Genomic DNA, 55721 nt, shown 5'->3' with positions numbered 1-55721 from the left:
TCCCGCCCGCCTCGTGCTCCTGATGCGCGACCTGCTCTCGGACGACGCCACCGTGGCCTGCGACATCGGCTCGAACTACATCTTCATGGCCCGGCACTTCCGCGTGTACGAGCCCAAGCACCTGCTCTTCTCGAACGGGCAGCAGACCCTCGGCGTCTCCTTCCCGTGGGGCATGGCGGCGAGCCTCCTGCGCCCCGGGACCCCGGTGGTCTCCGTCTCGGGTGACGGAGGGTTCCTGTTCTCCGCGACGGAGATCGAGACGGCGACGCGGCTCGGCCTCTCGTTCACGCACGTGATCATGCGGGACGACACCTACGACATGGTCGGCTTCCAGCAGCTGCTGAAGTACGGCCGCAAGTCCGGGGTCCAGCTCGGCGACTACGACATCGAGAAGTTCGCCGCGGCGTTCGGCGCCACGGGCAGGCGGGTGAGCGGCCTCGCCGAGTTCGAGGAGGCCTTCCGCGCCTCCCTCGCCGAGCCGGGCGTCTCGATCATCGACGTCGCGGTGGACTACAGCCGCAACGTCGACATCGCCGCCCACCTGGTCGAGGACGCCTTCGAATGAGCACGCACACGGTCGACTCGACCGACGACTACGCGATCTACCAGAGCTCGACCATGGCCGCCCTGCTGGCCGGGGTCTACGACGGGGACCTGACGATCGGCGAGCTGCTCACCCACGGCGACCTCGGGCTGGGCACCTTCAACCACCTGGACGGCGAGATGGTGATCGTCGACGGCGTCTGCTACCACCTGCGCAGCGACGGCTCCGTCCAGGTCGCGGACGGCGACGACCGGACGCCCTTCGCCGCCGTGCTGCCCTTCCACGCGACCACGACGTTCACGGTGGGGGAGCCGACCGGTCTCGCCGGCCTCACCCGGCTGATCGACGACGCGGTCGACGGCGGGAACATCCCCGTCGCCCTGCGGATCGACGGCCGGTTCACCGAGGTCCGCACCCGGACCGTGGGCGCGCAGACCGAGCCGTACCCGCCCCTGATCGAGGCGACCGCCCACCAGAGCGTCACCGGCATCGCCGACACCCGCGGCACGATCGCGGGGTTCCGCACTCCGCAGTTCGAGCAGGCCGTGTCGGTCCCCGGGTACCACCTGCACTACGTCGACGACGCCCGCGAGAGGGGCGGGCACGTCCTCGACGTGACCGTGGCCGAGGTGACGGTCTCGCTGACGACCGTCGCCGGACTGCACCTCGCGCTCCCGGAGACGGACCAGTTCCGCCGGGCGGACCTGGCGATGAAGGACATCGCGGCGCAGGAGGCGCGAGCGGAGGGGTGAGGCGGACAGGACGTGCGGGGAGACGGGCCGGCCGCGACCCGTCTCCCCGGAGGCCCGTCAGGGCGCGAGCTCCTCGCGGACGATCGCCGCTCCCGCGCTCAGCGCGCTGAGCTTCCCCCAGGCGAGGTCGCGGGGCAGCGGCGCCATGCCGCAGTTCGTGCTCGGGAGGAGCAGGTCCGCGTCGACGAACCGGAGGGCGCGTCGCAGGGTGTCGGCGACCTCCTCGGGCGTCTCGACGGTCCCGCTCGCCACGTCGATCGCTCCGAGCATGACCTTCTTGCCGCGGACGAGCTCGATCAGCTCCATCGGCACGTGGGAGTGGTGGCTCTCCAGCGAGACGATGTCGAGCGAGGACTGCTGGAGGAGCGGCAACGACTCCTCGTACTGCCGCCACTCCGACCCGAGGGTCGCCTTCCAGTCGGTGTTCGCCTTGATCCCGTAGCCGTAGCAGATGTGCACCGCGGTCTCGATGCGGAGTCCCTCCGCCGCCCTCTCCAGCGCGGCCACACCCCAGTCGTGCACCTCGTCGAAGAAGACGGTGAAGGCGGGCTCGTCGAACTGGACGATGTCGACTCCGGCGTCCTGGAGGGCTCGCGCCTCCTCGTTGAGGATGGTCGCGAACTCCCACGCCAGCTTCTCGCGGCTCCCGTAGTGCCGGTCGGAGAGGGTGTCGATCATCGTCATCGGGCCGGGCAGCGCCCACTTGATGGGCTGATCGGTCTGCTCGCGCAGGAACCGGGCGTCGTCGGCGAACACGGGCCTCTCGAGCCCCACGGCGCCGACGACGGTCGGCACGCTCGCGTCGTACCGGTCGCGGATGCGCACCGTCTCGCGCCGCTCGAAGTCGACACCCGTGAGGTGCTCGATGAACGTCGTGACGAAGTGCTGCCGGGTCTGCTCCCCGTCACTGACGATGTCCAGGCCCCGGTGGTGCTGCTCGTGGACGGCGGCGCGCAGGGCGTCCTGCTTGCCCTCGGCCAGGGCGTCGCCGGTCAGGCGCCACGGGGACCACAGGGTCTCCGGCTGCGCGAGCCACGACGGCTTCGGCAGGCTGCCGGCGATCGAGGTGGGCAGGAGCGGGAGGGACGTCGAGGATCCGCGGGCGCTCATCGGACCGCTCCCGCGTACCCGGCGGCCCACTGCCGCAGCCGCTCCCCGTGCGGCTTCATGAGGTGCTCCTCCGCGAACCGCCCCTGCTCGACCGCGAGCCGACCGCGCTCCTCGCGGTCGTAGGAGACCGCGGGCCGCACGTAGTCCTGCTGCTCCAGGTCCGGCCGGTAGACGTCGGCGGCGGCCGAGCGCGCGCCGTAGATCTCGGGCCGGTAGATCCTCTGGAACGTCTCCATCGTGCTGATGGTGGCGATGAGCTGGAGGTCCGAGTAGTCCTCCAGCAGGTCGCCGCCGCAGTAGAACGCGAGCGGCGCCGTGCTGCCGGGCGGCATGAAGAAGCGGACCCCGAGGCCCATCTCCGCGAAGTACCGGTCGGTCAGCGAGAGCTCGTCCTGCCGGTACTCGACGCCGAGGATCGGATGGAGGGTCCCGGTGCGCCGGTACGTCCTGCTCGTCGAGACGCTGATGCAGATGACGGGCGGCGTCGACGAGAGCTCCGCGTACTGCGCGGAGTACCGGAAGTGCTGGAAGAGCGCGCCGTGCAGGACGCCGAAGTCGTCGGGGACGGTGAAGCCGGCCTGCGCGGCGTTGACCGCCGGCAGCCGCACGCTGAAGTCGTGGTCGCGGAGGTAGGAGGAGAAGTTGTTCCCCAGTGTCCCCGGCTGACATCGGCCGGTGCGGCGGTCGAGGATCCGGGTGCGCAGGACCTCCAGCAGGGGGAACTCCCGGTCCTCGCCGTCCGTGGTGAGCCGCAGCCCGACGGAGACGATGTCGAGCCCGACCGTGTAGCGGCCGCGGCTCGGATCGTCGCCCGGCACGAGATCGTTCAACCGGTCGTCGATCATCCGCAGCGCGGTCCGGAGGTTCTCCCGGCGGCGCTCGCCGCGGGCCAGATTCGCGAAGTTGGTGGTGATCCGGGAGCTCTGGGCCGGCGAGTAGTCCTCGTCGAAGGGGGTGAGGGTGATGCTGAAGGCGGGTTCGTTCGTCATGATCGGCCGATCGGTAGGAGGGACTGGGGCGGGGGCACGATCAGTGCGGGTGGTCCTCGGTCAGCTTGAAGCCGAGTCGGCCGTGCGCGAAGGCGGCTCCGGCTCCGATGGCGGCCGCGACCCAGGCTGATTCGGCGAGCTCGGTCTCGGTCGCACCGGCGCGCACGGCGTTCTGGCCGTGGCCGTCGATGCAGTAGACGCACTGCTTGCTGATGCCCACGGCGTAGGCGATGAGCTCGCGGTACTTGAGCGGAATCTCGCGACCCTGCGGAGCGAAGACGGCGGTGTCGAAGGCGGTGAACGCCGCAAGGACGTCGGGGGTCTCCTTCTTGTAGGCGGCGGTGTAGCGGCGGTCGGCTGCGCGGTCGTAGTAGGCGTCGGTCATGGTCTTCCTTCGGAGGTCGGAGAGGGGGCGGAGGGGATGAGGTCACGGCCGGGCGGGGATCTCCAGGCCGAGGTTCTCCCGCAGGGTCGTGCCCTCGTACTCGGTGCGCAGCGAACCGCGCTCCTGCAGCAGCGGCACGACGCGGTCGACGAACTCGTCCAGACCACCCGGGTGCAGGTGCGATCCGAGGACGACCCCGTCGCCGCCTCCGCTCTGCACGAACTCGTCGAGACGGTCGGCGACCTGCTCAGCCGTGCCCACGTACTCCGTGCGGTCGAAGACGGTCTCGGCGAGACCGCGGAGGGTGAGGTCGCGCTCCTGAGCGAGCGCACGCCAGGCGCGCACGGTCCCCGCGCGATCACCGTGGATCAGTGCGCGGCCCTCGATCAGCGGCGGCGCCTCGAGGTCGGGCTCGAGATCGGGTACCGGCCCGTCGACGTCGAAGCCCGACAGGTCCCGGTTCCAGACCTGCTCGAAGAGCACCTGGATCGTGCGCGGTGTGAGTTGCTGATCGCGGATCCACCGCGCTCTCTCCTCCGCCTCCGCAGCGGTGCCGCCGAGGACGACGGCGGCTGACGGGAGGATCCGCACGGAGCCGGCCGGGCGACCCGCCGCCGCGACCCGGGCCGCGATGTCGCGCGCGAACTCGTGCGCCTCAGGTCCCCGGTGGTAGGGGGAGAAGATCACGTCGGCGCTCGACGCCGCGAAGTCGCGACCCTGCGGAGAGACGCCCGCCTGCACGATCACCGGGCGGCCCTGCGGGCTGCGCGGCACGGTGAAACGGCCGGAGACGTCGAACTGGCTGCTCGAGACGGCGAACGACCCCGTCGACGAGTCGGCGAGGAACTCGCCGGAGGGGGCATCGGCTCGCACGGCGTCGGAGGTCCAGGTGTCCCAGAGCGTCGTCACCGCGCGGACGGCCTCCTCGGCACGGGCGTAGCGGTCGGCGCGGTCGAGGAAGCCGCCGCGGCGGAAGTTCGCGCCCGTGAAGGCGTCGAAGGACGTGACCACGTTCCACCCCGCTCGTCCGCCTGAGAGGTGGTCGAGGGTCGCGATCTGACGGGCGAGCTCGAAGGGCTCGTTGAACGTCGCGTTGAGCGTGCCGACCAGGCCGATGTGCTCCGTGACCGCGGCCAGCGCGGCGAGGAGCGGCAGAGTGTCCGGTCGTCCGGCGATGTCATGGTCGAACGGGCGCCCCGCGCGCTCCCGCAGTGCCAGACCCTCGGCGAGGAAGAAGTAGTCGAACCGCCCGCGCTCCGCGGTCTCTGCGACGCGGCGGAACGTCGAGAAGTCGACCTGGCTGCCGGCGTCGGGGTGCTCCCACAGGGTGTGCTCGTTCACCCCGCCCACGTAGGCGGCGAGGACGATCTGCTTCGGTCGCCGCGTCATGACTGCTCCTCGGAGGCGTAGCGGTTCGGGATCGACGTGGGCAGGCCCAGGGCTGAGCGGAGGGTGCGGCCCTCCTCCGTCCCGACGAGCAGACCGCGTCGGCGCAGCTCGGGCACGAGGTCGTCGGCGATCAGCGGCAGATCGGTGGCGAGAACCGCGGGTCGGAGGCGGACGCCGTCGTAGCCGAGCCGTGAGAGCTCGGCGATGCGGTCGGCGACGGACGCGGCCGACCCGGCGGCGACGGCGGCGTCGCCGGTGAGCGGTCGGCCGAGAGCGTCGAGGCGCGAGAGTCTGGCCGCGGCGGACTCCGCCGGGGTGTCGAGGACGACGACGAGGTCGGCGAGGACCCGCAGTCGCTCGCCCGTGCGCCCCGCCCCGCGCTCCGCCTCGGCGATCTCCTGGAGGATCCTCTCGGCGTCCGCTGCGTTCTGAGGCGTCGCGAAGACGACGTCGGCCGAGCGCGCGGCGAAACGGTAGGGGATGTCGGCGTGTGCGAGCGCGGCGACGACGGGCTGCCCCTGCGGCGGCCGGGGAGTGATCGCGGGGCCGCGCACCGAGAACCAGCGTCCTGCGAAGTCGACGCGGTGCACCTTGTCGGCGTCGAGGAAGCGATCGGTGGCGACGTCGCGGATCTCGGCGTCGTCCTCCCAGCTGTCCCAGAGTCTCCGTGCGACCTCGACGGCGTCGGCCGCCTCCTCGAAGAGCTCGTCGACGACGGCGCGGATCGCGGGGTCCTCGAGAAGGGGCGTGCCCGGCTCCGGCGGCACGATCGCCGCGATTCGTCGTCCGACGTGCGAGGCTTCGTCGACGCGTGACGACACCCTGACCTGCCAACCGCCCCGCCCCCGGCTCAGGTGGTCGAGCGTCGCGACGGCCTTCGACACGTGGAAGGGCTCCGTGTGCGTCACGGTGACCGTGGGCACGAGACCGATGCGGCTCGTGAGGGGGGCGACGTAGGAGGCGATCAGCAGCGCGTCGAGCCGGCCGCGGACCTCGTCGGTGCGGTCGTCGGCCAGGAAGGGGTCCGCCGATTGCAGGGCGAAGGAGTCCTCGATCGTCACGAAGTCGATCCCGCCGCGCTCCGCCCGCTGCACGATGTCCGCCCAGTACGCGCCGGTGAAGAGCGCGTCGGGACGGGCGCCAGGCTCGCGCCAGGACGCGGGGTGCCAGCCGGCGCCCTCGAGGGCGACGGCGAGGCTGAGGGGTGGGGCGGCGGTCATCGTGCTCCTCGGATCAGGGTGCCGGCTCGGACGAGCTCCTCGTCGTCGAGTGCGCGGAGGCGGCGCAGCAGCGCGCGCGCGACCTTGTCGTTCTCGCGGAACGACACCGCGTTCGTGCCCGGCCGGGAGAAGGCGCCGACGAACGGCGAGTCGGTGTACGGGCCGATCGCGTACCGGCGGCCGACGCGGCCTCCCGCCGTCGAGCGCAGCAGGGTGTCGTCCTGGTGCACGCGCAGCCTCCCGGTCGACAGGAGAGTGTCGCCGACGTCGACGAGGTCCTCGACCGCCGACCCCGACGCGACGAGCGCTCGCATCAGCGCGTCGTCACTCCTCGCAACGGACGTCCGGGGGAGGCGCGCGTCGACGAGAGCGTCAGCGAGGACGACCTGATCGGTCGCCCCGCCGCTCGCGACGAAGCGGCCCTCCTCTTCGGAGGTCTCCACACGGATGCCCGGGCCGAGGAAGTCGACGACGCCCGCGTCCGAGAGTGCGAGCAGCTCCTCGAGACGGTGCGCGGGCGGCCCGCTCGCGAGGAAGCTGAACCAGCCGAGCCACCATCCGTGCAGATCCTCGATCCGCGAGCGGGGCGTCCACCTCGCGGACGCGGTGAGATCGGCGACGAGGAAGTGGCTGCGCAGAAGCGCGAGGAAGAGCGCCATCGTGGCGCTGTGCTCCTGCCCGCTGCGCAGAGCCAGGTCGTCCCGGATGTAGGCGCGCACCGCCTCCTGCAGCGCCGAGCCGTCGGCGAACCGCACATCGGCGAACGGGCGGTCGAGATCGGGGAGGAGCAGCCTGTCGAGGCTGTCCGGCACAGTGTCCGCGACGAGCGCGGTCAGGGTCCGCGCATCTCCGAGGACCCGCTCGGCGTCGGCCCCGAGTGCGGGGAGAGCGTACCCCTGTCCCGCTTCGGGTCGCGGGCCGCGGGAGCCGGCGAGGACCGAGGCGCGCGGGTCGAGCCGCGAGAACACCTCCGAGAAGTGCGTCCAGTCGGTGCTCACCCGGTCGGGGTGCCCGGTGAAGAGCTCACGGTAGTAGCCCCAGAGCATCTCCTGGGCGATCAGGGGCCAGACGTCCTCGCTGAAGTCGAGCGGGCGGTGTCGCGAGCGCAGCTCCTCGACGACGGACGCCGAGAACCAGCGGGGCTCGGGCGCGGCTCCCTGGAGCGTCGAGCCGATCTTCGAGTGGTAGGGGACCCCGCGGCGGCTGCCGATCAGGATGCGCGGCTCACGTCCCGACGGGTGGTAGCGCAGTCCGCCGGCGTCGTCCCGTTCGAAGCGGCCGCCCCGGCCCTCGGTGAGCAGCACCAGGAGGTCGACCGCGACGAGGCCGAGGCCGCGCACGATCACGTCGTGTCCGGCGCGGAGGGATCCGAGGTCGGCGTCGGCCGTGAACGACGGCGGCAGGTAGGCGAGGCCGTGGCGCTCGGCGAACCCGGCCAGCCGGGTCTCGTCGACCGTCGGCAGAGCGCCGCTGTGCCCGAGCGAGAACAGGACCAGGTCCGCCTCGATCACGTCGCCGGAGTCGAGGACGACCCGCTGCGCACCGTCGTCGCGGCCGAGCACCTCGACGACGCGCGCCGCGTGCTCGCGGACCTCGACGTCAGGGCGGAGAGCGGCGAGCGCCTCCCGGTGGAACCAGCGCAGATAGAGGCTCTGCAGCCGGCGGGTGGGGAAGCTGTCGGCGCGGAGCCCGTCGAGCTCGCGGCGCACGGCTTCGTCGCCCTCTGCGAGCGCGATCCGGCCGGCCCGCACCGCCTCCGCCCACTCGATCAGCGAGGGTCCGGGGCGCACCGGCCCCTCGATCGTCGCGCTCGCGTCGGTGAACATCGTCACGTCGGCTGCGAGCGAGTTGAGCTTCAGCAGCGGCGACTGCTCGTAGCGCCAGATCCGGCCGGGGCCGACGGGGTACGGGTCGACGACGTGGACGACGAGCGCGGCCGGCCCGAGGGCGTCCTCGGCGGCGTTCGCGGCGAGGCGCTCGAGGACCCCGACCGCGCGGGGACCTCCCCCGACGATCACGAGGGAGCGGGTCCCGTCCGATGGCGCTGACATGCGTCCACGATGACCCTTCCCCCGTGAGGACGCCGCTCTGTGACGACTCGTGACGATGTGAAGAAGTGTGTAGCGGCGGGTTGGAGCCGGGTGGCCGCGGACCCTAGCGTCGGCCCCCACGGCGTGCAGAACGGTGCGCCCCGACAGGCAGGAGCCTCGAGTGCCCATCGAATTCCTCGGCATCGCCGCGCTCAACGACGGCAGCGAGACACGAGCACGCAGCGGCGCGAGCTTCGACCCGGAGTACACGGTGCGTCTGGCCGCGGCTCATGAGGACAGCGGGTGGGACCGCATCCTGTTCGCCTACCACTCCGGAGCCCCCGACCCCGCCGTCGCCGCCGCTTTCATCGCGTCGCGGCTCGAGCGCATCCAGCTGCTGCTGGCGCACCGGCCCAACGTCTCCTACCCCACGGTCGCGGCGAAAGCCTTCGCGACCCTCGATCAGCTGAGTGGAGGCCGCCTGAGCGTCCACGTGATCACGGGCGGGTCGGACGCGGACCAGGCCGCGGAGGGCGACTACCTGAGCAAGGACGAGCGCTACGCGCGCACCGCCGAGTACATCAGGATCGTCAAGCAGGTCTGGACGACCCGTGAGCCGTTCGATCACGTCGGGGAGCACTACCGCTTCTCCCGGTTCGTCAGCGACGTCTGGCCGGTGCAGCAGCCTCGGCCGCAGATCTCGTTCGGAGGCTCCTCTCCCGCCGCTCTGTCCGTCGGTGCCGCCGAGAGCGACGTCTACGCGCTCTGGGGCGAGCCGCTGCGGGACACCGCCGAGCAGATCCGCAGCATCCGGGAGGCGGCGGCGGCGGCCGGCCGCGACGTCGCGCCGCGCATCCAGGTCGCCTTCCGACCCATCCTCGGGGCCACCGAGGAGCAGGCCTGGGAGAAGGCGGAGGGGATCCTCCGCCGCATCGAGGCGCGCACCCGCGAGACCGCCCCCGGAGGCCTCGCCGCGCCGGAGAACACCGGCTCGCAGCGCCTCCTCGCGATCGCCGCCGCAGGCGACCGTTTCGATCGCGCGCTCTGGACCAGGGCGGGAGTCGCCGCGGGAGCGCGCGGCAACTCGAACGCCCTCGTCGGGACACCGGAGACGGTGGCCGCCGCGCTGCTCGACTACGTCGATCTCGGGGTCGACATCATCTCGGCGCGCGGCTACGACTACGTCGACGACACCCTCGACTTCGGTCGCCACGTGATACCGCTGGTGCGCGAGGAGGTCGCTCGACGCGACGCCGCGGCCGCCCAGGCCGCCGAGGAGGCCGCTCGTGTCCTCGTCTGACACCGTCGCGGCCGACGAGTTCGTCCATGTGCGGGCCGATGACCCGCGGGCCCGGCCCCTGCTCGACGAGCTCGAGCGCGAGTACGACACCCGCTACGGCACCGCCTGGGGCGAGCCGGCATCGGCCGAGCTCGCGCGCTACCCGAGCGAGGTGTTCGCCCCGCCGGAGGGATCCTTCGTCCTGCTTCTGCGCGACGGCACCGCGATCGCCGGAGGCGCGCTGAAGAGATTCGACGACACGACCGCCGAGCTCAAGCGCATCTGGACATCCTCGGCGCACCGTCGGCAGGGACTCGCCCTGCGCGTGGTCGCAGAGCTCGAGGCGGAGGCCCGCCGGCTCGGCTACTCGACCGTCTACCTCACGACCGGGCCGCTCCAGCCGGAGGCGCAGCGGCTCTACCTCACCGCGGGCTACACACCGCTCTACGACGTGACCCAGCCTCCGGAGGTGGTCGTCCTGCACGGCTATGCGCGGACGCTCACCGATCGGCCGCTCGACGTCGCGAGGATCCGGACCGCGCACGACGACTCCTTCGCGCAGCTCACCGCGTCCCTGCCCGACGGCGGAGCACGCCTGCGCGGTCGCGTCACGGGGCGTGCCTCATGAGCGGCACGATCGCGCCGCCTCGACCGCGGGACACGTCCGGCCCCCTTCCCGGAGGCATCGACCTCGCCCGACTCGGCGAGCGGCCGGTGCTGCCGCTGCGCCACCCGGTGCGCTGGGTGGTCGCCGCACTGGTCCTCGTGCTCCTGCTGAACGCCGGACAGACCCTCTTCACGAACCCGTCGTGGGAGTGGCCGAAGGTCGGGACCTGGCTCTTCAGTCCGGCGATCCTGAAGGGGCTGCAGCTGACGCTCCTCGCCACCGCCATCAGCGCCGTGATCAGCTTCGTCGGAGGCATCGTCGTCGCAGTAGCCCGGCTCTCGGGCAATCCGGTGCTGTCGACGCTCAGCTGGGTCTACATCTGGCTGTTCCGCTCGGTGCCGCTGATCCTCGTCCTCATCTTCCTGTTCAATCTCGGCAACCTGTATCCGACCGTCGGCATCGGCATCCCCTTCGGTCCGCAGTGGTCGGTGCCGACGGTGTCGCTGCTGCCTCCGCTCGCCCTCGGCGTGATCGGCCTGAGCCTGTCCGAGATCGCCTACAGCGCCGAGGTCGTCCGTTCCGGGGTGCTCGCGGTCGATCAGGGGCAGCACGAAGCGGCGAAGGCGCTCGGGATCCCGCAGCGCCGCCAGTTCACCCGCATCGTCCTCCCGCAGGCGCTCCGCTCGATCGTGCCCGCCTACGTGAACCAGATCATCGGCCTGCTGAAGGCGAGCTCGCTGCTGTTCTACGTCTCGCTGCTCGATCTGTTCGGGGTCGCTCAGAACCTCGGCAGCACGTACCCGACGGACATCATCCCCCTGCTCGTCGTCGCGACGATCTGGTACCTGGTGCTGACCTCGGCGATCTCGGTCGTGCAGTTCTACATCGAGCGCTTCTACGCCCGCGGCGCGCACCGGGAGCTCGCGCCCACGCCCCTCCAGCGGGTGCGGCGCTCGCTCGCCGGCCTGAGGAGTGCGCGATGACCGCCGCCATCGAGATCCACAACGCGACCAAGTCCTACGGCGACCGGACCGTGCTCCGGGGAGTCGACCTGCGCGTCGAGGCGGGCACCGTCACGGTCATCCTCGGTCCGAGCGGCTCGGGCAAGTCGACCCTGCTGCGGGCGATCAACCATCTCGAGAAGCTCGACGAGGGGTTCGTCTCCGTGAACGGCGAGCTGATCGGGGTGCGGCTGCGCGGCGGTCGGCTCAAGGAGCTGCGCGAGAAGGAGATCCTGCGCCAGAGGGCGAGGATCGGCTTCGTCTTCCAGAGCTTCAACCTCTTCCCGCACCTGACGATCCTCGAGAACGTCACCGAGGCGCCGATCTCGCAGGGGCAGCCGCCCGCGGAGGCCCGCGAGCGGGCACGCGCCCTGCTCGAGCACGTCCGTCTCGCCGACAAGGCGGCGGCCTATCCGAGGCAGCTCTCCGGCGGCCAGCAGCAGCGCGTGGCCATCGCGCGTGCGCTCGCGCTCGACCCCGAGGTGATCCTCTTCGACGAGCCGACCTCGGCTCTCGATCCCGAGCTCGTCGGGGAGGTGCTGCAGGTCATCCGGTCGCTGGCCGAGAGCGGCCGCACCCTCATCGTCGTGACCCACGAGATCGGCTTCGCCCGCGAGGTCGCCGACCGGGTGGTGTTCGTCGACGACGGCCTCGTCGTCGAGCAGGGCAGCCCGAGCGAGGTCCTCGACCGCCCGCAGAATCCGCGGACCCGCGACTTCCTCGGCCGAGTCCTCGGCTGAGCCCCCGCACTCCTCCTCCTCTCCATCCGCACGACAGACACAGGAATCGAATCATGACCAGACCGCACATCACTCGTTGGACCAGAGTCGGGGCGCTTCTCGCTGCCGCCGCGCTGACGACGGGCCTCGCGGCCTGCTCCGGTGCCGCCGCCTCCGCCCCGGCCTCCCCGGGAGCCGCCTCCGGCACCACCACCGTCACCGTGGGTGCCCTCTCCAACGGAGCGGCGACCGAGACGGACATCGACGTGCCGGTCGTCGACGAGATCCGCGGCACGCTGCCGCAGGAGATCCTCGACCGCGGGACCCTGACGATCGGCGTCGGCGCTCTCCCCGCAGGCTTCCCTCCGCTCGCGTTCACCGGGACCGACACCGAGACCCTCACCGGCTCGGAGCCCGATCTCGGCCGCCTCGTCGCCGCCGTCCTCGGGCTGCAGCCCGAGGTGGAGAACTCCACCTGGGACAACCTCTTCGTGGGCATCGACACCGGAGGCAGCGACGTCGGCTTCTCGAACATCACCGTCACGGAGAAGCGCAAGGAGAAGTACGACTTCGCCTCCTACCGCGCCGACACCCTCACGTTCCAGGTCCTCGCCTCGAACGACTGGGAGTTCGACGGCGACTACGAGAACCTCGACGGACTCACCGTCGCGGTCAGCAGCGGCACCAACCAGGAGAAGATCCTGCTCGAGTGGCAGGCCCGTCTGCAGTCCGAGGGCAGGTCCCTGGAGATCACGCGACTGCCCGATGCCAACTCCGTCACTCTCGCTCTCGGCTCCGGCCGGATCGACGCCTACTTCGGGCCCAACCCGACGACGGTCTACCAGAACCGGATCTCGGAGGACGGCGCCGACCCGACCCGCAACGCCGGCACGTTCTCCGGAGCGGGCGAATCGCTCGACGGGCTGATCGCGGCGACTGTGAAGAAGGACTCCGGACTCGCCGAGCCGATCGCCCAGGCCCTCGGCTACCTCATCGGGAACGGTCAGTACCAGGACTGGCTGTCGGCCTACGGCCTGCAGGACGAGGCCGTGGACGAGGCCCTGGTGAACCCGCCCGGGCTCCCGCTCGACAACAGCTGAGCCGCCCCCGCCTCGGGCGCCCCGATCGCCCAGCGGGGCGCCCTCCGCCCGCTTCCCCGAGGACTCCCATGCACCTGTTCGACTCGCTCACGCGCGAACGACTCGACCGCCCGACGAGCCGCAAGTGGAGCCTCCGCCCCGGCACCATCGGAGCCTGGGTCGCCGAGATGGACTTCGGTACGGCGCCGGCCGTTCGGAGGGCACTGCACGACGCCGTGGCCGGCGACGTGCTGGGCTATCTGTCCCCCTCGACTGCGGGCGAGCTGGGCGAGGCCGCCGCGGAGTACCTCGCTGAGCAGTACGCGTGGACGGTCGACCCCGCCCGCGTGCACTCCGTCTCGGATGTCATGGCCGCGCTCGGAGTGGCCGTCACCGAGTTCTCCCGCCCCGGCTCACCGGTGATCGTGCCTACCCCCGCTTACATGCCGTTCCTCACCTACCTGTCGGCCATCGGACGCGAGGTGATCGAGGTCCCGGGAACGATCGTCGACGGCCGCTGGGAGCACGACCTCGACGGGATCGATGCGGCCTTCGCGCAGGGAGCGGGCACCCTGGTGCTCTGCAATCCGCACAACCCGACGGGCTCGGTCCTGCCACGGTCCGAGCTCGAAGGTCTCGCCGCTGTCGTCGAGCGCCACGGCGGGCGGGTCTTCGCCGACGAGATCCACGCGCCGCTGCGGTTCGACGGCGTCCCCCACATCCCTTACGCCTCGGTCTCGGAGGAGGCCGCCCGGCATTCCGTCACCGGAACGAGCGCCTCGAAGGCGTGGAACATCCCCGGCCTGAAGGCCGCGCAGCTGATCACCACGAATGACGCAGACGAGGACGTCTACTCGCGCTTCGGGTTCGCGGTGCAGCACGGCGCTTCGAATCTCGGCGTGATCGCCTCGACGGCCGCCTACCGGGAGGGCGGAGCGTGGCTCGACGAGGTCGTCGACTACCTCGACGGCAACCGGCGCCTCATCGCCGACTTCCTCGCCTCCGAGCTGCCCCGGATCGGGCACCGCACCCCGGAGGCGACGTATCTCGCCTGGTTCGACCTGGGTGCTCTCGGCCTCGCCGATCCCGCGCAGCACCTGCAGCGCGAGGCGGGAGTGACGCTCACCTCCGGACGCCTGTGCGGCGCCGGCTACGCCGACCACGTGCGTCTCGTCTTCGCCATGCCGCGTCCCCTCCTCCTCGAGGCGCTCGAAGCCGTGCGGGCCGCCGTGTGAACGGCGGAGCGCCTTCGCGGGGACTCGACGAGGTGGGACGGCGGAGCACCGAGGCGGGCGGCATCGCACGACAGTGGCGAGGAGCCGTCCTTCAGCGCCTCCGCTCCCTCTGCACCCCCGATGAGGCCGGGCCGCCGGCGGTGGACCGGGCGGCCTCGCGTGTCGAGGCTGTGCAGCTCGCCCACGAGATCGAGCACGGGTTCTTCCGCCCGGTGCCCGGCCGGGCGCAGGATCCGGAGTGAGACGGGGCGGCCCCCCCCTACGTCCCGAAGAGGTTGGCGCGGGTCCCGCCGGGAGCGAGCTCGTCGCGGAGGATCCCGCGGCGGCGCAGGACGGGGACGAGGTCGTCGAGCATCCGGTGCAGGGTGACCGGGTGCAGGTCCCCGGAGAGGAGGAGCCCGTCGCTGCCGCCGTCGTCGCCGAGCTCCTCGACGAAGTCGGCGAACTCCTCCGCGGTGCCGACGAAGCCGACGCGCTCGGCGACGCGGCCCTTGCGCGCCTTCCTGGTGAGCAGCTCCCGCAGCGGAGCGTCCTCCGTGCCGCCGTACAGGCCGGCGATGGTGCCGTGCGAGACGTGCTCGCCGAACACCGACCGCGGGACGGGGAGGTCCAGGTCCAGCCCGGTGAGGTCGGTCTCCAGGTCGCTCGACCAGCCGAGCGCGATCCGCCGCAGCGCGTCCTCGTCGGGGTGGCGCGACGCCTCGACGACGCGCGCGGCCTCCTCCGGGCTCGACACGATCTCGGGCTTCACGACGAAGAGCACGCGCAGGTCGTCCGCCGTCCGCCCGTGCTGCTCGGCCGCGGCGAGCACGCGCGCCCGGTAGTCGCGCACCGCCCGGGCCTCCAGAGGGGCGAGCGCGAGCTGCACGTCCGACTGCGTGCCGGCGAAGGCCAGGCCGCGCGGAGACCCGCCGGGGGAGACGACGATCGGGTCGCCGTTCTCGAAGGGGACGGCGTTCAGGGGTCCGTCCACGCGGAAGTGCTCCCCGCGGTGGCGGAACGCGTCGATCCGGGTGCCGTCGGCGTAGCGGCCCGACTCGGGGTCGGCGACCAGCGCGCCCTCGCCCCAGCTGTGCCAGAGCCGGCGGACGACCGCCATCCACTCGTCGGCCCGGTCGTAGGCCGCGTCGTGCGACAGCGGCTCGAGGCCCACGTGGCGGGCGCTGCCGACGTCGGTGACGAGGTTGATCCCGAAGCGGTCGGAGCTGAGGTGCTGCAGCGTCGCCGCCTGCCGGGCGGCGAGGTACGGGGGCGTGATGCCGGCGTTGATCGTCGGCGCCAGCCCGATCCGCTCGGTCGCCGCGAACAGGTACGGCGCCAGGAGGAGCGGATCGTGCTTCGGCCCGCCGTACGCTCCCCGCACCCGCAGGTCGAGCGTCTCCGGGGAGCCGAGCGAGACGGCGTCCTCCATCACGATCAGCTCGAAGCCGGCCTGCTCCAGCTCGCGGGCCGACTGCTGGTAGAGGCCGGGCTTCGTCCAGTCGTGGTTCCACTCCCGGTAGGGGTGCCCCCATCCCTGCGGGCCGAAGCCGCGGGAGAAGAACCAGCCGAAGTGCTGACGGCGCGCCACGCTCACACCTCCGCGAGCGCGGGGAGGGCGCGTGCGCGCACCGCGGCGAGCCCGCGCTCGAGGTCGCGGAGGAGGTCGTCGACGTCCTCGATCCCGATCGACAGCCGGAGGAGCCCGGGGTGGATCCCGGCGGCAGCGCGCTCGGCGGAGGTGCGTCCGGCGTGGGTGGTCGACGCGGGGTGCAGCACCAGCGAGCGCACGTCGCCGAGGTGGGTCATGTGGCTGAACAGCTCGACGGCGTCGATGAAGGCGGCCGCGCCCGCCTCCCCTCCGGCCACGGTGAAGGAGAAGACGGAGCCCTGCCCGCGGGGGAGCAGGCGCTGCGCGAGGGCGAACGACGGGCTCGACTCCAGGCCGGAGTAGTCGACCGACACGACCTCGGGCCGCTCCTCGAGGAAGCGGGCGACGGCGAGGGCGTTCGCCGAGTGCCGCTCGACCCGGAGCGACAGCGTCTCGACGCCCTGCCGCAGCAGGAAGGAGTTCAGCGGTGACGGGGTCGGTCCCAGGCGGGAGACCACGATGTCCCGCGTGTACGAGACGAAGGCGCGCCGGCCGTGCTGCTCGGTCCAGCTGCGCCCGCCGAACGACCGCTCCTCCTGGTTGAGGTGCGGGAAGAGCGCGGGGCGCGCCGCCCAGTCGAACGTGCCGGCGTCGACGATCACGCCGCCGAGGGCGGAGCCGTGTCCGGCGAGGAACTTGCTGGTCGAGTGCACGACCACGTCGGCCCCGTACTCGATCGGGCGGAGGAGGTACGGGGTCGCGAGCGTGTTGTCGACCACGAGCGGCAGCCCGTGCCGGTGCGCGATCGCGGCCAGCGCCGGGAGGTCCAGCAGATCGTTCTTCGGGTTCGGGATCGGCTCGCCGAAGAGGACCCGGGTGTCGGGCCCGATCCGCCGCTCCCACTCGCCGAGGTTCGACGCGTCGTCGACGAAGTCCACGCCGATCCCGAGCCGCCCGAAGTTCTGCACCAGCAGCCCGCGGTTGCCCTCGTAGAGGCGGCGCGACGAGAGCACCCGGTCGCCGGCCTGCAGGATCCCCAGGAGAGCGGAGGCGGTGGCCGCCTGGCCGCTCGCCACCAGGATCGCCTCGGCGCCGCCCTCGAGATCGGCGAGCCGACGCTCGACCTCCTCGGTGGTCGGGTTCCCGTTGCGGGTGTAGAGGTAGCCCTCGTCCTCGCCGGCGAACCGCTCGCGGGCGTGCTCGAAGCTGTCGAACACGAAGCCGGCGCTGAGGTGCACGGGCGTGACGCGCGCTCCGTGGGCGCCGTCGGGCGCGGCACCGGCGTGCACCTGGCGCGTGGAGAAGCCGGCCGCCGCGGAGGCACGGGGTGCGGGCGCGGAGGTCATGGTCGCGGTGGTCGCCGCAGCAGTGGTCGCGGTGGTCGCCGGTGCAGTGATCGTCACGGTGTGCTCCTGTCCAGACGCCCTGAAGGCGGATGCCGGGAGCCTGTCAGGCCGAGGGGAGTGCGCGCCGGATCGTGACGGAGTGTGACTGCGACGGCGCGCCGTCGCGGGTCGTGGACGTCGACCGCTCGGAGTCCGCGGGTCGTGACTCAGCTGTGCGTCGTGTTCGCCCGGATCTCCTCGACGGACAGCTCCGGCGCACCGCCTGCCGCGGCCGCCGGGTCCATCCAGACGAAGTCCCAGTGGTGGCCGTCGAGGTCGTCGAAGCTCTTCGAGTACATGAACCCGTGGTCCTGCTCGCCGGCCGGGGTCGCGCCCGCGGCGAGGGCCTTCCCGTGGAGGGTGTCGACCTCCTCCCTGCTGTCGGCGCTGAGGGCGAGCTGCACCTCGGTCGAGGTGGTGGCGTCGATGATCGGCTTGCTGGTGAACTCGGCGAAGAACTCCCGCGTGAGCAGCATCGCGGTGATCGTGTCGCTGATCACCACGCTGACGGCGTTCTCGTCGCTGAAGCCCTCGTTGATCGAGTAGCCGAGCGACTCGTAGAAGGCCCTCGCCCGAGCGAGATCGGCGACGGCCAGGTTGACGAAGAGCATGGTGGGCATCGGTGCACCGTTCCTGTCGGGACGCCGGTGGCGCGCCGCCGCCGGTCGTGACTGCATGATGGTGACCGGCCGGCGGCGGTGTCAAGGAAGCGGTGCCGAGAAGGCGGTGGATGCCCGGCGCGGGGCGTCCGGAGGAGGACGCGGCGCACGGATGCCGCGGATCTGCTGGACTGGCCTCGAGCACCGCAGCACGAGCAGGAGGGAGCGGAGATGATCCGGACCCTCGTTCCCACCGTCCTCGCGGCCGCCCTCCTCGCGGCCGGCTGGACCGCGATCGGACCCTCGCATCCGGTCTTCGCCGCGGTCGCGCAGATGGTCCTCACCAGCTGGGCGGCCCTGACCTTCGGTGCGCGCACGCGTCCGCTCGAGCAGTCCTGGTTCGACGTGGGTCGCCGCGAGCCGGCGCTGCTGCGGGCGCTCGGGGTCGGCGTCTTGGGCCGGCTGCTCGACGTCGTCGGGTGGAACCGCCTCGTCACCCGCGAGCGCGGCTTCGACGGCACGCGCGCGGGACTGACCGCTCTCGATCAGCACACCCGCCGCTCCGAGGCGGTGCACCTCGCGTGCACGGCCGTCGGAGTCGCGCTCGCCCTCGCCGCGACGGTCACAGGTGCGACGGGCGGCGCGGCCTGGCTGCTCGGGTCGACGATCGCCGTCCAGCTCTACCCCGCGCTGCTGCAGCGGCTGGTGCGGGCGCGCATCCAGCGGGCGGGGCGGGCGGCGCGCGGTGCACTTCACGTCGCGGACTCGGAAGACAGCGCCCCCGGCGGCGGACCGACCACGGCTCCCGAAGGGCGGTGATCACGGGGTCCCCGACGCGCCGCGATCGTCACCGGGATCGGCCAGGGGATGGCGGCGCGCGAGGACATCGCGAGCCACGTCGGGCGGATCGCGCCGGTCGTCCTCCGCCGCCGTCAGCAGGAGAGCGAGGGCCGTGTCGGCGGGGACCCGCTGCGCTGCGCTGATGAAGCCGACGGCCTGCAGCACGGCGATCGTCCCCGGCGTGAGCGGGGCGCGGGACGCCGCCCAGCGACGGACCTCGGCGTCGTCCGTGTCCCCGGTCAGAGCGTCGGCCAGGGGGCGTGGAGGGAGGGCATGGGCGGGCCGGTCAGTACCCGAAGCCGTGCTCGAGCTCGACGTCGAAGGTGACGTCGTCCTCGCTCGGCTGCACGGGGAACACTCCCGTGAGCGTCCTGGTGCGTTCGCGGATGCGGGCGACCTCGGCCGTGTTGTCCGGCTCCGGGAGATCGGAGGGAGTGGTCTCGGCGACCAGGGCGGCGCCGGCGTTGAGCAGGAACACCGCCTGCACGGTGCCGCCGTCGCCGCCGATTCCGGTGTACTCCACGCGGTCCGCCGTGCTGCTCACGGCGAGGGCGACGCCGTACTCGATCAGAGCGTCCGCCGCGTCGTCTCCGACCAGCATCGTCTTGTTCGCGAAGAGGAGATGCTTCATGCCCCCAGCGTGCGCAGCGCCGAGGCCGACGGGGGAGAGACTTGACAGCTCCTGGGGCGGTCGACAGACGCGACCGCGGCACCCGGTGGCGCCCGGTCGCGCCCGGTCGTCCTCGGCGTCGCCGAGACGGCACCCGTGGCGTCGGCCGTCCTCTGAGCAGGTCCGCGTCACAGGGACGTGGATCGACGGACCCGTGCTGATGTCGGCCGCCGAGACACCCGGCCGAGAGCAGGGCGACGTGACGGGCGGTGTCAGCGGACCATTCGCCGACGCCCGCGCCGCTTCTCCCCTGTGAGGATCAGGGCGGCGAGGAGCGCGGCGAGGAGTGCGCCGATGGTGTTCATGAACCAGTCGTTCGTGTCGCAGGAGCGGCCGATCGCCGGAACGCCCGCCTGGACCAGCTCGATCAGGGCGGACAGGCCGGAGACGGCGGCGCCGACGAGCAGGGGCCGGCCGACCGCGACCGCGAGCAGCAGGGCCCCGGGGAGCAGGAGCGCGATGTTCGCGAGGGTGTCGATGCCGTCGAACGGCACCGAGAACTGCACGGTGCAGAAGACCCGCGGCGTCCCGTCGGGCGGATACACGGTCAGCGCGATCCCCACGACGAAGGCGAGCGCGGCGAGGACGAGAAGAGACCTTTCCGCGCCGCGCCGGTGCAGCAGCCAGGCGATCGCCGTGACCACCGCGACCGCGATCCAGAAGGCGATCGGGACGAGCGCGGCGTGGTCGACGAGGTACGTGCTGATCACGGTGCTCCGCTTCGAGGTGTCGGGGTTGCGGGAGAGGAAGAGGTCTTCCGTTGACGGACGGCCCGCTCACTCCAGGTCGGCCTGTGCCGACGGCCGGCAGGCCTTCGGCGCGAGTCAGCTCCGGAGGGGAGAGCCTGCTGCGTCGAAGCGGTAGCCGCCGAAGGCGCCGCTGAGCAGCGGGCGCGCCGTCGCGATCGCGGCCTGGACCCGGGGGAGGGCGAGGGAGGCCCGATGCGCCTCGGCGCTCTCCCACAGCTCGACGACGAAGACGGTGTCGGGCTGCTCGTCGTCGACCCCGACCTCGTAGAGCAGGCAGCCGGCGTCGACGAGGTCGTCGTTGTGCTCGGTGAGGACGGCGACGAGCTCGCCGCGTCTGCCGGGGACGGCCCCGAGGGTGCCGACGTTCACGAAGGTCATGCCGCGAGGGTACCGCCGAGGACACCGGCGGCGGGTGGCCGTCCCGACGGTCGGAGTGCGGTCGGGACATCACGCTGGACGGAGTCGCCGTGCTCCCGCCTGCGAACCGCAGACCGGTCGCGGTCGGCCCGAGGCCACGCCGGCTCGGGAGGATCGCGTCGCGAGAGAGGATCCCCGGTGGTCTCCGCGATCCCCGGGGGCCCCACCGGCCGGGCGTGAGCGTGCTCGGACCGACGGAACACGCCCGATCAGCCGGCGGGCCTGCTGAACAGGTTGACGACGTTCCCGTCCGGGTCGCGGACGAGGGTGGAGCGGTTGCCCCACGGCATGGTGCTCGGCGGGAGCACCACGTCCTCGCTCCGGGGTGCGAGCTCGGCGAAGGCGCGGTCGACGTCGGCCACCTCGAACTCGAGCAGGACGGAGCGGTTCGACGCGGGGACGACGGCCCCGTCGAGCATCGCGACCGTCGAGGTGCGGGCGATCGCGAGGGTCGCACCCGCTCCCGTGAACTGCGCGAAGACCGGCGCCGGGCGCTCGGCCGGTCGGCCGACGACCTGCTCGTAGAAGGCGACGAGGGCGTCGAGGTCGTCGGTGACGAGGCGGAGGGAGGTGAACGACATGGGGCTCCTTCAGGGGCGGGATCAGGTGATGGCACCAGGCTCGCCGGTCGTCGCGACACCGTCCTGTCGGTGTTTCCGAAGATCGTCCGGGACTCCGCGAGGTCCGCGGCGGCCGTCCCCGGAGCGGGTCAGTCGTCGACGACGGACCGCAGCCGTCCGTACTGGAGCGCGAGGTCCTCGGCTCGCAGGGTGCGCTGCGGAGGCCGCTCGTCGGTCACCTCGACCGACAGCATCCGGTCGCCGCGGAACGCCCTGACCCCCTCCCGCAGCCGGCACCACGCGATCAGGTACCAGTGCTCCTCCTTCCCGATCGAGCCGAGCGGTTCGACGTCTCGGACCGATTCCGCGCCGCTGCTGTCGCGGTAGCGGAGCCGGACGACACGATCCGCTCGGAGGGCCGTCGCGAACTCCGCCGGGACGACCGCCTCCTCCTCGCTCTCGAGGAAGTGCACCCGGAGGCGACCGCGCCGGCGCGGGCGGCCACGTCGTCCGGCAGGACCGCGAGCGTCTTCCGGGCGGCGGTCCTGGCTGCCTGCCGGAACGGACTGCGCTGCAGCGCGCTGAGGCCGATCAGCACGGCGACGGCCTCCTCCACCGTGAATCCGGCCGGCCCGAGGGTCGCGGACGCGTCGATGACGTAGCCGCCCGTGCGGCCGGGCTCCGCCCAGATCGGCAGACCCGCCTGCTGCAGCGCGGACAGGTCCCGCTCGATGGTCCGCACCGACACCTCGAACCGCTCGGCGAGACGGCGCGCGCTCCGCGGCCGGGGCGAGACCGCCCGCAACTCCTCGACGAGCCCGTACAGACGATCGGTGCGGTTCACCCGACCATCATCCGCCCGGGGCCGCCGCGAGCGCCCGCAGCGCTGGGCTCAGTACTGCGCCTGCTCGTGCACGTCGACCGAGCCGTAGAGGGGGGGCGCGTCGGGCGTACCGCACGGCGTCGTCCCGGGTCGGGCAGTCGAGCAGGTAGTAGCCGACGAGGGCTGACCGCTCCTCCGCTCGGGAGGGGGCCGGAGTGCCGCTTCCTCTTCGCGCCGCGGTCAGATCCGTCTCGACGGAGACGTCCCCGGAGGCGTCGGCGAAGCGTCCGGAGTCGACGAGGACGCCGTCCGCCTTCAGCGACGCGTCGTAGTCCGCCCAGGCCGCGTAGTCCTCGGGGGCATCTCCCCCGGCGTAGCTGCCGTCGGACCGCATCACGAGCATGATCTTCATCGCGCCTCCTGGTCCATCCGACCACCGTTCCCCCGGCGGCCGCCTCCGCGGTCGGATCGCCCCCGGGAACCGGCGCGCCGAGCCTCCGACCATTCTGGGTCGAGGCGACCGTGCGGGGAAGGGACCGCTACGGAGCGGGACCGTCCGCGTCGAGGGCCTGCTGGAGGAGCCGGAGCGCCTTCGGTCCCACTCCGTGGAGCGTTCCGAGACGGTCGAGGCCCATTCGCCTCACGTCGTCCAGATCGTGCACGCCCCCGTCCTCGAGCGCACGGGTGGCCGGGGCGCCGACGGCGGGAAGCGGTCGCGGATCCCTGCGTCCGACACGACGAACCGGACGACCGTGCCGACAGCCGATCATTCGGCGACTTCTGGCGGCGGGTGATTCCGGCGGCTGCCGTCACGGCAGCAGCGGCGGCGAAGGCCACCGTCGTGCGCCTCGTGGTCGTGGTCCCGGGTGGATGGAGGGCCCCCGGGCGAGGTCGTCCGCTCAGGTCGCGGAAGCCGGACGCGGAGGCGCCGTACTGCCGCGTTCGACGATCTCAGGGCCGAGGAGGCGCACGACGTACGCCTCCTCGGTGTCGGTCGCGCCTTCGATCCGGCGGACGAGCTGACGCACCGCCATGCTCCCGAGCCGGTCGGGTGCGCTCTCCACGAAGGAGTAGGGGAGCGAGAAGGTGCGCGCGAACTCCTCCGAGAACCGGCCGAGCACGGAGACGTCCTCCGGGCTCCTCGTGCTCCGCGCTCCCAGAACGCTCGGAAGTGCCGCTGCGGCCGCCTCGTTGTTGACGAGCAGGCCCGTCGCCCGAGGGTGCGCGTCGAGCAGGTCTCCGAGCGCCCGGCCGACGTCCGGCTGGGTGGAGGGCGCGAACGACGTGTGCAGTCGGATGCCGTGGGCGTCGGCGGCCTCGAGAGCGGCGTCCTGCAGGCGCCAGACGTAGGCGCCGCCGCGATCGACGACGTGCTGGGGCGGGGACACGAGCACGAGCTCCCGATGCCCGAGGGCGTGGAAGTGCTCGATCATCGCGCGACCGGTCTCCTCGAAGTCGAGGTCGAAGACGTCGACGCCGGAGCAGTCCCTCGGCAGGCCGACGAGGGCGCCCGGCTGCCGGGCGTTGCGCAGGATGTCCAGCCGCGGATCGTCCACGGCGACATTGAGCAGGACGATCCCGTCGACCATGCGGGAGTCGCTGATGCGTCGCAGTGCGCTCGTGCCGTCCGCGTCGGTGACCAGCAGGATGTCGTATCCGAGCTCGCGGGCCATGTTCGAGACGCCGAGGGTGTACTGCAGCATCGCGGGGGCGAACTCGTCCTCGAGGAACTGCGCCAGCAGGCCGATGACCCGGGTCTGCGAGGTCGCCAGCGATCGCGCGCCCGCGTTGGGCGTGAACTCCAGGCGACGAGCCGCAGCGAGCACTCGCCGGCGCACCTCGGCCGAGATCGGGCGGTTGCCCGAGAACGCGTAGGACGCGGTGCTGCGGGAGACGCCCGCTTCGCGGGCGACGTCTGCGATGGTGGCCACTGTCGTTCTCCTCGGAGGCTGTCGGACGGCGAGGACCGGTCGGACTGCTGCCGGCTCTCCGCTCAGGTGCAGGAGAGCACGCGGCGGTCGCATCTCATGCTCCTGCATCCGGGGGCCGCTGCCGGTCCGGGCGGAGGACGCCCTCCCTGTGCCCACCCTGCCGTGGCATGCCCCGCGCACGCTCGAGGCGCCCCGTACGGATACGGGGCGCCTCGAGGTCCGGGTCAGTTCAGGGTGAACTGGACGGTGGTGGTGTTCCCGGCGACGTCGTGGACGACCATGGTGTTGGCACCCTTGACCGCGCCGAAGACGCCCGGCTTGATGAAGTTCACGTCGGACCACGCGTTGTCGGTGAAATCCTTCACGCGACCGTTGATGACCGCCCTGTCGATCCTGCCCGCGTCGTACAGCTTGAAGCTCACCTGGTCGTAGACGCCCTTCTCACCGGTGGTGAAGGAGGGCTCGGTCTTGACCGTGGCCGTCGGCGCCGTGCTGTCCAGCGTCACCGCGAAGGTCTTCGTGGGAGCGATGTTGCCCGCGAGATCCTCCGCGTTGTACTTGACGGTGTAGTTCCCGTCGGGCAGCTGCACCGTGGCCGAGTGCGATCCGGTCGTCGCACCACCGGCGACCGGGGACTGCGTGCTCCTGACGAGCTTGCCGTCCTTGTAGATGTTGGCCACGATGCGCTTCAGTCCGCGGTCGTCCGTCGCATCGACCTGAACGGCCAGTGCGGAGAAGGGGCCCGCCGTGGTGGGCGACACCAGCGTGACCGCCGGCTTGGTCGTGTCGGCGACGGCGACCGGCGTGAGCGTCCAGAACCGGTCGGCGGTCTGGGCGTCGGTCGCGGTGCTGGTGGTGGCTCCGTCGGTTCCGAGGACGATCGTCCCGTTCCGGTTGTTCCCCGAGGAGTCCTGGAGGGCGGCTCCGGACGCCTCGTCGAACGCGTACTGCGCGACGGTGCCCGCCGCGGCCCGGCCGCCGGCCAGAGCGGCCACGTCGGCCGCGGACAGCGCCCGGTCGTAGACGGCGAAGTCGTCGATCGCGCCGTCGTAAGCCGGGTCCCCGTACTGCGACTTGCCCAGGTAGTTCCGGTTGGTGTTCCCGAGAGCCGACGGCTTCACCGTCATGTTCGGATTCGTGGCGACGACGGTGCCGTTGAGGTACATCGTGCCCTGCGTGCCCGAGACGGTGACGACCACGTTCGACCACTGGTTGAGCGGGAAGTTCTGACCGCCGTAGGTCAGTCGCTGCTCGCCCCCGGCGCCGGTGTTCGTGATGGCGAACCGCGGTCCGGCACCCCCGGCGTTGAGGGTGAGGAACATGTTGACGTTCTGGCCCGTGCCGAAGTCGAAGACGCGGGAGTAGTTCGTCAGCGACGCCGGCTTGATCCAGGTCGAGACGGACCAGTCGCCGGTGAGTCCGCTGACGATTCCGCTGGGGAGCGACCCGTACGACGCCGTCTTGCAGAAGTCCAGTGCCGTGCCGAACCTGCCCGGCTGGCGGGCTCCGCTGACCTGGCAGTTGGAGGTCGGTGCGCCGTCGGACCACTGGATGACCGCAGCGCCCGCGTCCTTGCTCAGGTTGAGGACGCCGAGCGTCTTGCCCGTCGCGTAGTTCGCGAGGCGGACCTTCCCCTTCCCGTCGGGGATGAGCTGCCAGAGCTGCTCGTCTCCGCCGTTCACGTCGGCGATCACCGCGGCTGCTCCGTTGGACGCTGCGGCGCCGGCGATGGTCAGGGCGCGTCCACTGGGAGTGTGGATGACGCGGTAGAGGCCCTGGCCCGCTGCCGTGATCCTCCACGCCTGTCCGGTCGCGGTCGCGGAGTCGGCCTGGACGACCGGCGTCCCGTTCGCGGTCGCGCCGCCCTGCGTGGCGAGCTGCAGACCGGAGTTCGCGTTGCCCACGGTGTAGTCGCCCGCCAGGCTGGTCGGGCTCTTCTCCGGGGTGACGATCACCTGGTAGCCGTAGGTCGGGTTCATCACGATGGGCACCGTGATCGATCCGTCGGCGGCGACCTCGTAGGTCGTGTTCGAGATGGTGACCGGGCCGTCGGTCTTCACCGTGCGGCCGTAGGAGGCGGTGAAGTCCACCTGGACGTCGACCTTCGAGCCGAGCGACAGCTCGTCGAGCCCGTTGACCTTGATGGACGTGGCTCCGGTGTTGCCGCCGGCGATGACGCGCACTTCGTCGCCCTCGTCGCTGACGGAGGCGGCGCCGTCGAGCGGGCTCTCGTTCGACGGCGGCGTGGTGGTCACCATCTGGCCGGTCATCTGGGCGTACCAGGTGTAGAGCCAGTACGCGCCGTTGGGGTCGCCGTTCCGTCCGGTGAGGAGGTCGCCCAGGGCGCCCGACTGGTTCCAGAACGGGAGCTCGGCGCGGGTGATCCCGTAGCGCTCGAGCTTCGCGATGTACCCGACCAGCGGGCCGGACAGGCCGACCTCGGCGGGTGCCGCGTACTCGGTGATGTCGATGGGCGGCTCGGGGAGGTCGAGGTCGTCGAGGATCGCCCGGACCTTCTCGACGTCGCCCTTGATCTTCGAGGAGCGGATCAGCTCGTGCCACTCGAGGACGTCCGGGAGGGTGTCGGTCGCCTTCGCGTGCTCGTAGAACGCGCGCATGTTCGTGATGTTGTCGGAGTAGGCGGGGCCCTGGATCGGCATCTCGGGGTCGAGGGTGCGGATCAGACGGTAGGTCTCGGTCCAGAGATCGAAGAAGGAGCCGTTCGACGCCTGCCAGGTGATGTCGGGCTCGTTCCAGATGGCATAGGCGACGATGTTCGTCTTGCCGGACGCCTGGGTGTCCTCGACCATCTTCTCGACGGCCGGGAGCCAGGAGGCCTTGTCGTATCGATAGGGCCAGCCGGGCAGGTAGTCCACCAGGCGGACGACGACGCCCGCACCGGCCGCCTTCGCGGTGTCGGCGACCGACAGAGCGTCACCGGTCGGCTGCTGGGTGCCCCCCTCGGGCTTCTGCACGAAGGTGTGCGGCTTGATGGGGAGGATCTTGTCGAGGGACGGGACGCCGGCGCTCGCCAGTCCGTACAGGGACCCGCTGGCCATGTGAGTGACGGGACGGAAGGGCTGGTCGGCCTCCACGACGAGCGTGGCTGCGGCTCCGGGTGCCGCTTCCGCGGGAGCGCCCACGGCGAGGACGCTCCCCGCTGCGACGACCGCCGCTGAGACGACTGCTGCGAGGACACGACGCCCGCGGATCCGACGGCGCTGTCGCCGGTCGGCATCCGTGGGAGGCGTCTCGCGTAGAGCGATGGATCTGTTCATCTGCTGTATCTCCATTGATCGAGCGATTGGTCGAACCTGTCCGCACAGTGATGCATAGATCATCGAACCGGTTCGATGTGGATTAAAGCATTAACTGGCCGAGGCCTCAATACCTCTGAGCTCTTCGAGCTTTTCGCGCCTGATGCGACATGATGCGTTCGTATCTTTCCGACACCTCTGCACCAGAAGTTGCGAAAGCTTATGAGGACCGTCGAGTGACGCAGGAAAGAGCTGTCGACGGCGTCTCGTCCTGGGCGCGTCTCACGGGGAGGACCGTGCGGGAGCGGATCCTGGCTGGGCCGCATCGTCCAAGGTCTCGGCCCGGACCGTTCACCGGGGCGGGGTCGAGGGAGAAGCCCCTCCGCCGCGACGAGCGGCAGAGCAGCGACCCTCAAGCGGTTCGGACCTCTACCGTTGCACCCGTGCCCCTCCTTCTCGCCGACCTGCTGTCGTGAGAGCGCTCGTCGCCTGGCTCGAGCACCGCCAGATCCCGCTCTACCTCGCCGCGATCGCCGCCGGCGCCGCTCTCGGACTGCTGCTGCCCGCCGCGCACCACCTCGAGGTCGCGATCGAACCGGTGCTCGCGCTGCTGCTGTTCGCCACGTTCCTCGGGGTCCCGTTCGCCGCGATCGGACGATCTCTGCGCGACGGCCGCTTCCTCGCCGCGGTCGGGGTGCTGAACTTCGTCGTCGTGCCGCTCGTCGCCTACGGGCTGTCCCGATTCGTCGCCGACACTCCGGTGCTGCTGTTCGGGGTCCTCCTGGTGCTCCTGACGCCGTGCATCGACTACGTGATCGTGTTCGCCGGGCTCGCCGGAGGGGCGTCCGACCGGCTGCTCGCCGCCGCACCGCTGCTGATGCTCGCGCAGATCCTCCTCCTCCCCGTGTATCTGCTGCTCTTCATCGGTCCTGCGGGGGTGGCGGTGGTCGACGCCGGTCCGTTCGCGCGGGCGTTCCTGCTGCTGATCGTGGTGCCGCTGTCCGCGGCCGGGCTGGTGCAGGCCCTGGCGCGCCGACACAGAGCCGGCCGGATCGTCGAGTCCACGATGCTCGGGCTCATGGTGCCGCTCATGACGGCCACGCTCTTCACCGTCGTCGCCTCCCAGGCCGGCGCCGTGGGCGCCTCGGCCGGCCGGCTTCTCGTCCTCGTCCCGCTCTACGCGGGATTCCTCGTGGTCATGACCGTTCTCGGGCTGGGTGCTGGACGCGTCTTCCGACTCGACGTGCCCGCGACGCGCGCCCTCGTGTTCAGCGGCGCGACCCGCAACTCGCTCGTCGTGCTGCCCCTCGCACTCGCGCTCCCGGCACCGCTGTCGCTCGCGCCCGTCGTCGTCGTCACGCAGACCCTCGTGGAACTCGTCGGCATGGTCGTCCTCGTCCGACTGCTCCCTCGGCTCGCCCGAGACCGAGCAGTGCGGGCCGGCCCGGTCTGACGCGGACCCACCAGCGCCGGAGACGACTCGGGCCTGCAGAAGGGCCGCCCGGGGAGTCGCCCGGGAGGTATTCGCCGGTCAGTCCTTCTCCGGTCTGCCCGCAGTCCCCGCGTCAGCGGGCTCATCGGCCGGGGCGACAGGAGCTGCGGACTCGACCGCGGTGGGCTGGACCTCGGCTGATCTCGCATTCCTGGCGGCGAGGCGCTTCTTCTGGGACTTGCCGGTGCTGAACGGGCTCACCCACAGCCAGGAGAAGCGCCGCAGCGACTGGAAGAGGAACAGCGACGCCCAGAGGGAGAACACCGTCAGGGCGACCGGGAAGACCGTCGCCGGAAGGGGTGGGACATTCGTCTCGCCGAGCAGGGGGACGAACGCGACGACGACAGCGATCACGAAGAGGTGCAGGAGGTAGATCTGGAAGCTCTGCTGCCCCATGGTGACGAAGATCTTCAGTGCGCGGACCTTGACGAGGTACTGGGAGCCGGCGATGCCCAGGACGATCGCGACCGAACTGGCGATCAGGATGACGCCCGGAATGCGGTTGGCGTCGAAGGCGACGATCACCGCGATGATGCCGATGTAGGACACTGCGAGCGCGAGCGCCTGCCAGACCTTCACGCGGGCGGCGAAGCGGTAGAACGTGCGGGGGATGAACATCGCCACGAGGAAGAAGATGAAGTTCTGGAGCACCCGGTCCCAGCCGATGTTGTCGGTGTCCAGCAGGCCCGTGGTCGTGGACGCGACGGACAGCAGCCCGGCCACAGAGAGCTGGATCCACCGGGGCACCTTGCGGATCGCCCAGGCGAGGATGCTGAAGATCGCGAGAGCCCAGATGAACCAGTAGCTGCTCGACGGCAGGATGGGGAGCACCAGCACGTTGAGCGGGTCCGTCGGTGAGGTGGCCTCCGACCGTGAGAACGGGACGATGAGGTAGAAGACGACCCGGATGAACGACCACAGCAGATAGAGGTACACCAGCGCTAGGACCCGGCGGCGCCACAGCTCGGCGAACGTCCACGTCAGCATCCGGGCGGCCGTGAGGCCCGCGATGAAGAAGAACACGGGCATGGGGAAGTAGAGCAGCACAGTGCGGAGCTTCGGGACGTACCCCTCGAGGCCGAAGAATCCCAGGAACAACGACGAGTGGTAGAGCACGACGAGACTGATCGCGACGCCCTTGGCGAAGTCGATCCACTCTCGCGACTCGGGGCGCTTCACGACGGCCCCTGCCGTGCTCGATCCCGTCATCCGTCGCTCCTCGCGTTGGCGCACAGGGCGCGATCACTCTTCACCGATTGCTGCGGATCCATTGCGCCCCCAAGATGCTGAATTCGAACCGGATGCGAATGAGCCCCCGGTTCATTCCCCGTACGGGTTCTGAGAGTACGGGAAAGTTTCCGATCACGGACGAGTCGATGGAGTATCGAGGCGGCAAGGGAAGTCCGGACGCCTCGCCGCCGCCTGTCCGCGGAGATCGCCCGTCCGATCCCGGAGTCGCTCGGTCGATCGGGACGGGCGGCGGAGGATCGCAGACGAATGGACCGTCGAGAGACCCGCAGACGGCGCTTTCGTCCAGCCCCGGGGGTCGCGGACCCGAAGAACGAGACGAAACCGGCGTGCGGCCAGGACACCTTGACCTCTCCGGCATACTCCATGACGTGAACGACGCCACCACCGCCCCCAGTCTCGACGGCCGCGAGTTCGTGATGACCTCCTCGACCAACAGCGCGGTCGACCCGGAGTCGCCGTCGCGGTTCCACTATTCCGAGCGCGACGGAGTGGTCTGGGGCGACTACGTCGGCGACACCGTGACCTTCGGCCGGTTCGTGGGTACACGCACCGGCGACGCCCTGCAGGTCTCGTTCGTGCACCAGCTGATCGACGGCGGGACCGTGGTCAGCGGCACCGGCGGCAGCCGCGTCGAGCTCGACGGGGAGGGCCTGCTGCGGCTCGTCGAGGAGTTCGAGATCGACGGCGACGACCACGTCAGCATCTGCGTCGAGGTCTGACGCTCAGCGCGCCGCGTCGCGGCCGTTCCCCGCGGTGGTGAACCGCGTCATGCCGAGCCGGTTCGTCGATCCGGAGCGGTCGGGGATGTCGGAGGGCAGCAGGTAGGCCTTGCGCACCACCTCGTCGAGCACGACGACCGAGACCACCGACTTCACCTCGGGCCGGGCCGCGACCACGCCGGTGACGAAGTCGTGCACGCCGCCGATGTCGAGCGAGCGGACCAGGAGCATCGCGTCGTGCTCGCCGGTCGTGATGCAGCAGTACTCGACGTCGGGCATCTGGAGGATGCCCTCGCGGAACCGGTGCCACGACTGCGGATGCACCGTCACGAACACCAGGGCGCAGACGTCGAGCCCCACCTTCCCCGGATCGACCAGGGCCGAGAATCCGGTGATGACGCCGGATGCGGTCAGCTGCTCGACCCGGTTGTAGACGCTCGCCCGCGAGACGTTCACCCGCTCGGCCAGGGCGGACATCGAGATGCGCCCGTTCTCGCGCAGGACGGCGAGGATGCGCAGATTGAGGTCGTCGAGCCCGCCCGCGCTTTGTCCAGCGACCGCACCGGCGGCCGGATCGGTGATCGACATAATCCACTCCTTCATCGGTGCCGGTGGCAGTTCGTCCACGATAGCGGCCCTCTGGGAACGGAGTGCGTCGCGATGTGCCATCGTTTCGCAACACGTCCAGCCGAACCCTCGCCAGGAGGCCTCCATGGTTGTCCGCTCCACCCGCACCCCGCGCTCCGCCCCGACGCGAGTGGTGATCGCCGCTGCGGCGGTCTCGCTCGCCCTCCTGGTGGCGGGCTGCTCCTCGGGCCGCGTCGACACCGCCGACGGCAGCAGCGCGACGCTCACCATCAACAAGGCGTTCGACCTGAAGACCGCCGACCCGGGCCGCATGTACGAGCCGACCGGCCAGATGGTCGACAAGGCGCTCTACGAGACCCTCCTCACCTTCGAGGGCGGCGACGTCTCGCAGGTCGTCGACGGCCTCGCGAGCCTCGAGCAGTCCGACGACGCGAAGACCTTCACCCTCACCCTGAACGGCGAGCACACCTTCTCGGACGGCACCGCGATGACCGCCGACGACGTGGTGTTCTCGCTGCAGCGCGTGATCGGCCTCAAGGGCAACCCCTCGTTCCTCCTCGACGGCGTCACCGTCACGAAGAAGGACGACACGACGGTGGTGCTGACCACCGAGAACCCCACGCCCGCCCTGCCGGCGATCCTGGCGAACCCGGCGCTCGGCATCCTGAACTCGAAGGTCGTGAAGGAGAACGGCGGCACCACCGACGAGACCGACACCGCCGAGACGTTCCTCAACACCACCTCCGCCGGCTCCGGCCCGTACGTGCTCGACACGCTCGACCTCGCCTCGCAGGTCGTGCTGACCGCGAACGAGAACTACGACGGCGACGCCCCGGGCTACGGCCGCGTGGTCATCCAGAACGTCGAGGGTGCGACCCAGAAGATCAACGTCGAGGGCGGCAGCGCCGATGTGGCGCTGGACCTCTCGGGCACTCAGGCGGAGGCGCTCGGCGACTCGGTCGCGGTGACCAGCGACCCGTCGGCGAACGTGATCTTCCTGCTGCTCAACCAGAACCCGAGCGTCTCGGCGATCACGTCGAACCCCGACTTCGTGAAGGCCGTGAAGGAGGCCGTCGACTACGACGACCTCGTCTCGATCGCCGGCAACGGCACCGCCCAGGCGTCCGGCGTCATCCCGAGCATGCTGCTCGGCGCCCTGCCCGAGAGCGGCGCGCTCACCCAGGACCTCGACGCCGCGAAGGCGGACCTCGCGAAGAGCGGCTACGCCGGCGAGTCCGTGACGCTCAACTTCCCGAGCGACATCAGCCTGAACGGCATCGACTTCCCGACCATCGCGCAGCGCATCCAGTCGCAGCTGAAGGACGCCGGCATCACCGTCGAGCTCGCCCCGGCCCCCGTCGCCACCGAGCTCGACGCCTACCGCAACGGCACCGAGACCATGGGCCTCTGGTACTGGGGCCCGGACTACCCGGACCCGAGCGACTACCTCGTCTTCACCCCGGGCGACGTCGTGGGCCTCCGCTCCGGCTGGACCGACGGTGCGGCCCCCGCGATCTCGGCGCTTGCCGACGCCGCGGCCACCGGCGGCAGCGACGACGAGCGCCAGTCGCGCTTCGAGGAGCTGCAGACCGCGCTGAACGCCGACGGCCCCTTCATCCCGCTGCTCCAGCCCGGCAACAACATCGCCGCGGCGAAGGACGTCTCGGGTGTCGTCTATAACGCGGTGTGGACCATCGACATCGCGGCCCTCGCCGCGCAGTAGCCCGTGTCCACCACCACGACGGCCGTCCGGACCCCGCGTCAGCGCGGGGGCCGGGCGGCCCACCCGTTCCTCCGCTACGCGCTCCGCCGCGTGCTCACCTCGCTGCTGCTGGTGGTGGGCGTGACCCTCGTCACCTTCATCCTGACCAACCTCGTGCCGGGCGACCCCGTGGCGGCCGCCCTCGGCCAGCGCGCTGCGGAGGATCCGGAGATCGTCGCGCAGTTCCGCGCCCAGTACGGTCTCGACCAGCCGCTCGTCGTGCAGTACTTCACCTACCTCGGCAACCTGCTGCACGGCGACCTCGGCGTCTCCACCACCACGCACAACCCGGTCGTCGCCGACCTGGCGAAGGCGCTGCCGGCCACCCTCGAGATCGCCTTCGGCGCCATCGTGCTCAGCGTGATCATCGGCGTGCTGTTCGGCACCGTCGCCGCCTACCGGCGCGGCAGGGCCTCCGACCACGTTCTGCGCGTCGTGTCGCTGGCCGGCCTCAGCGTGCCGACCTTCTGGCTCGCGCTGGTCCTCTACTACGTCCTCTACTTCCAGCTGCGGATCGCGCCGGGATCCGGCCGGCTGAGCAGCGACTTCACCACGCCGCCGACGGTGACGGGCCTCTACACGGTCGACGCCCTGCTCGCCGGCCAGCTCGACACCTTCCTCGACGCGGCGTCGCACCTCTTCCTCCCCGTGCTCGTCCTGACCCTCTACACGGTGGGCCTGCTGACCCGGTTCGTGCGCACCGCAGTGCTCGAGATCCTCGACCAGGACTACGTGCGGGCCGCCCGCGCGAAGGGGCTGCCGAACCGCGCGGTCACCTTCTCCTACGTGCTGCGCGGGGCGAGCATCCCGATCCTCACCGTCGTGGGCCTCGCCTTCGGCAGCCTGCTCAGCGGCACCGTGCTCGTCGAGGCGGTCTTCGGCTGGCCCGGGATCGGCTCCTACGCCTACCAGGCCGCGTCGCACCTCGACCTGCGCGGCATCATGGGCGTCGGCCTGCTCATCGGCGTGATGTACCTGCTCGTGAACCTGATCGTCGACCTGCTGTACGGCGTGCTCGACCCGAGAGTGAGGCTGGCCTCGTGACGGATCCGCGAACCACCCGGTCCGACCCGCGCGACGGCGCTCCGGCCGGTCCGCGCGACGGCGTCGGTGCCGGAGTGCTCGACCCGGTCGCCGCCCCCGGCCTCCGCCTGCGCCGCCCCCGCCTGCGCCTGGGCCGCTGGTCGGCGCCGCTCGGACTCCTCGGCGCCGCCGTCGGCGTGCTCTGGATCCTCATCGCCGTGCTCGCCCCCGTCATCGCCCCGCACGATCCGCTCGCGCAGGACCTGCCCCTCCTCCAGGCGCCCGGCGAGGGCACGCTGATGGGGACCGACGCGCTCGGCCGGGACGTGTTCTCGCGCGTGATCTGGGGTGCCCGGGTCACCATCCCGCTCGCCCTGCTGCTCGTCGTGATGTCGGTGCTGATCGGCGCGATCGTCGGATCCGTCGCCGGATTCCTCGGCCGTGCGGTCGACGAGGTCGCGATGCGCATCACCGACCTCGTGATGGCGTTCCCCACGGTCATCCTGGCGATGGTGATCGCGGCCGCGCTCGGAGCGTCGCTCCTGAACGCGGTGCTCGCGGCGCTGATCGTGTCATGGCCGTCCTACGCCCGGCTGACCCGCGGTCTCGTCCTCGGCCTCCGCTCGTCGAACTACGTCGTGTCCGGCCAGCTGCTCGGCTTCTCGCCGCTGCGCTCCCTCGTCCGCGACATCGCGCCCAACATCGTCGGCCCGGTGCTCGTCCTCGCGAGCCTCGACATCGGCACGGCCATCCTCCTGCTGTCGGGCCTGTCGTTCCTCGGGCTCGGCGCGAAGCCGCCGACCGCCGAGTGGGGCTCGATGGTGTCGGACGCCATCCAGAATTTCGATGCGTGGTGGATCGGGGTCTTCCCGGGCCTGGCCATCCTCACCGTCGTCATCGCGTTCAACTTCGTCGGCGACGCCCTGCGCGACGCCCTGGACCCGCGGTCGCAGACGATCCGCGGAGGAGGCGCCACGCTGTGAGCGACGCACTGACCATCAGCGGGCTGCGCATCCGCATCCGCAGCCACGCCGTCGTGGACGGCATCGATCTGGCGCTGCGCCGCGGCGGCATCCACGGTCTCGCCGGCGAGTCCGGCTCGGGCAAGACCATGACCGCCCTGGCGGTGCTCGGACTGCTGCCCGGATCGATGACGGCCAGCGGGAGCATCCGCCTCGCCGACGACACCGGCGACGGCACGACGGAGCTCGTCGGCGCGTCCCGGCAGGTGCTCGGCACGGTGCGCGGACGCCGGGTCGCCATGGTCTTCCAGGACCCGTCGACGAGCCTGCACCCGCAGCTCACCGTGGGCCGCCAGCTCACCGACCACCTGCGCCACCACCTCGGTCTCGGCAAGGAGGCCGCGCGGTCCAGGGCCGAGGCCCTGCTCGAGCGGGTGCGGGTCCCGGACGCCCGGGCCTCCCTCGGGCGCTACCCCCACCAGTTCTCCGGCGGTCAGCGGCAGCGCATCGCGATCGCGGTGGCGCTCGCGTGCGAGCCCTCGGTGCTGCTGGCCGACGAGCCGACGACCGCGCTCGACGTGACCGTGCAGGCCGGAGTGCTGCAGCTGCTGCAGGAGCTGGTCGACGACGGCGGGCTGAGCATCCTGCTCGTCACCCACGATCTCGGCGTGATGAGCGCCGTGGCCGACGAGGTGACGGTGATGCGCCAGGGGCTCGTCGTGGAGTCGGCTCCGCGCGAGCGGCTGTTCACCGCGCCCGAGGACGAGTACACGCGGGCGCTGCTCGCGGCTCTGCCCGGCTCGAGCTTCGAGGAGAGCCCGGAGGAGCTGGTCGCCGAGCTCGTCGAGGGGCACGAGAGGGCCGCCGCCGCGGACGATCCGGGCGCAGCCACGGCAGGCGACGTCGAGAGGGGTGCGCGATGAGCGCGGGAGTGGTTCTCGAGGCCGATGGCATCGTGGTCGAGTACGGGCGGCGACCGCCGCTGCGTGCCGTCGACGGGGTCGGCTTCCGGGTGGCGGCCGGCGAGGTCGTGGCGCTGGTCGGAGAGAGCGGCTGCGGGAAGTCGAGCCTCGCGCGCGCCGTGGTCGGCATCGAGAAGCGCCGCGGTGGCGACGTGCGCCTGAACGGCGTCGACGTGCCCGCGCTCGGACTCCGTCGGCGCAGTCCGGCGATGACCGGCGTGCAGATGGTCTTCCAGGACCCGAACTCCTCGCTCAACCCCCGTCGCCGCATCGGCGAGCAGATCGGCGACGGCGTCCGGGCGGCACTCGCCCGGGGCGCCGAGGGCTCGGACCCGGCCGACTGGCTGCGCCGCGTCGGGCTCGACCCGGCGATGGCGAGCCGGTTCCCGCACGAGTTCTCCGGCGGCCAGAAGCAGCGCATCGCCATCGCGCGGGCCCTCGCGGCGCGGCCGCGGATGCTCGTGGCCGACGAGCCGATCTCGGCCCTCGACGCCTCGACCCAGACGAGCGTCGCCGCGCTGATGCGCTCGCTCAGCGTCGAGGCCGGCGCGGGCATGCTGTTCATCTCGCACGACCTCTCGGTGGTCCGGCGCATCGCCGACCGGGTGCTCGTGATGTACCGCGGCCGGGTCGTGGAGTCGGGGGAGACCGAGACGGTGTGGCAGAGCCCGCTGCATCCGTACACCCGGGCGCTGCTCGCGGCGATCCCGCTGCCGGACGGCCTGGGGCGGCTGCCGCTGGCCCCGCTCGATTCCGACCGGGCGGCCTGGCTCGAGGAGCTGCCCGACGCGCTGGAGCGGACGGGCGCGTGAGCGCTGTGGAGGAGGCCCGGGCAGAGGAGTCCGCACTCTGGAGCATGCCGAGGGCCGTGAACCGCAGCCCGCTCCCCGGGGACGGCGCGTTCATGACCGCCGGCTGGGCCGATCCGGAGCCGGTGATCGACCCCGACGAGCCGGTGCTCGCCTACACCGCGGAGCGCCGGTCGCGACTGGCGCAGGCGCTGCCCGCCGAGCTGCTGATCATCCCCGCCGGCCTGCCGCGGGTGCGCTCGAACGACAGCGACCACCGCTTCCGCCCGGGCACCGACCACGTGTGGCTGACGGGCAACGGAGTCGCCGAGAGCGTGCTCGTCGTCGACACGACGGGAGGGGAGGCCGGCTCGATCCTGTACCTGCGGGCTCCCTCCGGCCGCGACGGCGACGAGTTCTGGCAGAACGACGCGCTCGGCGACCTCTGGGTCGGGCCGCGGCCGTCGCTCGCCGAGACGCAGGCAGCACTGGGCATCGAGACCCGGCCGCTGGCCGACTTCACCCGCGACGTGGAGCGGGCCGCGCGGCGGGCCCGGCGCATCCGGGTCCTGCCCACCCTCGACGAGAGCGTCGACGAGCTGGTGCGGAGCATCTGCGGACCGGAGCTCGGACCGCACCTCGTGCTCAAGGCGACGCTCGACGAGCTGCGCCTGATCAAGAACGACTGGGAGATCGGACGGCTGCAGCTCGCCGTCGACGGCACGGCGCGGGGCTTCGACGACTGCCTCGAGGCGTGGCAGGTCGCCCGCGCGATGCCCCGCGGCGAGCGCTACCTCGAGGGCACCTTCGCCCGCCGCGCCCTGGTCGAGGGACAGGGGCCGGCCTACGGATCGGTCGTCGCCCCGGGAGCGCACGCCACGACCCTGCACTACACGCGGAACACCGGGCCCCTCGCCGACAGCGACCTCGTCCTGATGGACATGGGCGTCGAGCTGCCCTCGCTCTACGCCGCCGATATCACCCGCACCTTCCCGGTCAGCGGGGAGTTCACCCCGCTGCAGCGGGACGTGTACTCGATCGTGCTGCGCGCGCAGCAGGCCGGCATCGACTCCCTGCGCGCGGGAGTGCGCTTCCAGGACTACCAGGACGCGTGCGGGCGAGCCCTCACCGAGGGGCTGATCGACCTCGGCCTGATCCGCTGCTCCGTCGACGAGGCCATGGCCCCGTCCGCGTCGTACCACCGCCGGTGGAGCATCTCCCGCGCCGGGCACATGCTCGGGATGGACGTGCACGACTGCAACCACGCTCCGCACGAGACGTACCTCGGCGGAGTGCTCGCGGCCGGCCACACCCTCACCGTGGAACCGGGCCTCTACTTCCAACCCGGCGACTTGACGGTCCCCGCCGAGCTGCGGGGCTTGGGCATCCGGATCGAGGACGACCTCGTCGTGACGGAGACGTCGTCGATCCTGCTCTCGGCGGCGATGCCGCGCACGCCCGACGCGGTGGAGGAGTGGATGGCGAGGCTGGCGGGCTGAGAGGTCGGGCCGTCGACACGATCGGCCGACGTGGCCTACGGGAGCTGCGGGGGCGCGATCAGTTCGAGGAACCCGCCGAGGGCACCTTCGAGGTAGATGATGCGCGTGCCGGCTCGGGCGCCAGCGGTCATCCGGTGAGGTGTCCCGACCGGTCTCCAACCGTGTCCAGCGCAGAGCTCGAGGACACGATCGAGGTCCGAGACCGTGAGCGCGATGTGCACCGTGCCGACCTGTGCGGGCGAGCCGGCGGACTCGAGCTGTCGGGGCGGGTCGTACTGCAGCAGCTCCACACGGTGGGGGCCGAGGGTCACCGTCGCTGCGCGGATCACGGCTCCACGGACGCCGGTGGTCGCCGCCGTGACCTCCACGTCGAGCGTGAAGGTGCGCTCGAGCACGAACCCGAGACCGGAGCACCACAGCACCAGCGCGTCGTCGAGGTCGGCCACGGTGAGACCGGAGTGAGCAACGTCGGAGACGAGCGGTGATGCCATGACATCAGTATCGAGCTCCGACACGCCTGCCTGAGGATGTGCGGCGCTCCTCACCCTCCCTGGGTGAGGCCGGTGATCCGGTTGATGGCGACGGCGACGACGAAGGTGCCGAAGAAGTAGGACAGCAGGGCGTGGGCCAGGGCTACGCGGCGTGAGGGGGTGGAGGACTGGGTGATGCTGCTCGCGCTGTAGGCCATCCCGATCGAGAACGCGGTGTAGGCGAAGTCGCTGTAGGACGGTTCCTCGTCCTGGTCGAAGTCGAAGCGGTGGCGGTCGTCGAGGTAGTACATGCGCGCGTACTTGAAGGCGTAGACGGTGTTGATGAGCGCCCAGGCCGCGACGACCCCGACGACCGCGAGGATCGCGGCCGCGGATCCGACGGGGTCCTTCTGCTGGCTGCGGAGGAGTGCGACGACCACGAGGACGAGGCTGAAGAAGGTGGCGGCGATGATGAGCGAGTCGACCAGCTTCCGGGACCGGTCCTCATGGCGGGCGAGGTCGCGGGTGCGTTCCGGGCCGGCCGGCCACGCCGTCGACCAGGCCCAGACGAGGAACACCGCCGCGGCGATCGCCCAGCAGAGCAGAGGCGACAGATCGGGGACCGCAGTGGACCCTGAGCGCTCGGGCCGGAGATCCTTCAGACGGGCACGATCGGCCCCAGCACATTGAGAGCGCGACGACGGCCACCAGCTGGACGACGCCCGCGGTGACCAGTCGACCACCGAGGTGCGACGTGTCAGCGGGCCGCTCGGTCACCGAGCCGATCCGTACTGCTCCCGACGTCGTCCGGCACGTGAGTCAGGATGTCGCCCACCTGGCAGCCGAGGACCTCGCAGATGGCGTCGAGTGCTGAGGCACTCACACCATCCTCCTGCGAAGAGGGGGCGGTGTCAGCCGGAGAGGGCAGTGCCCGAGAGCGGGTGGGTCAGTCGTCGTCGCTGTCGGGCGCGGGTGCCTGATCGGTGCTGGTGCTCGAGGTGGAGTCGGACCAGACGGCTTGTGCGCCGGAGTCGCCGATGCGGATGACGTCGATGGTCGCTCCGACGGAGATGGCGATCGCTGCGACGGCGAGCACGATTCCGACGAGGGGGCGGCGGGTGGTGGCGGCTCGGTCCTCGGTTCGTCGCGTGCGGCGGAACCAGAGCCACTGGACCAGGGCGACGAGGAACAGGCCGGCAGCCCAGGGGAGCAGGTGGTCGCCGAGCTCGGTGTGCTTCTCGAGGATCGCGGACGGCTCCGTCTGTCGTTCGAGCGCTTCACCGGCCTGCGTGGTGAGCGGGACGGCGATCAGCGCGGCGAGGGCGATGATCGGGGTGAGGATCCCGAACTTGCGGCGGGCGGCCGGCCAGAGGCTGCCGAGGACGAGCATCAGTGCGGCGAGGGGGAGCAGAACCACGACGGCGTGCACGAGGAGCGGGTGGAGGGGGAGGCCGTTGATCTGCCAGACGTTCATCGGGGGCGCCTTCGGTCGAGAGGGGGGCTGTCCTCGTGACGCTAACGCGCCCCGCCCTGCGCGCTCTGCCGTTGGACGTGTTCGTGTGAGCCCTCGAACGATCACTCGCCCGTCCTCCGAGCCGACTCCCCGCTTCACCGCCGATATGCGAGGAGCCGACCGAGCGGAGTCAGGACGTGTGCCGGCTCGCCGGCGCGATCAGGCGACGGAGCCGGTCGGTGACGAGAAGCGCGCCTGTTGCGTCGACGGTGAGGACGTCGACGTCGAAGCGGTCGGTGACGGTGTCGAGCGTCCCGACGCCGCCGGCGAGGATCGCGGTCGCGAGGACGTCGGCGGTGACGATGTCCTCGGCGATCACGGACACCTGCACGAAGGGGACGTCACCGGGCTCGGCAGGTCGGCGCCAGACGTGCTCTCCGCGTTCGGCGGTCCCGGAGGTGGCGATCGCGCGGCGACCGGCGGCGAGGGGGACGATGCAGAGCAGCGCCTGCCGGTCGCCGGGATCCACGATCCCGATCGTCCAGCTGTCGGCGGGCGAGGTGAGGACGTCTCCCCCGACATCGAGGAGCCATTCGCCGTCGCCGAGCAGCCGGGCCGCGTGCGGCATGGTGGTCGCTTTGACGGTTCCGGCGAGGTCGATGACCCCGTCGGGCCGGTGCGGGGTGAAGGCGCCGTCCGTCGCCGTTCGCCAGTGCAGCGATTCGGTGTAGGCGGTCCGCATCTGCTCGGACGCGGCCGTCAGCGCGAGCTCGCCGCGGGCGATCCGGGACGCCTCCGACTCCGGCCGGTACAGGCTGAAGCGGGCGTCGGCGTCGGCGAAGACGGCTTCGACGTCGCCGACCGGGGTGTCGTCGGCGGCGCGCAGGCTGACGACGGTGCCCATCGTCGTGAACGTGTGCACGGTCAGAGTCCGGCCTGGTCGATCGCCGATTGCAGGGAGGTGAGGTACCCGTCGCTGGTGTAGGTCGCTCCGCTGACCGCCTGCACGTTCGCGGACTGGGCGGCGAGGACTTCTTGACGCAGGATCGGCGCGGCCCGGTGCGAGATCGACACGGACCGGCCGTCCTTGTCCGTGAGGTGCACGGCCGTGACGTCGGTGATCTGCCCGCCGGCGACGGTGATCGCGACCTGCACAGCGCCGAAGCGAGTCGGAACAGATGAGCCGGTCCACGTGCCGTCGGCCGAGGCGGACGGGCTCGCAGTGGCCGTCGAGCTCGTACCGGCAGACGGGTCGGTGGGCGCGCCGGCGGAGGGCGTCGTCGAGGCGGGGGCGCCGGCCGGGGTCGGCGTGGTCACCGCGGGAGCCGCTCCTTCCGTGGCTGTGGTGGCGCTCGTCCCGGTGGCGAGCGGGGAACCGGTGGCGCCGGCGGATCCCATCTGCCAGCCGCCGACGAGGACGGCGAGGGAGGCGAGGACGCTGGCAACTGCTGCTCGTGTTCTCACCAGTCGAACCTCTCCACGTGGATCTGCCGGTCGGGCAGGCCTGCCGCTCGCGCGTCGCGGACGACGAGGTCGGCCCAGGCGGTGGGACCGCAGACGAACAGGTCGGATTCGAGCAGGCCCGGCAGCGCCGAGGCGAGCGTCACACCGCGGGCGATGGACTCGGCGGACATCCACGTCGCGAGCCCTGCGGGCCGCCGGCCGATCATCCCGAACAGTGCGCCGTGGCTGCTGCGGACCAGTGTCTGTGTCTCGTCCCAGAGGTAGGTCTGGGAGTCGTCGGTGGCGCGCAGCAGGACGGTGGCCTCGCCGGGGCGCAGGCCGCCGTGCTCGAGGAGCGCTCGAGCGGGGGTGATGCCGATGCCGGCGGCGATGATCGCGAGGCGCGGGGCGGTGCGGGCGACGTCGGTGAAGATCCCGTAAGGGCCCTCGATCGAGACCGCAGTCCCGGAGCGCAGTCGTGCGAGCCGGTCGGTTCCGGCTCCGAGTGCGCGGACGGTGATCCGCGCGCGGGTGTCGGTCGGGACGGCGGAGAAGGAGATCGGGTGGGCGTGCCACCAGGTGCCGTGGCTCCAGAACCGCCAGATCGCGTACTGCCCGCCGATCACGCCGAGGCGGGAGAGGTCGCGGCCGGAGAGGTGGATGGAGAAGACGCCGGGGGCGATCGTCTCGACGGCCTCGACCCGGATCCGGTGCCGCAGCGTCGTGAGGACCGGTATCGCGAACCGGAACCAGGCGATCGCTCCGAACGCCAGGACGTAGAGGGCGATCCAGTAGACGCGCTGCGGGGTGCTCCCGGCGAGGACCTGGCCGGCGGAGAGCTGGTGGGGGACGGCGACGAGGACGGCCGCGTAGCTGAGGAGGTGGATCGCGTGCCACGCCTCGTAGGCGAAGCGGCGGCGCCCGGCGACGAGGGAGGTGACGACGACGAGAACCAGCAGGGTGCTGCCGAGCAGCGCCAGGAGCATGTCGGCGCCGGAGTACAGAGCGAGTGTCTCGTTCCACAGCGTCAGCCCGTCGGTGAGGGCGTAGCCGACGGTGAGCAGGGCACCGTGCCCGAGGATCAGAGACAGGGCGGGCTTGCCGAGGCGACGGTGCAGCGCCATCGCGGTGTCCTGGCCGAAGGTGCGATCGATCCAGGGGATCCGGGCGGCGAGGACGAGCATGACCAGGATCAGGTCGGTGCAGACGAGGCCGGCGACGATCCCTGCGGCCGTGAGAGCTCCGGCTATATCGGTGGCCTCCGCGGGCCCGCCGGCTGCGAGGTAGAGCGCGATGGCGAGGGCGACCGAGACCCAGCTGGCGGTGACGAGCGCGTCCGCGGAACGCAGGCGCCGACGCAGGGATCGCTCGCGGTCGGCCTGCGACCGCCGCAGCGTGGTCGGCGCGTGGGGTGCGGGTGCGTTGGTCGGTCGGATCGTGGTGCTCACGGCGGCGCCCTCCGGTCGGTGTCGCATGCGCCGACCTCGGGTTTCCGGGGGCGCGCTCCTACCGTCGCGGGGGAGTCTTGGTGTCGACTATGAGGGATGCGTGCCGATTCCCCGCCGGAGTCCGATTCGTGTTCGAGGTCTCACATGTCACCGCTCGGGCAGCACGACCGTCACCCTCACTCCGGCGGGTCGACAGTTCTCGATGGTGACCGATCCGTCCGCGGTGTCAACGAGAGCTGCGACGAGGGCGAGCCCGAGCCCGCTGCCGCCGTCGCGGCTGGTGCGCGCCTCGTCGGGTCGAGAGAAGCGCTCGAACGCGTGCGGCACGAACTCCTCCGGGATGCCGTGCCCAGTGTCCCGGACGCTCAGCTCGAGGGTGGAATCGTGCTGCTCGAGGAGGAGGGTGATGCGTCCGGCAGGAGGTGTTGCGGCGATCGCATTCGCGCCGAGATTGTCGAGGATCCGCGAGAACGCGCTCACCGAGAGCGGGTAGGGCGCGTCGGCGCGCTCGATCGCGGTATCGAGCTCGATGTCGGGGCCGGTGCCGCCGGTGATCGTCCTCAGCCGGTCGACGGAGTCCATCAGCTCGGTCTCCAGCTCGCTCGCCGTCGCGCGCGCGGTGACGGGCGGGGCGGCGTCCAGCCGGGAGAGCTCCAGGAGGTTCGTCGCCAGGCGGGACAGGCGGGCGAGGGACCCCTCGGCGGCGCGGATCTCTTCTTCGAGGGCGTCCGCGTCGCCGAAGTGCCGGTGCGCGAGTTCGAGCTGGGTGATGACGACTGCCAGCGGCGTGCGGATCTCGTGGCTTGCCGCGGACACCATCTGCCGCTCCCGATCGGCGGTGTCCCGCGTCCGAGCGATGAACGCGTTCAACGTCTCCGCCAGATCCGACAGCTCATCAGTCGCCGGGCCTACGGGAAGCTCGCCGCCGTGCCGGTCGCCGAGCGACGCGGCGGTGCGGCGCATCCGCTCGACCGGACGCAGGGCGGCGCCGGTGAGCAGCCATGCGGCGAGGGCGGACAGGATCACGAGGGCCGCGGCGCTGACGAGCAGCGTCCGGTCCAGGGCCGCGACGGTCAGGTCGCTGCCGGCGCCGCTGCGAGCCGCCCACAGCTCCCACGTGCCCGCACTCGTGTCCAGGGTCCGGGAGACGATCGTGAACCGGACGTCCTCGTCGGTCATCACCGTCGAGGTGCCGTCGCTGCCGGTGCTGCGCTCCAGAACCTCGTGGACGTCGTGCGGCATCGTATCGACGGGGACCGCTCCGCCGGGAGCGCGCGCGAAGATCAGGATCCCCTCGGCCGGAGGGTCGGGGGTCTCGGTCGGGTCCGATCCCAGATCGGCGAGATACGGGGCGAGGTCGCCCTCGGCGAGGGTCACCTCGGACGCGACGACGATGCTGCGGAACTGCCCGTGCAGCACGAGGGTGATCACGCCGACCCCGATCAGCGCGACGAGGAGGCTGCCGAGGGTGATCCGGGAGCGGATCGACAGGGAGCGCAGCAGCCTCACTCGGCGCGCTCCAGCCGGTATCCGGCGCCGCGGACGGTCGTGATCCGGAGGCCTGTGTCGGCGAGGGCGAGCTTCTTGCGGAGGTAGCTGACGTACTGATCCACGAGGGTCGGCTCGAACGTCTCCGTAGACCCCCACACTTCGGCGAGGATCTCCGTCCGGGTCAGTACCTCATCGAGATGCACGGCGAAGAAGCGCAGCAGCGTGAGCTCCTTGACACTCAGCGCGAAGGGACGCTCTCGGACCGTCGCGCGCACGGACAGGGCATCCAGGCGCAGCGCTCCGATCTGGACCACTGGCTGCGGGCCGCTGGCTCGGCGCCGGATCTGTGCGCGGATCCGGGCGCTCAGCTCGCCGAAGTGGAACGGCTTGGTGACGTAGTCGTCGGCGCCCGAGTCCAGCCCGAAGATCCGGTCCTCGACGGCGTCCCGCGCCGTGATCAGCACGACCGGGACGGTGCTGCCCGACTCCCGCATCCGTCGGCAGACCTCGAACCCGGTCATCCCTGGCAGCATCACGTCGACGACGGCGACATCGACGTCTCCCGCGGTGAAGGCGATCAGCGCGTCGACGCCGTTGTCGACGAGCTGCACGTCGTAGCCGTCCTCCCGCAGTCCCCGCTCGACGAGGGCACCCATCTGCGGGTCGTCCTCGACGACGAGGATCCGGGACATCAGACTGCGCCGGACGTGCCGAGCAGCAGGCCGATCAGGAACGTCGCCGCGAGGGCCAGAGCGCCGCCGACGACGATGCGGATCATCGGGCGCAGAGCCGGGCTGCCGCCGACCCGTGCGCTGATGTATCCGGTCGCGGCGAGGGCGATCAGCACCACGGCGAAGGTCACCGGAACCCTCCAGTCCGGCGGAGGGAGCAGGATCGCCAGCAGCGGCAGCACGGCTCCCAGGAGGAACGCCAGCGCCGAGGCGCCGGCGGCGGCGAGCGGGCTGGCGACCGCTTCCTCGTTCAATCCGAGCTCCGCTTCCAGATGTGCGGTCAGAGCGTCGTTCTCGGTCAGCTCGCGGGCGACCTGATGCGCTGTCTCCGGGGTCAGGCCACGCGCTCGATAGAGCCAGGCGAGTTCTTCGAGCTCCCCGTCGGGATCCTCGGCCAGCTCGACCCGCTCCTTCGCGATCAGTGCGCGCTGGCTGTCGCTCTGGCTGCTCACCGACACGTACTCGCCGAGCGCCATCGAGATCGCACCGCCGACGACCCCTGCGACGCCCGCCGTCAGGATCGGTGCCGTGGCGGTCGTCGCTCCGGCGACACCCACGACGAGAGCGGCGACCGAGACGATGCCGTCGTTCGCGCCGAGCACGCCCGCTCGCAACCAGTTCAGCCGCCCTGAAATCGCGCTGTCGTGCGGTTCCGCGCGGGGCGAGGAGGGCTGAGGCGTGAATGGGGTCGACATGAGGGCCATGCAAGCACCCACCCCTCGGAAGCGCTAGCCAGAAAAGCCTGCCCAATCCCGTCGGTGCTGCCCCGGCTGAGAAGAGACGCAGGGAAGAGGCAGAGCCCAGCGCCGGCCGGGAGCTACGGTGCCAGCACATCCCGGACCGAAGGAATCACCATGCCGCTCATCCGCATCGACCTGATCGAGGGCCGCTCCGACCAGCAGATCACCGCACTCGGTGACGCGCTGATGCGCACCCTCGTCGAGGTGTACGGCCTCCCGGAGCGTGACCGCTTCCAGATCGTCACCGAGCACAAGCCCGGCCGGCTCACCGCCCTGGACGTCGGACTCGGTATCGAGCGGTCCGAGCAGATCGTCATCATCCAGATCTTCACCCAGGCCGGCCGCAGCACCGGGGAGAAGCAGGCGTTCTTCGCCGCCCTCGCCGCCGCGCTCGAGGAGGTCGGCGTCGACAGCGCCGACCTCGTCATCGGCTTCGTCGAGAACACCGCAGCCGACTGGTCCTTCGGCTACGGCCGAGCGCAGTATGTCACCGGCGAGCTCGCAGCGCCCGGCAGCGCTTGACGACGAGGTCCGGAGGAGGAGCGCCGCCGGCGACACAAGGATCGTTCACTGGTCGGAGTCGATCAGCCTGCTAAGCGTCCCATCCCGAGAGGCTGCCCTGGAGGTCGTAGTCGCTTGACGATGTGAGCCCGTCGTGGTCATCACGGCCGACATCGGCCGGGTCGACGTGTTCCAGGAAAACTGGCGTGCTCGGTGTGATCAGCGCCCAGACGCGGTGCTGCTGCAGGCCAGGGATCTCGATCATGCCGCCGCCTACGCGGGCAGCCTCCTCGATCGCACGTTCGAGCTCTCCGAGGTTCGTCTCGCCGGCGAGGTAGAAGTGGCGGGTGCCGATAGTCAGTTCAAGTGGTCGCATGAGTCCCCTCGTTCTGCCGCTCACGTCACAGTAGGCGCTGAACTCGGCTTCTCAGCAGGGTCTCGCCTAAGCAGAGTGCGCGTAAGACGAAGAGGGTCTCCAGATCGTTGCCCCGTAAGGGGATCGTTCACAGACACATCGAGGGACTGGCGACGTTCGTCCGTGCAGTCTGAGACGAAACCGTGCTCTGAGGGCATTCACTACTGAGGGGGTGATGTCGGATGGTCGGTGCTACTGAGGTGACGCTGGTGGATCGTCTTCGCGGTGGTGACCCTTCGGCGCTGGATGCTCTCTTCCGGATGCACGGCCGCGCGCTCTACCGCGCCGCGGGAAGCTTCCTCGCGGACGCCGGTCATGCCGAGGACGTCGTGCAGGAGAGCTTCTTCCTGCTCTGGCAGCGCCGCTCGGGCGTGCGCATCGTGGGGGAGTCGGTGCTGCCCTGGCTGCTGGTCACGGTACGCAACCTCAGCTTCTCGACCAATCGCCGCGAGCAGCGCCGACGCCACCTGCCCCTCTCCGACGACACCGCCTCTCGCGGCGTCGACGCGGAGGCGAGCGAGCGGCTGCTGGACGTGCGACGTCTGGTCGAGCAGATGAGCGCGACGGACCGTGCGATCTGGACGGCGTGCATCGAGGACGACCTCAGCTACAGCGATGCCGCGCGTTCCCTCGGCCTGTCCCACGGGACGGTCCGCAATCGCCTCTCGCGGGCACGGGCTTCGGTGACGAGAGCCCTGACGGAACGGACAGAGGACCATGGACAGTCGTGACCTGAGCGATGAGCAGCTCGAGCGCATCAGCGCACGCCTCGCGGACCGAATCCGCCGCCGCCGACGTCTTCGCCAGGCCGCGGCGGTGACGCTCGCCGGCATCGCCGGCGCCGTCCTCAGCGCGGCAGTCCTCACGGCGGTGACGACGGAGCGCGGCACTCCGGTCGCAGCGCCCGTCACCTGCTGGGAACAGGACGGGCAGGGCGTTGCCCTGTCGGGCGAGATCCAGACGCCCGCGAAGCAGTCCACTGCGTCGCTCGCAGCGGCGTGCGCTGCGCTCACGGGGACCGACGCAGACGGGACTGACGCAGCCTTGTTCTCCCTCGCAGGAACTCAGGTGTGCCAGGAGGGCGGCCGGATCGAGATCTTCACGGGACTGACCACCGCGGTCGACTGCACCAATCCGCCCGCGACGCAGACCGGAGTGGACCAGTGACCGTCAGGCGGGCGAGAGTCCTCCCCCTCATAATCCTCTGCCTCTCCGCGGCGCTCCTCGTCAGTGGATGCGCGACGAGCGCCGGCAGCCCCGGTTCCCCACCGACGACGCAGATACCCGGCGAGCTGCTCAGCGCCGAGGACGCGACCAGGTCCGTCTACGAGACCACCTCGGTCATCGGCGATCAAGGATCAGGCGGATGGCTGCTCGATCACCCCGTCAGCCTTCGCATCATCGGCATCGACGGCCGGTCGAAGCTCAGCGTCGACGGGCCGTGCAACACGCTGGCCTACGACCTCCAGTCCGCGGGGCTGCAGACGTCCGTGTGGGTCGTCAGCGGGGGCCCCGCGACGACCTACGTCGGCTGCCTCGCCGCCGCTGGCGAACGAGAGCAGTGGCTGATGGACGTCCTGGGTGCCGAGGACGTCAGCCTCACCCAGACCTCCACGACGATGCGCATCCGCTCCGGCCCCGTCACCATCGACGCCACCGCCAGCACGACCCCCATCTCCACCGAGACGCCTGCCGAACCATCGGAGGCGACGGAGGCCCTGACACCCACCGTTCCGACAGAGGGTCCGCCGGGCACCCCCATCGCCACCGCCGCCTCTGAGGGACCGATCATCGACGTCCAGCAGCTGACGAACTCGGCGCTCGACCTGGCCAACGGCACCGGAAGACTCCTCTCGACGCTCAGTGCGGAGGAGAAGAAGCAGTACCCGATCTACGCGGTCGGAACCACGTACGAGGAGCTCGCCGCTTATGACCCCGCTCTCGCGGATCACTACTGGGTCGCACCGGACGAGCCGGTGTGGGCGCTGACCGTGCACGCGCCCGCGGAGAGAACGGACGCGCCCTATGGCTTCGACCTCCATCGGGTGGACGTCTTCACCGCCGTCTACGACGGGATCAGCGGAGAGCTCCTGACGTCACAGGGCGATGTCGACCTCGCGTCTCTCGGTGCGCCCGGCGAGCTGATCACCGCCGGATAGATCCTTAGTTACCGTCCGTATGGGAATCCCCAAACGGGACGCCAGAGGCGATGCGGATGAGGCGAAGCGCGCGATTGCTTGGTGGCGCGCTCGCTACGCTCACGTGATGGTCGGCCTCTCGCAGTGGCGCCGGCGAGCTGACGCTCGCCGTTCGCGCCGCGCCCGGTTCCGGGTTCTGCTCGCTGAGGTTTGTGGTGAGTGCTCGCACCCCTGGGTGGAGCACCTCGCGGACGCCGGCCTGGTCGGCATCCCCGTGTGCTCGGAGTGCGTCTACGAGCTCGAGCATGGGTTCAGTAGCGGACCGATTTGTCACCGACCGGTTCCGATCGATGTGTTGAGTCGCGCTGATGCCGCTGCGGCGGCGGCAGGGCAGGGCGGCAGTGATCAATTGGTCGGAGGAGGCCAGATTCGGGTCGCAAAAGAAGACCTTGACGCCTCATGTCAGCGTCCGGCGAGAGTGGTCAGCAGGTCCTGGATGCTCGTCTTCTCGACAACCGGGTCGGGGCTGCCGGCGCGGACGGAGGAGAGAACGGGGTCGATCTGCTGGTCGACGTAGGTCCAGGTCTGGCAGTTCGCGGCGCTCAGTGCGGGCTCCGCGTCGTCCCAGGCGGTCTCGAGGTCGGTGGCTCGGGCTTTCGCGCCGGCCTGGTCGCCGCTGGTGACGAGGGCGAGGGTGTCGGCGGTGATCGTCTGGAAGTTCTGCACGTCGGCGGTCGGGAAGTCGGTCTGCACCGACGCCTCTGCGTCGGCTGCGGACAGTGTTCCCGACGTGTCGCAGGCCGGGGCCGCGCCTTCGGGTGCAGGGGTGGTGTGCGGCTGGCTGTTGGTGAAGGCGAGCAGTCCGACGACGGCGACGGCGAGGACCGCGAACGCGACGAGCGAGCGTCGCTCCCGAGCGACGGGCGGGGTGTGGTGCTCGGCCGTGCCCTTGTCGACGTCGGCCTTGCTGAGGGAGAGGTACACGACCGTTGCGAGGATCGCGAGCAGGAAGACGATGCTGGTGACGAAGGTGCCGAGCCCGAGGCCCTGCTCGTCGGGGGAGAGGCCGAGCCAGTCGCCGATGTTGGCGCCGAGGGGGCGGGTGAGGATGTAGGCGATCCAGAACGCGAGGACGGGGTTCGCTCCGTAGCGCCAGAGGCCCGTGACGATGGCGATCAGGGCGAGGGGCAGGAGGATCGAGACGCCGGGGCCCCAGCCGGTGAGCTCGAGGGTCCAGTCGCCGAGGGCGGTGCCGAGCGCGAAGGTGACCAGGACGGTGACCCAATAGAACGCCTCCCGCGGGGTGGTGTCGATGCTGTGGATCGAGAGGGTGCGCTCCTTCGAATACCAGACGCCGAACACGATCACGAGCAGCAGCGAGAAGACGAGGGAGCTGGCCCAGAGAGGCACTCCGAGCTGGTCGGTGAGGATGTCGGTGAGCAGGGTGCCGGTGACGCTCATCACCACGACAGTCAGCCAGTACGCGGCGGGCACGTAGCGTCGCAGCCGCATCTGCACGGCGAGCACGACCGCGGTGACGATGATGAAGATCACAGCCGTCGCGATGAGGCCGACGCCGAGGACCATGTTGATCCAGTCGGCGAAGCTCTCACCGACCGTGGTGCAGAGGATCTTGATTATCCAGAACCAGATCGTGACCTCGGGGACCTTGCTGAGCAGCCGCCGGCCGCGGGACGGTGCTGCCGTCGTTGAGATGTCCATGCCCGCAGAGTCCCAGCCGGGACGTGGGCGGCGGCTCGGGATGCGCCGTGCTGCGTTGTGTTTGCTCACAACGACCCGAAGCTCCGCGGTTCGACCAGGTCGGTACCGAGCCGATGGGCTCAGGTTCTGTGCTTTCACAACGGATGCGGGGGAATCCTCCGCACCCGGAGCCCGCGCATTCGTAGCGTGGACTCCTCCGGCGTGCTGCGCGCCGAGCGAGGAGGACGGCACTGATGCCGAACAGCGGACCCCCGGCCGATGGTGCGATCGCCTATCGGGCGGCGCGACGCTGGCCGCTGATCTCGGCGGGCCTCGCGGTGCTGCTCACGGGACTTCTGGCCGCGCTGATCTTCTACCGCGAGCACGACAAGCCGTTCGGGTTCGACACCGCCTGGATGAACGAGATCATCGAGCACCGGTCCACGTTCTGGCTGGTCCCGTCGCTGGTGATGAACAGCCTCGGCGGCGGGATCCTCGGGACGATCGTGATTCCTCTGGTCGTCTTCGCGGCGCTGCTGCTCTGGCGCGGTCGCTGGGCTGCGACGTACTTCGCGATCGCCGCGCCGCTCAGCGGGCTGCTGGTGCAGATCCTCAAGAACGCGGTCGGGCGTCCACGGCCGCTGGAGATCCTCGTGAACGCCGACTTCGGCTCCTTCCCCTCCGGACACAGCGCGAACGCGGCCACGACCGCGGTGGTCCTCGCGATCGTCTTCCCCCTGTGGTGGGTCCGGATCGCCGGTGCCCTCTACACGGTGGCGATGATGCTCAGCCGCACCTACCTCGGTGCGCACTGGATCTCCGACACCGTCGGCGGGCTGCTCCTGGGCGCCGGGGTGGCGTTGATCGTCTGGGCGCCGCTCGCGGTCAGGCTGCACACCGAACGTGCTGCATCACCGTCGTTCCGTTGGCGGCGCTTCTCCGGGCACCGTCCGACCAGATGACGGCGGAAGGCAGCGGGCAGCGCTGCCGGTGAGCGGGTCGCTGTGCGCTTGTTCAACGGACCCGGCGAAGACCCCAGCCCCGGGTGCCGCAGATTGCCCGACCATGGCGGCATGACGCATCTCACCGATCAGCGCCGCCCTCCGCTCCCTCGGATCCGCTCCCGCCTCCTCGCCGGCCGCTACGCCGCCTCGACGGTGCCCGAGGCGACGGCGCTGTTCTGGGTCCTCAAGGTGCTGACGACGGGGATGGGCGAGACGGCGTCGGACTTCCTCGCGACCGCGTTCGACCCGGTGATCGTGGTCGGCGCGACAGGGCTCGCGTTCCTCGCGGCCCTCGCGCTGCAGTTCGCGGCCCGCCGGTACATCCCGTGGGTGTACTGGACGGCGGTGCTGATGGTGAGCGTCTTCGGCACGATGGCCGCCGACGTGCTGCACGTGGTCGCCGGAGTCCCGTACCTCGTCTCGACTCTCGGGTTCGCGGTGGCGCTCGCCGCGGTCTTCGCCCTGTGGTGGCGGGCGGAGCGGACGCTGTCGATCCACTCGATAACGACGCCGCGCCGCGCCGCGTTCTACTGGCTCGCCGTCTCCGGGACCTTCGCGCTCGGCACGGCCGCGGGCGATCTGACCGCGTCGACGCTCGGGTTCGGCTACCTGCCGTCCGCGGTCCTGTTCGCGGCGGTCATCGCGGTGCCGGCGCTCGCGCACCGGTTCACGGGGCGGAACGCGGTCCTCGCGTTCTGGGCCGCCTACGTCGTCACGCGACCGCTCGGCGCCTCGGTCTGCGACTGGCTCGCGGATCCGGTCGACCGGAAGGGCCTGGGCCTGGGCACCGGCCCGGTCACGCTCGCGGCCCTCGCGGTGTTCATGCTGCTGGTAGCGGTGATCGCGCTCCGCCGACCGCGCCCGACCCGTTGAGCGCGGCGCTCAGGCGTCGCGGCCAGCGCGGTTCTTCTGCCGCCAGTACGTGAGGGCGATGCCGGCGAGGCTGATCACGACGATGCCGACGAGGACGATGTCGATGTACTTCCCCACGAAGTCCGCGACGCCGGGGATCTGCCCGAGGAAGAAGCCGAGGAGGATCACGCCGGTGGACCAGACGGCCGCGCCGAGGGCGTTGAAGCCGACGAAGTGGCCGTAGTGCATCTTCCCGACGCCCGCGGCGACGGGGGCGAAGGTGCGCACGACCGGCACGAAGCGGGCGATGGTGACCGCCCAGCCGCCGAACCGGTCGAAGAACGACTGGGTGCGGGCGACGCTCGAGCGGCTGAAGAGCCCGCTGTCCTTGCGCTCGAAGATCCGCGGCCCGCTCGCGCGGCCGATGACGAACCCGAGCTGGTCGCCGAGGAACGCGGCGGCGGCGACCATCAGGATCACCAGCGGCACCGGCAGGGAGATCACGCCGGTCGCGACGAAGACACCGGTGAAGAAGAGGAGGGTGTCACCGGGGAGGAAGAACCCGATCAGCAGGCCCGTCTCGACGAAGGCGATCAGGCAGACCAGGGCGATCGCCCAGGGGCCGGCGCCGTCGAGGAGGGATTGGGGGTCGATCATCGGTTCTCCTTGCGAGAGGTCGGGTGGGGCTGCGTCGCGGGGATGCGGACGTCGACACCGAGGCCGTGGGGGGCGAGGTTGCGGAGTCGGAGCTCGCCGCCGGCGGCGCGGCTGAGACCGGCGACGATCGCGAGCCCGAGGCCGGCGCCGCCGTCGCGGGAGCGGGCGGCATCCGGGCGGGTGAAACGGTCAGTCGCGACCGCGAGGAACGCGTCAGGAACGCCCGGGCCGTCGTCGTCGACGGAGAGGACGATCTCTTCGGCGCGCTCGACGAGGGTCGCGCTGACGCTGCCGCCGTCGGGCGTCGCAGTGACGGCGTTCGCGAGCAGGTTGTCCAGGATCCGGCCGAAATCGGTCGGGGAGATCGGGTACCGGGCGGCGACGATCGAGGCGGGGGCGACGAAGTCGATCGCGAGGTCCCGCTCGCGGGCGAGCATCCGGGCGCGGTCGACGCTGTCGGCTACCTCCTCCCGCAGAGCCGCCGAGGAGGCGTCGCCGGTAGCGATGCCCGCGTCGATCCTCGACAGGATCAGCAGCCCGTCCGTCAGGGACTGCAGGCGGTCGATCGAGCGGCGCGCGTCGACGACATCGGCGTAGAGAGCCGCCGGATCGTCACGGACCCGCTCAGCGAGCTCGAGCCGGGTGCGCAGCGCGGCGAGCGGGGTGCGCAGCTCGTGGCTCGCGTCGGCGACGAGCCGCCGCTCCCGGTCCGCCGACTCCCGCAGGTCCGCGATCAGCGCGTTCAGGGTCGAGGCGAGGTCGGAGAGCTCGTCGCGGGCGGGCCCGACCGGGAGCAGCTCGGTGGAGCGTCCCTGGCGCAGCAGGTCGGCGATCGCGCGCATCCTGCCGACGGGGCGCAGCGCGAGGCCGACCAGGACCCAGGACGTCACAGCGAACGCGACGAACAGGATCGCGAGGGCGATCAGGAGCGTCGTGCTGACGCCGCCGACGACGGCCTCGGCGGTGTCGCGGCTCTCCTCGATCAGCGCCTGCGACGCTCCCGAGCGGACCAGCTCGATCGTGGAGGCATCGAGGATGTGATCGAGCTGCTCGCGCACGACGACCGCGACGATCCCGAAGAACAGCATCGCGACCAGCAGGCTCGACACCGTGATCCGCACCCGGATCGACAGGGACCGCCACCTCACGGCGTCACCCCGAGGCGATAGCCCGCACCCCGTCGGGTGAGGATCTCGACCGACGCCCCGCCCGCGGCCAGCTTGCGGCGGAGGTAGCTGATGTACTGCTCCGCGATGTTGTGGTCCACGAACTCCGCCGACCCCCACACCTCGAGCAGGATCTCCTCCCGCGGCACGAAGTCCCCGGCGCGCGCCGCGAGCGCGCGGAGGACGCCGAACTCCTTGGGGCTCAGAGGCAGGACGGCGCCGTCGACCGTCGCGGCGTGCGCGTAGGGGTCGACGCGCAGATTTCCCAGCACGACCGGTGCCCGGTTCGTGAGGTGCTCTCTGCGGATCATCGCTCGGAGGCGGGCGGAGAGCTCCTCGAAGTGGAACGGTTTCGCGAGGTAGTCGTCGGCGCCCGCGTCGAGGCCGAACACGCGGTCCTGCAGGGTGTCGCGGGCGGTGAGCAGGATCACCGGGAGCGTGGCACCGCTCGCGCGCAGGTGCCGGCAGATCTCGAAGCCACTCATCCCCGGGAGCATCACGTCGAGGATCGCCGCGGAGTAGTCCGCTTCGCGCGCCGAATTGAGCGCGTCGACCCCGTTCGAGAACAGGTCGACGTCGTAGCCGTCGCCGGTGAGGCCCCGCTTGATGAGCTCGCCCATCTCGACGTCGTCTTCGACGACCATCACCGCGTCACGCATCCAGGCCTCCTACGGTCATGCTCGCACCCGTGGCGCGGCGGAACCGGCCTACTCCGCGGAGATATGCGGCTTCTCAGCGGTACGCACTGCATACAAAGGCAGCACGTGCGGCCCGATGGAGCAGCACGCCCCTGGTGCGCACACGATCTCGGACGCGGGCACCGACATGGACGCCGACCTCCGGTCGACGCGGTGCTGTGCGCTATGCGCATTTTTGCCTGGAAGCCTTCGGCAACGTACGGGCCTGCGGCGTCCACGCAAGCCGCTGCGCGGCCGGCTCCTCCGAGGTTGTCGACACGCGGTCGCTGCGCTCCCTCACATCGCGCCGACAACCTCTCCTCCACCGCCCTCCGGGTTGCGCTCCCACCTTCGACCCTGCTCGGCACTACGTGCCTTCCAGGCAAAAAACGCTGGGAGAGAAGGAAGAACGACCGAGCCAGACCACCCCCGCTGGCTTGACAAACCTGATTGAGAATCCTTACCCAGACCGGACACACCGACGCCGCCGAGAAGTGGGCCGAGCTGCACGCCTGGTCCCCGGTCAACGACGAGCACGACCCGCACCGTGGCGACCGGTGGGACGACTGATGCTCACCGTCTAATCGAAACCGTCGTGCGTGCAGTGCACCATGACCTACCGGGTGCTCGAGAAGAAGGGCATCGAGT

The 55721-nt window shown here is 71.1% G+C and carries 59 protein-coding genes and 1 pseudogene (1 of these 60 running past the window's edge); 23 read left to right on the top strand and 37 right to left on the bottom strand.

All coding sequences use genetic code 11. The annotated features are described in order from the left end of the window. Together alsS and budA are read left to right on the top strand one after the other, a co-directional pair. Positions 1–565 carry the end of an acetolactate synthase AlsS gene (alsS, locus tag C5C63_RS10415; RefSeq protein WP_104326013.1) on the top strand. 1112 nt of this gene lie to the left of the window's left edge, so the window shows 565 of its 1677 coding nt (coding positions 1113–1677); its start codon lies off the left edge, out of view; its stop codon occupies positions 563–565. Continuing rightward, positions 562–1296 carry an acetolactate decarboxylase gene (budA, locus tag C5C63_RS10410; protein WP_104326012.1) on the top strand — a complete coding sequence of 245 codons (735 nt, stop codon included), beginning with the start codon at positions 562–564 and terminating at the stop codon, positions 1294–1296. Before alsS ends, budA begins: the two co-directional genes overlap by 4 nt. A 57-nt stretch (positions 1297–1353) precedes the next feature. Here the strand turns inward: budA and C5C63_RS10405 are convergent, their stop codons facing one another. The 6 genes from C5C63_RS10405 to C5C63_RS10380 are packed head-to-tail and all read right to left on the bottom strand — an operon-like array spanning position 1354 to position 8440. Next, the gene (locus C5C63_RS10405; RefSeq protein ID WP_104226544.1) at positions 1354–2406 is read right to left on the bottom strand and encodes a methionine synthase; all 1053 of its coding nucleotides are present in this window, start codon (positions 2404–2406) and stop codon (positions 1354–1356) included. Beyond that, complete coding sequence (locus C5C63_RS10400; RefSeq protein WP_104308025.1) at positions 2403–3395, bottom strand: putative oxygenase MesX; 993 nt, start codon at positions 3393–3395, stop codon at positions 2403–2405. The genes C5C63_RS10405 and C5C63_RS10400 overlap by 4 nt, the downstream gene beginning before the upstream one ends. 40 nt (positions 3396–3435) lie before the next feature. Further along, complete coding sequence (locus tag C5C63_RS10395) at positions 3436–3780, bottom strand: carboxymuconolactone decarboxylase family protein (RefSeq protein WP_104223293.1); 345 nt, start codon at positions 3778–3780, stop codon at positions 3436–3438. 42 nt (positions 3781–3822) lie between these two features. Beyond that, on the bottom strand, positions 3823–5169 hold the full coding sequence (locus C5C63_RS10390; RefSeq protein WP_104223292.1) for an NtaA/DmoA family FMN-dependent monooxygenase: 1347 nt from the start codon (positions 5167–5169) through the stop codon (positions 3823–3825). Further along, the gene (locus C5C63_RS10385) at positions 5166–6389 is read right to left on the bottom strand and encodes an LLM class flavin-dependent oxidoreductase (protein ID WP_104226542.1); all 1224 of its coding nucleotides are present in this window, start codon (positions 6387–6389) and stop codon (positions 5166–5168) included. The genes C5C63_RS10390 and C5C63_RS10385 overlap by 4 nt, the downstream gene beginning before the upstream one ends. After that, entirely contained in the window at positions 6386–8440 is a 2055-nt protein-coding gene (locus C5C63_RS10380; RefSeq protein ID WP_104291813.1) for an FAD/NAD(P)-binding domain-containing protein, read from the bottom strand. Before C5C63_RS10380 ends, C5C63_RS10385 begins: the two co-directional genes overlap by 4 nt. A 160-nt stretch (positions 8441–8600) precedes the next feature. Here C5C63_RS10380 and C5C63_RS10375 point away from each other — a divergent pair, with 160 nt between their 5' ends. From C5C63_RS10375 to C5C63_RS10350, 6 genes are all read left to right on the top strand, one after another. Beyond that, complete coding sequence (locus tag C5C63_RS10375) at positions 8601–9719, top strand: LLM class flavin-dependent oxidoreductase (protein WP_104223289.1); 1119 nt, start codon at positions 8601–8603, stop codon at positions 9717–9719. After that, positions 9706–10326 carry a GNAT family N-acetyltransferase gene (locus C5C63_RS10370; protein WP_219812350.1) on the top strand — a complete coding sequence of 207 codons (621 nt, stop codon included), beginning with the start codon at positions 9706–9708 and terminating at the stop codon, positions 10324–10326. The genes C5C63_RS10375 and C5C63_RS10370 overlap by 14 nt, the downstream gene beginning before the upstream one ends. Beyond that, on the top strand, positions 10323–11288 hold the full coding sequence (locus C5C63_RS10365; RefSeq protein WP_104233982.1) for an amino acid ABC transporter permease: 966 nt from the start codon (positions 10323–10325) through the stop codon (positions 11286–11288). Before C5C63_RS10370 ends, C5C63_RS10365 begins: the two co-directional genes overlap by 4 nt. After that, complete coding sequence (locus tag C5C63_RS10360; RefSeq protein WP_104223287.1) at positions 11285–12046, top strand: amino acid ABC transporter ATP-binding protein; 762 nt, start codon at positions 11285–11287, stop codon at positions 12044–12046. The genes C5C63_RS10365 and C5C63_RS10360 overlap by 4 nt, the downstream gene beginning before the upstream one ends. Before the next feature lie 53 nt (positions 12047–12099). Continuing rightward, a complete protein-coding gene (locus tag C5C63_RS10355; RefSeq protein WP_104326011.1) occupies positions 12100–13125 on the top strand; it encodes a transporter substrate-binding domain-containing protein in 1026 nt (341 codons plus the stop codon). A 68-nt stretch (positions 13126–13193) separates the two neighbouring features. Continuing rightward, positions 13194–14339 carry a MalY/PatB family protein gene (locus C5C63_RS10350; protein ID WP_104233981.1) on the top strand — a complete coding sequence of 382 codons (1146 nt, stop codon included), beginning with the start codon at positions 13194–13196 and terminating at the stop codon, positions 14337–14339. A gap of 259 nt (positions 14340–14598) precedes the next feature. Here the strand turns inward: C5C63_RS10350 and C5C63_RS10345 are convergent, their stop codons facing one another. The 3 genes from C5C63_RS10345 to C5C63_RS10335 form a co-directional block, all read right to left on the bottom strand. Further along, positions 14599–15909, bottom strand: coding sequence for an LLM class flavin-dependent oxidoreductase (locus C5C63_RS10345; protein WP_104326010.1), 1311 nt, complete (start codon positions 15907–15909; stop codon positions 14599–14601). Between the two features lie 2 nt (positions 15910–15911). Continuing rightward, positions 15912–17255 carry an O-acetylhomoserine aminocarboxypropyltransferase/cysteine synthase family protein gene (locus C5C63_RS10340; protein ID WP_104326026.1) on the bottom strand — a complete coding sequence of 448 codons (1344 nt, stop codon included), beginning with the start codon at positions 17253–17255 and terminating at the stop codon, positions 15912–15914. 206 nt (positions 17256–17461) lie between these two features. Beyond that, the gene (locus tag C5C63_RS10335) at positions 17462–17914 is read right to left on the bottom strand and encodes a VOC family protein (protein WP_104250854.1); all 453 of its coding nucleotides are present in this window, start codon (positions 17912–17914) and stop codon (positions 17462–17464) included. Between the two features lie 210 nt (positions 17915–18124). On the opposite strand from C5C63_RS10335, the gene C5C63_RS10330 reads away from it, so the two are divergent. Continuing rightward, positions 18125–18712, top strand: coding sequence for a hypothetical protein (locus C5C63_RS10330; protein ID WP_104326009.1), 588 nt, complete (start codon positions 18125–18127; stop codon positions 18710–18712). Here the strand turns inward: C5C63_RS10330 and C5C63_RS10325 are convergent, their stop codons facing one another. The 11 genes and pseudogenes from C5C63_RS10325 to C5C63_RS17030 all read right to left on the bottom strand — a co-directional run bounded on the left by C5C63_RS10325 (position 18713) and on the right by C5C63_RS17030 (position 26942). Next, entirely contained in the window at positions 18713–18898 is a 186-nt protein-coding gene (locus C5C63_RS10325) for a hypothetical protein (RefSeq protein ID WP_104233977.1), read from the bottom strand. A 121-nt stretch (positions 18899–19019) separates the two neighbouring features. Then, entirely contained in the window at positions 19020–19364 is a 345-nt protein-coding gene (locus tag C5C63_RS10320; RefSeq protein ID WP_104255912.1) for a hypothetical protein, read from the bottom strand. A 251-nt stretch (positions 19365–19615) separates the two neighbouring features. Further along, on the bottom strand, positions 19616–20113 hold the full coding sequence (locus C5C63_RS10315; RefSeq protein ID WP_104326008.1) for a VanZ family protein: 498 nt from the start codon (positions 20111–20113) through the stop codon (positions 19616–19618). Between the two features lie 114 nt (positions 20114–20227). Further along, positions 20228–20530 (bottom strand): putative quinol monooxygenase, encoded by a 303-nt coding sequence (locus C5C63_RS10310; protein WP_104326007.1) that lies wholly within the window; start codon positions 20528–20530, stop codon positions 20228–20230. A gap of 248 nt (positions 20531–20778) precedes the next feature. After that, a complete protein-coding gene (locus tag C5C63_RS10305) occupies positions 20779–21150 on the bottom strand; it encodes a VOC family protein (RefSeq protein ID WP_104326006.1) in 372 nt (123 codons plus the stop codon). A gap of 128 nt (positions 21151–21278) precedes the next feature. Continuing rightward, the gene (locus C5C63_RS17420; RefSeq protein ID WP_258064149.1) at positions 21279–21602 is read right to left on the bottom strand and encodes a YafY family protein; all 324 of its coding nucleotides are present in this window, start codon (positions 21600–21602) and stop codon (positions 21279–21281) included. A 245-nt stretch (positions 21603–21847) separates the two neighbouring features. Then, positions 21848–21973, bottom strand: a pseudogene (locus C5C63_RS17415) (HTH domain-containing protein); the annotation flags it as partial. A 7-nt stretch (positions 21974–21980) separates the two neighbouring features. Then, the gene (locus C5C63_RS10295; protein ID WP_104326005.1) at positions 21981–22364 is read right to left on the bottom strand and encodes a YciI family protein; all 384 of its coding nucleotides are present in this window, start codon (positions 22362–22364) and stop codon (positions 21981–21983) included. Positions 22365–22491: 127 nt separating this feature from the next. Beyond that, positions 22492–22614 (bottom strand): hypothetical protein, encoded by a 123-nt coding sequence (locus C5C63_RS17410; RefSeq protein WP_258065434.1) that lies wholly within the window; start codon positions 22612–22614, stop codon positions 22492–22494. 237 nt (positions 22615–22851) lie between these two features. Continuing rightward, the gene (locus C5C63_RS10285; RefSeq protein WP_104255903.1) at positions 22852–23883 is read right to left on the bottom strand and encodes a LacI family DNA-binding transcriptional regulator; all 1032 of its coding nucleotides are present in this window, start codon (positions 23881–23883) and stop codon (positions 22852–22854) included. 224 nt (positions 23884–24107) lie between these two features. Beyond that, positions 24108–26942 carry a LamG-like jellyroll fold domain-containing protein gene (locus C5C63_RS17030; RefSeq protein WP_219815293.1) on the bottom strand — a complete coding sequence of 945 codons (2835 nt, stop codon included), beginning with the start codon at positions 26940–26942 and terminating at the stop codon, positions 24108–24110. A 670-nt stretch (positions 26943–27612) separates the two neighbouring features. Between C5C63_RS17030 and C5C63_RS10275 the strand changes: the two genes are divergently transcribed. Next, positions 27613–28593: an arsenic resistance protein gene (locus tag C5C63_RS10275; RefSeq protein ID WP_104326003.1), complete on the top strand. Its 981-nt coding sequence runs from the start codon at positions 27613–27615 to the stop codon at positions 28591–28593. A gap of 78 nt (positions 28594–28671) precedes the next feature. Here the strand turns inward: C5C63_RS10275 and C5C63_RS10270 are convergent, their stop codons facing one another. Then, positions 28672–29841, bottom strand: a complete 1170-nt coding sequence (locus C5C63_RS10270; protein ID WP_104326002.1) for an acyltransferase family protein — start codon at positions 29839–29841, stop codon at positions 28672–28674. A 410-nt stretch (positions 29842–30251) separates the two neighbouring features. On the opposite strand from C5C63_RS10270, the gene C5C63_RS10265 reads away from it, so the two are divergent. Beyond that, complete coding sequence (locus tag C5C63_RS10265) at positions 30252–30602, top strand: hypothetical protein (protein WP_258060307.1); 351 nt, start codon at positions 30252–30254, stop codon at positions 30600–30602. Between the two features lie 3 nt (positions 30603–30605). Here C5C63_RS10265 and C5C63_RS10260 read toward each other — a convergent pair whose 3' ends face one another. Further along, a complete protein-coding gene (locus tag C5C63_RS10260; protein WP_104223259.1) occupies positions 30606–31190 on the bottom strand; it encodes an Lrp/AsnC family transcriptional regulator in 585 nt (194 codons plus the stop codon). A 124-nt stretch (positions 31191–31314) separates the two neighbouring features. On the opposite strand from C5C63_RS10260, the gene C5C63_RS10255 reads away from it, so the two are divergent. The 6 genes from C5C63_RS10255 to C5C63_RS10230 are packed head-to-tail and all read left to right on the top strand — an operon-like array spanning position 31315 to position 38186. Next, positions 31315–32913: an ABC transporter substrate-binding protein gene (locus C5C63_RS10255; RefSeq protein ID WP_104291804.1), complete on the top strand. Its 1599-nt coding sequence runs from the start codon at positions 31315–31317 to the stop codon at positions 32911–32913. A gap of 3 nt (positions 32914–32916) precedes the next feature. Next, the gene (locus C5C63_RS10250; RefSeq protein ID WP_104223257.1) at positions 32917–33996 is read left to right on the top strand and encodes an ABC transporter permease; all 1080 of its coding nucleotides are present in this window, start codon (positions 32917–32919) and stop codon (positions 33994–33996) included. Next, on the top strand, positions 33993–34958 hold the full coding sequence (locus C5C63_RS10245) for an ABC transporter permease (RefSeq protein ID WP_258063303.1): 966 nt from the start codon (positions 33993–33995) through the stop codon (positions 34956–34958). Before C5C63_RS10250 ends, C5C63_RS10245 begins: the two co-directional genes overlap by 4 nt. Then, a complete protein-coding gene (locus C5C63_RS10240) occupies positions 34955–35860 on the top strand; it encodes an ABC transporter ATP-binding protein (RefSeq protein WP_104326001.1) in 906 nt (301 codons plus the stop codon). Before C5C63_RS10245 ends, C5C63_RS10240 begins: the two co-directional genes overlap by 4 nt. Then, a complete protein-coding gene (locus tag C5C63_RS10235; RefSeq protein WP_104326000.1) occupies positions 35857–36711 on the top strand; it encodes an ATP-binding cassette domain-containing protein in 855 nt (284 codons plus the stop codon). The genes C5C63_RS10240 and C5C63_RS10235 overlap by 4 nt, the downstream gene beginning before the upstream one ends. Continuing rightward, complete coding sequence (locus tag C5C63_RS10230) at positions 36708–38186, top strand: aminopeptidase P family protein (protein WP_219815292.1); 1479 nt, start codon at positions 36708–36710, stop codon at positions 38184–38186. The genes C5C63_RS10235 and C5C63_RS10230 overlap by 4 nt, the downstream gene beginning before the upstream one ends. Positions 38187–38221: 35 nt before the next feature. Here C5C63_RS10230 and C5C63_RS10225 read toward each other — a convergent pair whose 3' ends face one another. The 10 genes from C5C63_RS10225 to C5C63_RS10180 form a co-directional block, all read right to left on the bottom strand. Then, a complete protein-coding gene (locus C5C63_RS10225; protein ID WP_104223254.1) occupies positions 38222–38677 on the bottom strand; it encodes a VOC family protein in 456 nt (151 codons plus the stop codon). Positions 38678–38727: 50 nt separating this feature from the next. After that, positions 38728–39399: a DUF1345 domain-containing protein gene (locus tag C5C63_RS10220; RefSeq protein WP_258065433.1), complete on the bottom strand. Its 672-nt coding sequence runs from the start codon at positions 39397–39399 to the stop codon at positions 38728–38730. Between the two features lie 14 nt (positions 39400–39413). Further along, the gene (locus C5C63_RS17570; protein ID WP_181065426.1) at positions 39414–39539 is read right to left on the bottom strand and encodes a helix-turn-helix transcriptional regulator; all 126 of its coding nucleotides are present in this window, start codon (positions 39537–39539) and stop codon (positions 39414–39416) included. A gap of 63 nt (positions 39540–39602) precedes the next feature. Beyond that, a complete protein-coding gene (locus C5C63_RS10210; protein WP_104325998.1) occupies positions 39603–40130 on the bottom strand; it encodes a DUF2231 domain-containing protein in 528 nt (175 codons plus the stop codon). Between the two features lie 169 nt (positions 40131–40299). After that, positions 40300–41031: an FAD:protein FMN transferase gene (locus tag C5C63_RS10205; protein ID WP_258065432.1), complete on the bottom strand. Its 732-nt coding sequence runs from the start codon at positions 41029–41031 to the stop codon at positions 40300–40302. A 2-nt stretch (positions 41032–41033) separates the two neighbouring features. Next, positions 41034–41573, bottom strand: a complete 540-nt coding sequence (locus C5C63_RS10200) for an FMN-binding protein (protein WP_258059424.1) — start codon at positions 41571–41573, stop codon at positions 41034–41036. Next, on the bottom strand, positions 41570–43000 hold the full coding sequence (locus C5C63_RS10195) for a ferric reductase-like transmembrane domain-containing protein (protein ID WP_219815291.1): 1431 nt from the start codon (positions 42998–43000) through the stop codon (positions 41570–41572). Before C5C63_RS10195 ends, C5C63_RS10200 begins: the two co-directional genes overlap by 4 nt. Positions 43001–43147: 147 nt before the next feature. After that, entirely contained in the window at positions 43148–44509 is a 1362-nt protein-coding gene (locus C5C63_RS10190) for a cell wall metabolism sensor histidine kinase WalK (RefSeq protein ID WP_104226517.1), read from the bottom strand. Next, on the bottom strand, positions 44506–45183 hold the full coding sequence (locus tag C5C63_RS10185) for a response regulator transcription factor (protein ID WP_104226516.1): 678 nt from the start codon (positions 45181–45183) through the stop codon (positions 44506–44508). The genes C5C63_RS10190 and C5C63_RS10185 overlap by 4 nt, the downstream gene beginning before the upstream one ends. After that, on the bottom strand, positions 45183–45917 hold the full coding sequence (locus tag C5C63_RS10180; RefSeq protein ID WP_258063407.1) for a VIT1/CCC1 transporter family protein: 735 nt from the start codon (positions 45915–45917) through the stop codon (positions 45183–45185). The genes C5C63_RS10185 and C5C63_RS10180 overlap by 1 nt, the downstream gene beginning before the upstream one ends. A 159-nt stretch (positions 45918–46076) precedes the next feature. Here C5C63_RS10180 and C5C63_RS10175 point away from each other — a divergent pair, with 159 nt between their 5' ends. Continuing rightward, entirely contained in the window at positions 46077–46484 is a 408-nt protein-coding gene (locus C5C63_RS10175; protein WP_104325996.1) for a tautomerase family protein, read from the top strand. 70 nt (positions 46485–46554) lie between these two features. On the opposite strand, the gene C5C63_RS10170 is transcribed toward C5C63_RS10175, so the two are convergent. Beyond that, positions 46555–46839, bottom strand: a complete 285-nt coding sequence (locus C5C63_RS10170) for a hypothetical protein (protein WP_104325995.1) — start codon at positions 46837–46839, stop codon at positions 46555–46557. A 239-nt stretch (positions 46840–47078) separates the two neighbouring features. On the opposite strand from C5C63_RS10170, the gene C5C63_RS10165 reads away from it, so the two are divergent. The 3 genes from C5C63_RS10165 to C5C63_RS17025 are packed head-to-tail and all read left to right on the top strand — an operon-like array spanning position 47079 to position 49037. Beyond that, positions 47079–47609 (top strand): RNA polymerase sigma factor, encoded by a 531-nt coding sequence (locus tag C5C63_RS10165; RefSeq protein ID WP_181110593.1) that lies wholly within the window; start codon positions 47079–47081, stop codon positions 47607–47609. Beyond that, positions 47596–48045: a hypothetical protein gene (locus tag C5C63_RS10160; RefSeq protein ID WP_104257594.1), complete on the top strand. Its 450-nt coding sequence runs from the start codon at positions 47596–47598 to the stop codon at positions 48043–48045. The genes C5C63_RS10165 and C5C63_RS10160 overlap by 14 nt, the downstream gene beginning before the upstream one ends. Further along, entirely contained in the window at positions 48042–49037 is a 996-nt protein-coding gene (locus tag C5C63_RS17025) for a hypothetical protein (protein WP_104325993.1), read from the top strand. Before C5C63_RS10160 ends, C5C63_RS17025 begins: the two co-directional genes overlap by 4 nt. Before the next feature lie 441 nt (positions 49038–49478). Here the strand turns inward: C5C63_RS17025 and C5C63_RS10150 are convergent, their stop codons facing one another. Next, positions 49479–50738: a hypothetical protein gene (locus C5C63_RS10150; protein ID WP_104325992.1), complete on the bottom strand. Its 1260-nt coding sequence runs from the start codon at positions 50736–50738 to the stop codon at positions 49479–49481. 233 nt (positions 50739–50971) lie between these two features. On the opposite strand from C5C63_RS10150, the gene C5C63_RS10145 reads away from it, so the two are divergent. Both C5C63_RS10145 and C5C63_RS10140 read left to right on the top strand, forming a co-directional pair. Continuing rightward, complete coding sequence (locus tag C5C63_RS10145) at positions 50972–51679, top strand: phosphatase PAP2 family protein (RefSeq protein WP_104325991.1); 708 nt, start codon at positions 50972–50974, stop codon at positions 51677–51679. 111 nt (positions 51680–51790) lie between these two features. Next, a complete protein-coding gene (locus C5C63_RS10140) occupies positions 51791–52594 on the top strand; it encodes a hypothetical protein (protein ID WP_104250830.1) in 804 nt (267 codons plus the stop codon). A 9-nt stretch (positions 52595–52603) separates the two neighbouring features. Here C5C63_RS10140 and C5C63_RS10135 read toward each other — a convergent pair whose 3' ends face one another. Genes C5C63_RS10135 through C5C63_RS10125 form a run of 3 tightly spaced genes read right to left on the bottom strand, consistent with a single transcriptional unit; the run spans position 52604 to position 55055 of the window. Then, positions 52604–53230, bottom strand: coding sequence for a DedA family protein (locus C5C63_RS10135; RefSeq protein ID WP_104250829.1), 627 nt, complete (start codon positions 53228–53230; stop codon positions 52604–52606). Next, complete coding sequence (locus C5C63_RS10130; RefSeq protein ID WP_146086377.1) at positions 53227–54378, bottom strand: HAMP domain-containing sensor histidine kinase; 1152 nt, start codon at positions 54376–54378, stop codon at positions 53227–53229. Before C5C63_RS10130 ends, C5C63_RS10135 begins: the two co-directional genes overlap by 4 nt. Beyond that, on the bottom strand, positions 54375–55055 hold the full coding sequence (locus C5C63_RS10125) for a response regulator transcription factor (protein ID WP_104325989.1): 681 nt from the start codon (positions 55053–55055) through the stop codon (positions 54375–54377). Before C5C63_RS10125 ends, C5C63_RS10130 begins: the two co-directional genes overlap by 4 nt. Positions 55056–55721: the final 666 nt, after the last annotated feature.

This window comes from Rathayibacter sp. AY1B8 (genome assembly GCF_002932775.1).
GTDB lineage: Bacteria > Actinomycetota > Actinomycetes > Actinomycetales > Microbacteriaceae > Rathayibacter.
The sequence above is the reverse complement of the archived record's forward strand: the minus strand, read 5'-3'. Positions and strand labels throughout refer to the sequence as shown.

Excerpts from the sequence above, each read along its gene's own strand:
- budA (WP_104326012.1), top strand. The coding sequence starts at position 562 with ATGAGCACGCACACGGTCGACTCGACCGACGACTACGCGATCTACCAG.
- C5C63_RS10405 (WP_104226544.1), bottom strand. The coding sequence starts at position 2,406 with ATGAGCGCCCGCGGATCCTCGACGTCCCTCCCGCTCCTGCCCACCTCG.
- C5C63_RS10400 (WP_104308025.1), bottom strand. The coding sequence starts at position 3,395 with ATGACGAACGAACCCGCCTTCAGCATCACCCTCACCCCCTTCGACGAG.
- C5C63_RS10395 (WP_104223293.1), bottom strand. The coding sequence starts at position 3,780 with ATGACCGACGCCTACTACGACCGCGCAGCCGACCGCCGCTACACCGCC.
- C5C63_RS10390 (WP_104223292.1), bottom strand. The coding sequence starts at position 5,169 with ATGACGCGGCGACCGAAGCAGATCGTCCTCGCCGCCTACGTGGGCGGG.
- C5C63_RS10385 (WP_104226542.1), bottom strand. The coding sequence starts at position 6,389 with ATGACCGCCGCCCCACCCCTCAGCCTCGCCGTCGCCCTCGAGGGCGCC.
- C5C63_RS10380 (WP_104291813.1), bottom strand. The coding sequence starts at position 8,440 with ATGTCAGCGCCATCGGACGGGACCCGCTCCCTCGTGATCGTCGGGGGA.
- C5C63_RS10365 (WP_104233982.1), top strand. The coding sequence starts at position 10,323 with ATGAGCGGCACGATCGCGCCGCCTCGACCGCGGGACACGTCCGGCCCC.
- C5C63_RS10360 (WP_104223287.1), top strand. The coding sequence starts at position 11,285 with ATGACCGCCGCCATCGAGATCCACAACGCGACCAAGTCCTACGGCGAC.
- C5C63_RS10355 (WP_104326011.1), top strand. The coding sequence starts at position 12,100 with ATGACCAGACCGCACATCACTCGTTGGACCAGAGTCGGGGCGCTTCTC.
- C5C63_RS10350 (WP_104233981.1), top strand. The coding sequence starts at position 13,194 with ATGCACCTGTTCGACTCGCTCACGCGCGAACGACTCGACCGCCCGACG.
- C5C63_RS10340 (WP_104326026.1), bottom strand. The coding sequence starts at position 17,255 with ATGACCTCCGCGCCCGCACCCCGTGCCTCCGCGGCGGCCGGCTTCTCC.
- C5C63_RS10335 (WP_104250854.1), bottom strand. The coding sequence starts at position 17,914 with ATGCCCACCATGCTCTTCGTCAACCTGGCCGTCGCCGATCTCGCTCGG.
- C5C63_RS10330 (WP_104326009.1), top strand. The coding sequence starts at position 18,125 with ATGATCCGGACCCTCGTTCCCACCGTCCTCGCGGCCGCCCTCCTCGCG.
- C5C63_RS10320 (WP_104255912.1), bottom strand. The coding sequence starts at position 19,364 with ATGAAGCATCTCCTCTTCGCGAACAAGACGATGCTGGTCGGAGACGAC.
- C5C63_RS10310 (WP_104326007.1), bottom strand. The coding sequence starts at position 20,530 with ATGACCTTCGTGAACGTCGGCACCCTCGGGGCCGTCCCCGGCAGACGC.
- C5C63_RS10305 (WP_104326006.1), bottom strand. The coding sequence starts at position 21,150 with ATGTCGTTCACCTCCCTCCGCCTCGTCACCGACGACCTCGACGCCCTC.
- C5C63_RS10295 (WP_104326005.1), bottom strand. The coding sequence starts at position 22,364 with ATGAAGATCATGCTCGTGATGCGGTCCGACGGCAGCTACGCCGGGGGA.
- C5C63_RS17030 (WP_219815293.1), bottom strand. The coding sequence starts at position 26,942 with ATGGCCAGCGGGTCCCTGTACGGACTGGCGAGCGCCGGCGTCCCGTCC.
- C5C63_RS10270 (WP_104326002.1), bottom strand. The coding sequence starts at position 29,841 with ATGACGGGATCGAGCACGGCAGGGGCCGTCGTGAAGCGCCCCGAGTCG.
- C5C63_RS10260 (WP_104223259.1), bottom strand. The coding sequence starts at position 31,190 with ATGTCGATCACCGATCCGGCCGCCGGTGCGGTCGCTGGACAAAGCGCG.
- C5C63_RS10255 (WP_104291804.1), top strand. The coding sequence starts at position 31,315 with ATGGTTGTCCGCTCCACCCGCACCCCGCGCTCCGCCCCGACGCGAGTG.
- C5C63_RS10235 (WP_104326000.1), top strand. The coding sequence starts at position 35,857 with ATGAGCGCGGGAGTGGTTCTCGAGGCCGATGGCATCGTGGTCGAGTAC.
- C5C63_RS10225 (WP_104223254.1), bottom strand. The coding sequence starts at position 38,677 with ATGGCATCACCGCTCGTCTCCGACGTTGCTCACTCCGGTCTCACCGTG.
- C5C63_RS10210 (WP_104325998.1), bottom strand. The coding sequence starts at position 40,130 with ATGAACGTCTGGCAGATCAACGGCCTCCCCCTCCACCCGCTCCTCGTG.
- C5C63_RS10185 (WP_104226516.1), bottom strand. The coding sequence starts at position 45,183 with ATGTCCCGGATCCTCGTCGTCGAGGACGACCCGCAGATGGGTGCCCTC.
- C5C63_RS10180 (WP_258063407.1), bottom strand. The coding sequence starts at position 45,917 with ATGTCGACCCCATTCACGCCTCAGCCCTCCTCGCCCCGCGCGGAACCG.
- C5C63_RS10175 (WP_104325996.1), top strand. The coding sequence starts at position 46,077 with ATGCCGCTCATCCGCATCGACCTGATCGAGGGCCGCTCCGACCAGCAG.
- C5C63_RS10170 (WP_104325995.1), bottom strand. The coding sequence starts at position 46,839 with ATGCGACCACTTGAACTGACTATCGGCACCCGCCACTTCTACCTCGCC.
- C5C63_RS10160 (WP_104257594.1), top strand. The coding sequence starts at position 47,596 with ATGGACAGTCGTGACCTGAGCGATGAGCAGCTCGAGCGCATCAGCGCA.
- C5C63_RS10150 (WP_104325992.1), bottom strand. The coding sequence starts at position 50,738 with ATGGACATCTCAACGACGGCAGCACCGTCCCGCGGCCGGCGGCTGCTC.
- C5C63_RS10145 (WP_104325991.1), top strand. The coding sequence starts at position 50,972 with ATGCCGAACAGCGGACCCCCGGCCGATGGTGCGATCGCCTATCGGGCG.
- C5C63_RS10140 (WP_104250830.1), top strand. The coding sequence starts at position 51,791 with ATGACGCATCTCACCGATCAGCGCCGCCCTCCGCTCCCTCGGATCCGC.
- C5C63_RS10135 (WP_104250829.1), bottom strand. The coding sequence starts at position 53,230 with ATGATCGACCCCCAATCCCTCCTCGACGGCGCCGGCCCCTGGGCGATC.
- C5C63_RS10125 (WP_104325989.1), bottom strand. The coding sequence starts at position 55,055 with ATGCGTGACGCGGTGATGGTCGTCGAAGACGACGTCGAGATGGGCGAG.